General features: G+C 35.5%; 50 protein-coding genes. 22 read left to right on the top strand and 28 right to left on the bottom strand.

Going from position 1 to position 49,264, the window contains the following annotated elements; all coding sequences use genetic code 11:
- Positions 1-1,078: T9SS type A sorting domain-containing protein (locus ACNQGH_RS18455; protein WP_417957490.1), on the top strand; the 1,078-nt coding region annotated here is incomplete at its 5' end.
- A 79-nt stretch (positions 1,079-1,157) separates the two neighbouring features.
- Here ACNQGH_RS18455 and ACNQGH_RS18450 read toward each other — a convergent pair.
- The gene (locus tag ACNQGH_RS18450; protein ID WP_417957489.1) at positions 1,158-1,730 is read right to left on the bottom strand and encodes a DUF1543 domain-containing protein; all 573 of its coding nucleotides are present in this window, start codon (positions 1,728-1,730) and stop codon (positions 1,158-1,160) included.
- An 87-nt stretch (positions 1,731-1,817) separates the two neighbouring features.
- Here ACNQGH_RS18450 and ACNQGH_RS18445 point away from each other — a divergent pair, with 87 nt between their 5' ends.
- Positions 1,818-2,315 carry a hypothetical protein gene (locus ACNQGH_RS18445; RefSeq protein ID WP_417957488.1) on the top strand — a complete coding sequence of 166 codons (498 nt, stop codon included), beginning with the start codon at positions 1,818-1,820 and terminating at the stop codon, positions 2,313-2,315.
- Between the two features lie 70 nt (positions 2,316-2,385).
- Here the strand turns inward: ACNQGH_RS18445 and ACNQGH_RS18440 are convergent, their stop codons facing one another.
- Positions 2,386-3,378, bottom strand: a complete 993-nt coding sequence (locus ACNQGH_RS18440; protein ID WP_417957487.1) for a TerC family protein — start codon at positions 3,376-3,378, stop codon at positions 2,386-2,388.
- Between the two features lie 174 nt (positions 3,379-3,552).
- The gene (locus ACNQGH_RS18435; protein ID WP_417957486.1) at positions 3,553-4,587 is read right to left on the bottom strand and encodes a glutamine synthetase beta-grasp domain-containing protein; all 1,035 of its coding nucleotides are present in this window, start codon (positions 4,585-4,587) and stop codon (positions 3,553-3,555) included.
- Between the two features lie 265 nt (positions 4,588-4,852).
- Here ACNQGH_RS18435 and ACNQGH_RS18430 point away from each other — a divergent pair, with 265 nt between their 5' ends.
- The gene (locus tag ACNQGH_RS18430; RefSeq protein ID WP_417957485.1) at positions 4,853-7,042 is read left to right on the top strand and encodes a glutamine synthetase III family protein; all 2,190 of its coding nucleotides are present in this window, start codon (positions 4,853-4,855) and stop codon (positions 7,040-7,042) included.
- 135 nt (positions 7,043-7,177) lie between these two features.
- On the opposite strand, the gene ACNQGH_RS18425 is transcribed toward ACNQGH_RS18430, so the two are convergent.
- Together ACNQGH_RS18425 and ACNQGH_RS18420 are read right to left on the bottom strand one after the other, a co-directional pair.
- The gene (locus ACNQGH_RS18425; RefSeq protein ID WP_417957483.1) at positions 7,178-7,546 is read right to left on the bottom strand and encodes a VOC family protein; all 369 of its coding nucleotides are present in this window, start codon (positions 7,544-7,546) and stop codon (positions 7,178-7,180) included.
- 158 nt (positions 7,547-7,704) lie between these two features.
- A complete protein-coding gene (locus ACNQGH_RS18420; RefSeq protein ID WP_417957482.1) occupies positions 7,705-7,986 on the bottom strand; it encodes a DUF4242 domain-containing protein in 282 nt (93 codons plus the stop codon).
- A 398-nt stretch (positions 7,987-8,384) separates the two neighbouring features.
- Here ACNQGH_RS18420 and ACNQGH_RS18415 point away from each other — a divergent pair, with 398 nt between their 5' ends.
- The 3 genes from ACNQGH_RS18415 to ACNQGH_RS18405 all read left to right on the top strand — a co-directional run bounded on the left by ACNQGH_RS18415 (position 8,385) and on the right by ACNQGH_RS18405 (position 10,752).
- On the top strand, positions 8,385-9,563 hold the full coding sequence (locus tag ACNQGH_RS18415; protein WP_417957481.1) for an AIR synthase related protein: 1,179 nt from the start codon (positions 8,385-8,387) through the stop codon (positions 9,561-9,563).
- A gap of 19 nt (positions 9,564-9,582) precedes the next feature.
- The gene (locus ACNQGH_RS18410; RefSeq protein WP_417957480.1) at positions 9,583-9,939 is read left to right on the top strand and encodes a hypothetical protein; all 357 of its coding nucleotides are present in this window, start codon (positions 9,583-9,585) and stop codon (positions 9,937-9,939) included.
- A gap of 213 nt (positions 9,940-10,152) precedes the next feature.
- Positions 10,153-10,752: a GNAT family N-acetyltransferase gene (locus tag ACNQGH_RS18405; RefSeq protein ID WP_417957479.1), complete on the top strand. Its 600-nt coding sequence runs from the start codon at positions 10,153-10,155 to the stop codon at positions 10,750-10,752.
- Positions 10,753-10,769: 17 nt separating this feature from the next.
- Here the strand turns inward: ACNQGH_RS18405 and ACNQGH_RS18400 are convergent, their stop codons facing one another.
- From ACNQGH_RS18400 to ACNQGH_RS18390, 3 genes are all read right to left on the bottom strand, one after another.
- On the bottom strand, positions 10,770-11,477 hold the full coding sequence (locus tag ACNQGH_RS18400; protein ID WP_417957478.1) for a DUF6629 family protein: 708 nt from the start codon (positions 11,475-11,477) through the stop codon (positions 10,770-10,772).
- A gap of 224 nt (positions 11,478-11,701) precedes the next feature.
- Complete coding sequence (locus ACNQGH_RS18395) at positions 11,702-12,367, bottom strand: CPBP family intramembrane glutamic endopeptidase (RefSeq protein ID WP_417957477.1); 666 nt, start codon at positions 12,365-12,367, stop codon at positions 11,702-11,704.
- Positions 12,309-13,763 carry a hypothetical protein gene (locus ACNQGH_RS18390; protein ID WP_417957475.1) on the bottom strand — a complete coding sequence of 485 codons (1,455 nt, stop codon included), beginning with the start codon at positions 13,761-13,763 and terminating at the stop codon, positions 12,309-12,311. The genes ACNQGH_RS18395 and ACNQGH_RS18390 overlap by 59 nt, the downstream gene beginning before the upstream one ends.
- A gap of 54 nt (positions 13,764-13,817) precedes the next feature.
- Here ACNQGH_RS18390 and ACNQGH_RS18385 point away from each other — a divergent pair, with 54 nt between their 5' ends.
- On the top strand, positions 13,818-13,991 hold the full coding sequence (locus tag ACNQGH_RS18385) for a hypothetical protein (RefSeq protein ID WP_417957474.1): 174 nt from the start codon (positions 13,818-13,820) through the stop codon (positions 13,989-13,991).
- A gap of 180 nt (positions 13,992-14,171) precedes the next feature.
- Here ACNQGH_RS18385 and ACNQGH_RS18380 read toward each other — a convergent pair whose 3' ends face one another.
- Positions 14,172-14,690, bottom strand: a complete 519-nt coding sequence (locus tag ACNQGH_RS18380) for a MepB family protein (protein WP_417957473.1) — start codon at positions 14,688-14,690, stop codon at positions 14,172-14,174.
- A gap of 483 nt (positions 14,691-15,173) precedes the next feature.
- Here ACNQGH_RS18380 and ACNQGH_RS18375 point away from each other — a divergent pair, with 483 nt between their 5' ends.
- Positions 15,174-15,614 (top strand): hypothetical protein, encoded by a 441-nt coding sequence (locus tag ACNQGH_RS18375; RefSeq protein ID WP_417957472.1) that lies wholly within the window; start codon positions 15,174-15,176, stop codon positions 15,612-15,614.
- A 151-nt stretch (positions 15,615-15,765) separates the two neighbouring features.
- Here ACNQGH_RS18375 and ACNQGH_RS18370 read toward each other — a convergent pair whose 3' ends face one another.
- The 6 genes from ACNQGH_RS18370 to ACNQGH_RS18345 all read right to left on the bottom strand — a co-directional run bounded on the left by ACNQGH_RS18370 (position 15,766) and on the right by ACNQGH_RS18345 (position 21,583).
- On the bottom strand, positions 15,766-16,983 hold the full coding sequence (locus tag ACNQGH_RS18370) for a peptidylprolyl isomerase (RefSeq protein WP_417957471.1): 1,218 nt from the start codon (positions 16,981-16,983) through the stop codon (positions 15,766-15,768).
- Between the two features lie 37 nt (positions 16,984-17,020).
- A complete protein-coding gene (locus tag ACNQGH_RS18365; protein WP_417957469.1) occupies positions 17,021-18,145 on the bottom strand; it encodes a peptidylprolyl isomerase in 1,125 nt (374 codons plus the stop codon).
- Between the two features lie 15 nt (positions 18,146-18,160).
- The gene (gldI, locus tag ACNQGH_RS18360; protein ID WP_417957468.1) at positions 18,161-18,808 is read right to left on the bottom strand and encodes a gliding motility-associated peptidyl-prolyl isomerase GldI; all 648 of its coding nucleotides are present in this window, start codon (positions 18,806-18,808) and stop codon (positions 18,161-18,163) included.
- A 3-nt stretch (positions 18,809-18,811) separates the two neighbouring features.
- Positions 18,812-19,816 (bottom strand): DHH family phosphoesterase, encoded by a 1,005-nt coding sequence (locus ACNQGH_RS18355; protein ID WP_417957467.1) that lies wholly within the window; start codon positions 19,814-19,816, stop codon positions 18,812-18,814.
- A 69-nt stretch (positions 19,817-19,885) separates the two neighbouring features.
- Positions 19,886-21,142 (bottom strand): voltage-gated chloride channel family protein, encoded by a 1,257-nt coding sequence (locus tag ACNQGH_RS18350; protein ID WP_417957466.1) that lies wholly within the window; start codon positions 21,140-21,142, stop codon positions 19,886-19,888.
- A 30-nt stretch (positions 21,143-21,172) separates the two neighbouring features.
- Positions 21,173-21,583: a RidA family protein gene (locus tag ACNQGH_RS18345; protein WP_417957465.1), complete on the bottom strand. Its 411-nt coding sequence runs from the start codon at positions 21,581-21,583 to the stop codon at positions 21,173-21,175.
- 319 nt (positions 21,584-21,902) lie between these two features.
- Here ACNQGH_RS18345 and ACNQGH_RS18340 point away from each other — a divergent pair, with 319 nt between their 5' ends.
- Together ACNQGH_RS18340 and ACNQGH_RS18335 are read left to right on the top strand one after the other, a co-directional pair.
- Positions 21,903-22,508, top strand: coding sequence for a hypothetical protein (locus tag ACNQGH_RS18340; RefSeq protein ID WP_417957464.1), 606 nt, complete (start codon positions 21,903-21,905; stop codon positions 22,506-22,508).
- A 121-nt stretch (positions 22,509-22,629) separates the two neighbouring features.
- Positions 22,630-23,325 (top strand): hypothetical protein, encoded by a 696-nt coding sequence (locus ACNQGH_RS18335; protein WP_417957463.1) that lies wholly within the window; start codon positions 22,630-22,632, stop codon positions 23,323-23,325.
- Positions 23,326-23,344: 19 nt separating this feature from the next.
- Here the strand turns inward: ACNQGH_RS18335 and ACNQGH_RS18330 are convergent, their stop codons facing one another.
- Positions 23,345-23,872 carry a hypothetical protein gene (locus ACNQGH_RS18330; protein ID WP_417957462.1) on the bottom strand — a complete coding sequence of 176 codons (528 nt, stop codon included), beginning with the start codon at positions 23,870-23,872 and terminating at the stop codon, positions 23,345-23,347.
- A gap of 229 nt (positions 23,873-24,101) precedes the next feature.
- Here ACNQGH_RS18330 and guaA point away from each other — a divergent pair, with 229 nt between their 5' ends.
- The 8 genes from guaA (at position 24,102) to ACNQGH_RS18290 (ending at position 33,804) form a co-directional block, all read left to right on the top strand.
- Positions 24,102-25,631: a glutamine-hydrolyzing GMP synthase gene (gene guaA / locus ACNQGH_RS18325; protein ID WP_417957461.1), complete on the top strand. Its 1,530-nt coding sequence runs from the start codon at positions 24,102-24,104 to the stop codon at positions 25,629-25,631.
- 133 nt (positions 25,632-25,764) lie between these two features.
- Positions 25,765-27,717: a LysM peptidoglycan-binding domain-containing protein gene (locus ACNQGH_RS18320; RefSeq protein WP_417957460.1), complete on the top strand. Its 1,953-nt coding sequence runs from the start codon at positions 25,765-25,767 to the stop codon at positions 27,715-27,717.
- The gene (locus tag ACNQGH_RS18315; protein ID WP_417957459.1) at positions 27,717-28,118 is read left to right on the top strand and encodes an OsmC family protein; all 402 of its coding nucleotides are present in this window, start codon (positions 27,717-27,719) and stop codon (positions 28,116-28,118) included. Before ACNQGH_RS18320 ends, ACNQGH_RS18315 begins: the two co-directional genes overlap by 1 nt.
- Before the next feature lie 77 nt (positions 28,119-28,195).
- Entirely contained in the window at positions 28,196-28,429 is a 234-nt protein-coding gene (locus ACNQGH_RS18310; protein ID WP_417957458.1) for a DUF3820 family protein, read from the top strand.
- 142 nt (positions 28,430-28,571) lie between these two features.
- A complete protein-coding gene (locus ACNQGH_RS18305) occupies positions 28,572-30,191 on the top strand; it encodes a CTP synthase (RefSeq protein ID WP_417957457.1) in 1,620 nt (539 codons plus the stop codon).
- Positions 30,192-30,266: 75 nt separating this feature from the next.
- Entirely contained in the window at positions 30,267-32,171 is a 1,905-nt protein-coding gene (gene yidC, locus ACNQGH_RS18300) for a membrane protein insertase YidC (RefSeq protein WP_417957456.1), read from the top strand.
- Positions 32,172-32,264: 93 nt separating this feature from the next.
- On the top strand, positions 32,265-32,984 hold the full coding sequence (locus ACNQGH_RS18295) for a toxin-antitoxin system YwqK family antitoxin (RefSeq protein WP_417957455.1): 720 nt from the start codon (positions 32,265-32,267) through the stop codon (positions 32,982-32,984).
- Positions 32,985-33,180: 196 nt separating this feature from the next.
- Positions 33,181-33,804, top strand: a complete 624-nt coding sequence (locus ACNQGH_RS18290) for a murein L,D-transpeptidase catalytic domain-containing protein (RefSeq protein ID WP_417957454.1) — start codon at positions 33,181-33,183, stop codon at positions 33,802-33,804.
- A 110-nt stretch (positions 33,805-33,914) separates the two neighbouring features.
- On the opposite strand, the gene ACNQGH_RS18285 is transcribed toward ACNQGH_RS18290, so the two are convergent.
- The 12 genes from ACNQGH_RS18285 to ACNQGH_RS18230 form a co-directional block, all read right to left on the bottom strand.
- Entirely contained in the window at positions 33,915-35,177 is a 1,263-nt protein-coding gene (locus tag ACNQGH_RS18285) for an alginate export family protein (RefSeq protein WP_417957453.1), read from the bottom strand.
- 7 nt (positions 35,178-35,184) lie between these two features.
- Positions 35,185-35,781 (bottom strand): SCO family protein, encoded by a 597-nt coding sequence (locus ACNQGH_RS18280; protein WP_417957491.1) that lies wholly within the window; start codon positions 35,779-35,781, stop codon positions 35,185-35,187.
- An 87-nt stretch (positions 35,782-35,868) separates the two neighbouring features.
- Positions 35,869-36,642, bottom strand: a complete 774-nt coding sequence (locus ACNQGH_RS18275) for a formylglycine-generating enzyme family protein (RefSeq protein WP_417957452.1) — start codon at positions 36,640-36,642, stop codon at positions 35,869-35,871.
- Positions 36,643-36,665: 23 nt separating this feature from the next.
- Positions 36,666-37,103 (bottom strand): c-type cytochrome, encoded by a 438-nt coding sequence (locus ACNQGH_RS18270; RefSeq protein WP_417957451.1) that lies wholly within the window; start codon positions 37,101-37,103, stop codon positions 36,666-36,668.
- Between the two features lie 28 nt (positions 37,104-37,131).
- Positions 37,132-38,589, bottom strand: coding sequence for a copper-containing nitrite reductase (gene nirK, locus ACNQGH_RS18265; protein ID WP_417957450.1), 1,458 nt, complete (start codon positions 38,587-38,589; stop codon positions 37,132-37,134).
- 102 nt (positions 38,590-38,691) lie between these two features.
- The gene (locus ACNQGH_RS18260) at positions 38,692-38,934 is read right to left on the bottom strand and encodes a hypothetical protein (protein WP_417957449.1); all 243 of its coding nucleotides are present in this window, start codon (positions 38,932-38,934) and stop codon (positions 38,692-38,694) included.
- A gap of 3 nt (positions 38,935-38,937) precedes the next feature.
- On the bottom strand, positions 38,938-39,519 hold the full coding sequence (locus ACNQGH_RS18255) for a cytochrome c oxidase subunit 3 (RefSeq protein WP_417957448.1): 582 nt from the start codon (positions 39,517-39,519) through the stop codon (positions 38,938-38,940).
- A 17-nt stretch (positions 39,520-39,536) separates the two neighbouring features.
- On the bottom strand, positions 39,537-40,502 hold the full coding sequence (locus tag ACNQGH_RS18250) for a DUF438 domain-containing protein (RefSeq protein WP_417957447.1): 966 nt from the start codon (positions 40,500-40,502) through the stop codon (positions 39,537-39,539).
- A gap of 8 nt (positions 40,503-40,510) precedes the next feature.
- Positions 40,511-42,286: a nitric oxide reductase activation protein NorD gene (locus tag ACNQGH_RS18245; protein WP_417957446.1), complete on the bottom strand. Its 1,776-nt coding sequence runs from the start codon at positions 42,284-42,286 to the stop codon at positions 40,511-40,513.
- A 79-nt stretch (positions 42,287-42,365) separates the two neighbouring features.
- Positions 42,366-43,145 (bottom strand): CbbQ/NirQ/NorQ/GpvN family protein, encoded by a 780-nt coding sequence (locus ACNQGH_RS18240; protein WP_417957445.1) that lies wholly within the window; start codon positions 43,143-43,145, stop codon positions 42,366-42,368.
- A gap of 101 nt (positions 43,146-43,246) precedes the next feature.
- A complete protein-coding gene (locus ACNQGH_RS18235) occupies positions 43,247-44,581 on the bottom strand; it encodes a cbb3-type cytochrome c oxidase subunit I (protein WP_417957444.1) in 1,335 nt (444 codons plus the stop codon).
- Between the two features lie 15 nt (positions 44,582-44,596).
- Complete coding sequence (locus ACNQGH_RS18230) at positions 44,597-45,028, bottom strand: c-type cytochrome (RefSeq protein ID WP_417957443.1); 432 nt, start codon at positions 45,026-45,028, stop codon at positions 44,597-44,599.
- 297 nt (positions 45,029-45,325) lie between these two features.
- Here ACNQGH_RS18230 and ric point away from each other — a divergent pair, with 297 nt between their 5' ends.
- Genes ric through ACNQGH_RS18210 form a run of 4 tightly spaced genes read left to right on the top strand, consistent with a single transcriptional unit; the run spans position 45,326 to position 49,104 of the window.
- Positions 45,326-46,057, top strand: a complete 732-nt coding sequence (gene ric, locus ACNQGH_RS18225; RefSeq protein ID WP_417957442.1) for an iron-sulfur cluster repair di-iron protein — start codon at positions 45,326-45,328, stop codon at positions 46,055-46,057.
- A gap of 42 nt (positions 46,058-46,099) precedes the next feature.
- Positions 46,100-48,208 (top strand): ribonucleoside triphosphate reductase, encoded by a 2,109-nt coding sequence (locus ACNQGH_RS18220; protein ID WP_417957441.1) that lies wholly within the window; start codon positions 46,100-46,102, stop codon positions 48,206-48,208.
- Positions 48,209-48,266: 58 nt separating this feature from the next.
- Entirely contained in the window at positions 48,267-48,434 is a 168-nt protein-coding gene (gene nrdD, locus ACNQGH_RS18215) for an anaerobic ribonucleoside-triphosphate reductase (RefSeq protein WP_417957440.1), read from the top strand.
- A complete protein-coding gene (locus ACNQGH_RS18210; protein WP_417957439.1) occupies positions 48,415-49,104 on the top strand; it encodes an anaerobic ribonucleoside-triphosphate reductase activating protein in 690 nt (229 codons plus the stop codon). Before nrdD ends, ACNQGH_RS18210 begins: the two co-directional genes overlap by 20 nt.
- Positions 49,105-49,264 lie beyond the last annotated feature (160 nt).

The following is a 49,264-nucleotide window of genomic DNA, read 5'->3' as shown; positions in this document are numbered from 1 at the left end:
TGTAGACAAAGCCTTACCGGCGGCCAATGCGGGAAGCGATGTAACGATAAACTGTACCACTCCAAGTGCAATATTAGGTGCGACAGGAGGAGTTTCTTATTCATGGTCACCGGCAACGGGATTGAGTGCAACAAATAGTGCTAATCCAACAGCCACACCAGCTACTACAACAACCTATACCGTAACGGTAACAGGAGCAAATGGATGTACAAAAACAGACGATGTAATAGTGACTGTAGACAAAGCCTTACCATTAGCCAATGCGGGAAACGATGTGACAATAAACTGTACCACTCCAAGTGCAATATTAGGTGCGACAGGAGGGGTTTCTTATTCATGGTCACCGACAACGGGATTGAGTGCAACAAATAGTGCTAATCCAACAGCCACACCGGCTACTACGACAACCTATTCCGTAACGGTAATAGGAGTAAATGGATGTATAAAAACAGATGCTGTAATAGTAACAGTTGATAAAACATCACCGTCAGCTCCAACTGTTTGCATAGTTCAACCATCACTTTGTGGACCAACAACAGGATCGGTTACCATACTTAGTCCAAAAGGTGCCGATTATGAATACAGTATTGATAATGGTATAACCTGGAATGCAAATACGTTATTTTCTTCATTAGCTCCAGGTTCAGTAACGGGTATAAAAGTTAAAAAACTGAGTTCTGGCTGTATCTCAGATGCTGCAGATTGTGATGCATCAAATTGTCCAGCACCACCATCTTCAGCTAAAATCACCAATACAGTAGCCAAAAAAACAGAAACAATTGTTCCTGTAGAAACGACTCTAACCGCTAAAACAGCCAATGTTGGCTTTGATGCGTATCCGGTTCCTTTCAAAGACAGGCTTACAATCAAATACAAATTTGATTATGTTTCTGATGTGAAAATTGAGGTGTTTAATGCACAAGGGATTTCAATACTTTCTAAAATGGATACCAATAGTTATTTGAACAAAGAAATTGCACTGGATCTTAAATTCAATAGAGGAAAAGAACAGGTGTATGTTGTGAAAGTAACCACTGATCGTGGAAGCAGTGTGAAAAAAGTAATATCTTCCAGATAATTTTAAAAACTAATTTTAACTGAAAAGCATCCTTTAATCGGATGCTTTTTTTTGGTTACTGATTTTAAATCTACACATATTAAACAGTAATTTCATCTAATTTTAGATAGCCAATATGCAAATCATCTTCCTTTAAATCATCTTCCGATTTTGTGATTTTTAAGGCATACTGTTCTTTAAATTGTTTGTCTAACAGATCCGATACCATATGGATGTCATCCACATCGATTCCGTATTTGTCATCAATATGGGAAGTGGCTCCATTGAAGCTCCAATCTTTGTAGAAAGTGGTTGTCTCGGTGTTTTTGGTAGCCAATCCTAAACTTTGGGAAACGGTGAGCATTTTATAATGATATTCTTCAAATTCATTTTCTTTGTAACCACCCAAATTGATGAAGAATAATTTTTCGGAAGGAGTATTTCTAACTACATCCCTGGGAACAATTTCAATCGAATAATTATCGACTACAGAAACTGCTCTCCAGACATCAATATGAAGTTGCCCTTTGGCTTCAGGCCAGAAATTTTTCATTTGAGGGATCAAATTTTTCAAGGAATTTCCAATTCCGAAAAAAACATCATGTTGTTCTGTAAGTCTTCCAGCCGGCTTGCAGCCCAGCATTATCATATAAAGTTTCAGCTGTTTTCCCATTTTTAAATCTACATTTTTTTTTCGAAAATAAAGTTTGGCACAATTCATGAATATAGAAAATAAAATTAACCATTAAATTTTAAAAAAATGAAAAAGATAATTACACTTTTGGCCATTGTAGGATTATTTAGTTTACAAAGCTGTACCGTAAATGATGGACCTATAGTAGAAGATACGACTAGCCAGGTATTTGAAGTTAATGCTTCGTTTACTTCAACTAATGATTACAGTAAATTAATCACTTTTAATTATCCAATTTATACTTCGGATGTAGTGTTGGTATACCGATTAGCTGGTATCACTTCACAAGGAAGTGATATATGGAAATTATTGCCTGAAACTCATTATTTTAGCGACGGAACATTAGATTTTGGGTATGATCAGGATTATACTACAAGAGATGTCAATGTATTTATGATCGGTAGCAATTTGCAATCAGTTTCTACGGACTTTAGACTGAACCAGGTCATAAGAGTTGTGATTGTACCTGCGGGTTATGCCACCTCAATCAATAAAAATAGTTTTGAAGCGGTTATGTCGACTTTAAAATTAAATGAAAGCCAAATTCAAAAAATTCAAATGTAATTTTTAGAAGTATAAATAAAAAAAGGAAATCGAAAGATTTCCTTTTTTTATACTTTTATTTTTAGGCAGACTAATTATTTCTTTCAGTAACTTCTTCTTCAGTAATTTCTTCTTCAGCAATTTCTTCTTCTTTACTCATTTTTATAGATACAATAATTCCGGTCACTAACGAAATCGCTATAAAAGATAAGGATACCCATTCCGGGATTTCGATAAAATCGTGAAGTAACATTTTGAGTCCCACAAAGGTTAAAATAGCAATAAGGCTGTATTCTAAATGGGCAAATTTTTCTAACATATTGGACAAAAAGAAATACATGGATCGCAAGCCCAATATGGCGAAAATATTTGAACTAAAAACTAAAAAAGGATCATTTGTAATAGCCAAAATTGCAGGGACGCTGTCTAGCGCAAATACAACATCCATAACTTCAATAACTACTAATGCTACAAAAAGAGGCGTAGCAGCTCTAATATGTCGTCTTTTTACAAAGAAATGCTCTTTGTCCATATGATTGGAAATGGGCATAATTTTTTTAAGGCTCTTGTAAACGAAAGATTTTTTTGGTTCAAATTTTTCATCTTCACTGATAAACAGCATTCGCATTGCTGTATAAACCAGGAATACTCCAAAAAGATAAGTAGTCCAGGAAAATTTATTGATAAGTAAAACACCAAAATAAATCATTAAACCTCTAAAGACAATGGCTCCCAATATTCCCCAAAATAAAACCCGGTGTTGGTACTTTTGCGGTATTCTGAAGGCAGAAAAAATAATAGCTATTACAAATATATTGTCTACGCTTAAAGATAATTCTATTAAATATCCGGTAATGAATTTTATCGCTGCTGCTGCTGGTTTTAGTCCATCTGGGTTCGAAATGTAATTATTGCCGTATAACCAATAGATAACTCCGGAAAATAAAAAAGATAAAGTTACCCATATACCCGTCCATTTACCGGCTTCTTTGGAACTAATAACATGTGGTGTTTTATTGAAAACACCCAAATCGAGTGCGAGAAATAGTAAGACGGCGGCTAAAAATGAAATCCAGACAATCATAAACTAAGGTATTTATTTAGGTTGAGCAAAGATACTTTTTGATTTTTTAAGTTTGAGCCTTATTTTAAAATAAAGTTGTAGTTGGAAACAGATTACTGTCTGATCCAAAAAAAAGTGCCTTCATTTACGAAGACACTTTCAATTATAAACAAATCAAGTTTAGAAAATAGATTCTTATACTAAAACAGAATCTTCAATTAAAACAGATTTTACAGTTTTTACAATTCTAGCAGCAATTTTATATGGATCACCGTTAGATGCTGGTCTTCTGTCTTCCAACCATCCTTTCCATCCTTTTTGAACAGTAATTAATGGGATTCTGATTGAAGCTCCTCTATCAGAAATTCCATAAGAGAAATCATGAATAGAAGCAGTTTCGTGCTTACCTGTTAAACGTTGGTCATTGTATGCTCCGTAAACAGCAATGTGTTCTGCAGTTACAGGTCTGAATGCCTCACATATTTTTTCGTAAACTTCTTGAGAACCACATGTTCTTAGTACTTCATTAGAGAAGTTAGCGTGCATTCCAGATCCATTCCAATCGGTATCACCTAATGGTTTTGGGTGGTAATCAATATAGTAACCGTATTTTTCAGTTAAACGATCTAGTAAATATCTTGCAATCCAGATTTCGTCACCTGCTTTTTTAGCTCCTTGAGCGAATAGTTGAAATTCCCATTGACCACAAGCAACTTCTTGATTGATACCTTCAAAGTTAATTCCGGCAGCAATACATAAATCAGCATGCTCCTCTACTAAACTTCTTCCGTGTGTGTTTTTACCACCTACTGAACAGTAGTACATACCTTGTGGTGCAGGGTAACCCCCTATTGGAAATCCTAAAGGCAATAAAGTCTTAGTATCCATAATGAAATATTCTTGTTCGAAACCAAACCAGAAATCACCGTCATCATCAATAGTAGCTCTACCGTTAGAAGAGTGAGCAGTACCATCAGCATTCATTACTTCTGTCATTACTAAGTATCCATTTATACGTGTTGGATCTGGATAAATAGCAACAGGCACTAATAAACAATCAGATGAACCACCTTCTGCTTGTTTTGTAGATGAACCATCAAAAGACCAGTTTCCTAATTCTTCTAATGTTCCTTTAAAATCTTTGTGTTCTTCAACTTTGGTTTTACTTCTTAAGTTTTGAGTTGGTTCATATCCATCTAACCAAATGTACTCTAATTTTATTTTAGCCATAATATTATAAATTTATTTCGTTTTTTTTTATTTGTTTGCAAATATAAAATAAATTATTTATGAGTAAAAATCAGGGGGTAATTTTTGTTATAGCATATGTTATTTTTCACATAAGTGTATTTTAATAGGGGGTAAAATTCCAAAATGACAATTTTACATGGGTATAAAAACTAATTTCACAATTGCAATAAGGAGGATTTTTGTTTAATATTGATTATATTTGTTTTTTTTATTAAATCTATTATAATAACTTAAAAATCGTAACATGTCAACACTACGTTTTCAAGCTTTGAGAGAAGCTTCAACCAGAACGCCAGTTCAATTCGAAGAGACTGATAGAAAATCAACTATTTTTGGTGCAAATGTATTTAATGAAAAGGCAATGAAGCAATATTTGACTTCAGATGCTTTCAAAGGAGTACAAGGTGCGGTTCAGCACGGAACTAAAATAGAGAGGAAATTAGCGGATTATATTGCAATGGGAATGAAAGAGTGGGCCTTGTCAAAAGGAGTTACTCATTATACGCACTGGTTTCAGCCACTTACGGGAACAACTGCTGAAAAACATGATGCTTTTTTTGAAACATCTTACGACGGCAGCGATCCGGTAGAAAAGTTTGGTGGAGCACAATTAGTACAACAGGAACCAGATGCTTCCAGCTTCCCAAATGGTGGAATTAGAAACACATTTGAAGCAAGAGGATATACGGCTTGGGATCCAACTTCTCCAGCATTTATTTTTGGAACTACATTGTGTATTCCTACTGTTTTTATTTCCTACACAGGAGAAGCATTAGATAATAAAATTCCTTTATTGCGAGCATTATCTGCTATGGATGAAGCTGCTACTGAAGTATGTAAATATTTTGATAAAAATGTAAAGAAAGTTACTGCAACCTTAGGGTGGGAGCAAGAATATTTCTTAATTGATAAATCATTAGCGGATTCTCGTCCTGATTTAGTGATGACAGGGAGGACTTTGCTTGGGCATACCTCTGCAAAAGGACAACAATTGGACGATCATTATTTTGGTTCTATTCCAACTCGTGCTTTAACGTATATGAGAGATTTAGAGCAAGAGTGTATGCTGTTAGGAATTCCAGTTAAAACACGTCATAATGAAGTAGCTCCAAATCAATTTGAGTTGGCACCTATTTTTGAAGAGACTAACTTAGCTGTAGATCACAACTGTTTATTAATGGATGTAATGCAAAAAGTGGCTGAACGTCATGATTTGAAAGTGTTATTTCATGAAAAACCATTCAAAGGAGTTAATGGTTCTGGGAAACACAATAACTGGTCACTAGCAACTGATACCGGAGTGAATTTGTTAAGTCCCAGTAAGACGCCGATGAGCAATTTACAGTTCCTGACTTTCTTTATCAATACTATAAAAGCGGTCAATGATTATGAATCATTATTAAGAGGTGCAATTGCAACGGCAAGTAATGACCATAGATTAGGTGCAAATGAAGCGCCGCCAGCGATTATCTCTGTCTTTATCGGAGAGCAGTTAACTAAAGTTTTAGCTGAATTAGAAGGTGTAACTACTGGGAAATTATCTCCGGAAGAGAAAACAGATTTAAAATTAAATGTTGTTGGTAAAATTCCGGATGTGCTTTTGGATAATACGGATAGAAATAGAACGTCACCATTCGCTTTCACAGGAAATAAATTTGAGTTCAGAGCCGTAGGATCTTCCGCAAACTGTGCTAATGCCATGACAACTTTGAATACTATTGTTGCAAAACAATTGAAAGATTTCAAAATTGAAGTGGATGCTTTGATCGAATCTAAAGACATGAAGAAAGACGATGCGATCTTCAATGTTTTGAGAGAGTATATTAAAGTTTCTAAAAAGATTCTTTTCGAAGGAGATGGTTATAGTGATGAATGGGAAATCGAAGCAGGGAAAAGAGGTTTAAGCAACTTCAAAACAACTCCCGAAGCATTAAGAGCAAGAGCTTCTAAACAAGCTTTGGATTTGTTTTCTGAAATGGGGATCATGAATCATGTTGAAGTGGAAGCCCGTTACGAAATTGAATTGGAAGAGTACACTAAGAAAATTCAAATTGAAGGTCGGGTTTTAGGTGATATTTCTACAAATCATGTTATTCCGACTGCTATTCGCTATCAAAATACATTGATTGAAAATGTTAAAGGTTTGAAAGATATTTTTGGAGATGAATTTAAAACAATTGCCAAAGAGCAAATTGTTTTAATCAAAGATATTTCAAAACATATTGAAGGAATCAATTCTAAAGTAGTTGAGATGACGAACGAAAGAAAGAAAGCAAATGTAATGACTGATGCTCAGGAAATGGCTGAAGCGTATTGTAATAACGTAAAACCATATTTTGAAATCATCCGTGAACATTGTGATAAACTGGAGTTGTTGGTAGATAATGAACTATGGACATTAACTAAATACAGAGAATTGTTGTTTACAAAATAAAAACAAACACCATTTTATAAAAATGCCTGTCTCTAACTGACAGGCATTTTTTTTGGTTTAAATTATAAAGATTTCTGGCTTGGGTTTATAAAGCAAATAGTCATTTAAGCTTTTAATTGCTGTTTGCCTTTTCTGTTATTTCATGGAGTGAAATGCTACTTTGTTTCCTTCAGTGTCGGTGAAGTGTGCCATAAAGCCATTAGGTCCTATTGATGTTTTAGGCAAAACAACTTTTCCGCCTGCTGCTTCAACCTTTGCAAGAGGAATACTCAAATCATCACCACCGTTGAGATAAACTAAAGTGCCTTTGTCAGCTGGTTGATACTCTTTACTTTCCACTAAACTACCTCCAATTCCATGTTCCATGTCTGCCGGGAAGAAAGCTGATTTCATGCCCATGGCTTCCATTGGCTGCATTTTTGCGCCTAAAACTGTTTCGTAAAAGGCTTGTGCTCTGCTTAAATTTTGTACTGGAATTTCAAACCAGTTAATTGCATTTTTCATCGTATTTAATTTTTTTGTTTATAAAGTATTGAATTAGTCTTTTTTAAGACTTTGTTTTGCTGTTAAATTCTAAGCACAGATTTTAAGTTCCGTTTTTTTTTTTTTTTTTTTCTCTGTTGGTTTTTATTTTCACTGTTGCCGTTTAAGGTCGTTCCAGACTATACAGTCTCTTCCGCTGTTGTAGGGTCAATGGTCGCGGATATCCGACTGATGGAATTCGCAGGAAATCCTCCTAACTTTGCGTGTTCGCGAATCATTTCCTCGTTGGGAGCAATGTAAGTACAATAGATTTTGTCAGCAGTTACCTGGCTGTTAATCCACTGAATTTGTGGTCCCATTTTACCCAATGCTCCACAGGAAGTTTGTGAAATGGCTTTCAATTGTTCGGTGCCTAGTTTACCGGCACCGGGAATCTCTCTTTCAATTACATATTTAGGCATGATGTTGCGGTTTTTAGTTTCCTACTCATATGGCTTTTCGGTAAGGCCCCGTTTTTTAGAGTGATCGCTGGTTTTCACTTTGCTGCGTTTAATTTACGGTTTAAAATTTGTTATGCTTTTAAATGGGTTTATGCTAAATTTCAAATTAAAATCTATAGCAATTTAGCCTAATATCCCTCGTGATAGATTGCGTTTGTGTAGTTACGCTTCTTTTTATTTTTATTGTAAAGAGCTAAAAAACAAAACGGTAGTGTAAATTTAATAAAATAAATTCACATTCGATTTACAGATTACGGATTTAACGAAACACTTGAAAACCCGATAGGCAAAACCCAAAAAAATAATTATCTTTGCCGCAAAACCCATCTGCCTAAACGCAGGTTACACAACTAGACTACATGAGTTCAGATACTTCAAAAAGATATGCGCTTCGCGGTGTTTCGGCATCCAAAGAAGACGTGCATAACGCCATAAAAAACATCGATAAAGGATTGTTCCCTCAAGCATTTTGTAAAATTGTCCCTGATTATTTGACCCAGGACGAAGAATATTGCCTGATTATGCATGCTGACGGGGCGGGAACCAAATCTTCTCTGGCCTATATGTATTGGAAAGAGACAGGAAACATCTCTGTTTGGAAAGGTATTGCACAGGATGCATTGATCATGAATATTGATGATTTGTTGTGTGTAGGGGCAACGGATAATATTCTGCTTTCTTCAACCATTGGAAGAAATAAAAATCTTATTCCTGCCGATGTAATTTCTGCAATTATCAACGGAACCGAAGAGTTAATTAAAGAATTGGATTCTTTTGGCGTAACGATTCATTCCACAGGTGGTGAAACGGCTGATGTGGGCGATATCGTCCGAACTATTATTGTAGACTCTACGGTTACCGCTCGTATGAAACGTTCTAAAGTGATTAACAATGCAAACATTAAAGCAGGAGATGTAATTGTAGGTTTGGCTTCTTTTGGTCAGGCTACTTACGAAAAAAGCTATAATGGCGGAATGGGAAGCAACGGATTAACATCGGCGCGTCATGATGTTTTCGGGAAGTATCTGGCAACAAAATATCCAGAGAGTTACGATGCTGCAGTTCCTGAAGAATTAATCTATTCCGGACAAGTAAATCTTACTGATTCAGTTGAAAATTCACCAATCGACGCAGGTCAGTTGGTACTTTCTCCAACCAGAACATATGCGCCTATAATCAAGAAAATTTTAGACCAATATACTGCTGATGAAATTCACGGAATGGTGCACTGCAGTGGAGGAGCACAAACTAAGATTTTACATTTCGTAAATAATCTGCACATTATCAAAGACAATTTATTTCCGGTTCCACCATTATTCCAATTGATACAAGAACAATCCAAAACGGATTGGAAAGAAATGTACCAGGTATTCAATTGTGGACACCGTATGGAAATATATGTTCCGGAAGCTATTGCTCAAGACATTATCGCGATTTCAAAATCGTTCCATGTTGATGCACAAATTGTGGGTAGAGTAGCAGCAGCCGATACTAAAAAACTTACCATTACCAGCGAATACGGAACTTTCGAATATTAAAAAGTAAAAGCAACAGGCCATGTACGAACTACTTTTTTGGAGATATCAGGAAGGCATTTACCTAAACCATCATCTGGTTTACGAAGCAGTTATTGAGGAACAAGAAGTGGCAGGTCTCGAAGAGCTTCCTGTGACGGTCATCCTCAATAGGATTAATACGCTGTTCTCTCATTGGGAAAAAGTAGATGACAACAGTTGGAAAAACAACAAAGGCAAAGGTGCTTTTCAAATAAAAACCACTCCTCAAAGCATTCAAATCGATTGCTACGGAACCGAAGGAAAAATCATGAATCAGTTGGTAGATGCATTGGGGGAGTTCAATTGTCCTTTGTACGATCCACAGGTTCCAGAGCGTTACGACGAAATGAGTGAGTAGTATTTTTAGGAGTTAATCAATATACAGTGCAATCCCGCAGTTCAAAAACATATTTTTTTGAACTGCGGGATTTTCATTTCAAATACGAAGTATTCGCTCCAATGAAATAAAAGTTAAGTAATGTGATCTGACTAAAAAAGACATCAGAATTTTGAACTTTAAGAGTAGTTCATTTTAGGAATTTTTATTTTCTTTGTAACTAAATAAATAAAGATGGACTCAGATTTCTCTCAAAATACAATCCTGGAAGACGAATTAGTTTTACTGCGTCCTTTACAAGAAACGGATGTCGAAAATTTATTGGAAATTTCCCTCAATGAGCCCGAAACCTGGGAATATTCTTTAGTACAGGCCAATGGCAAAGAAAATTTGGAAAAATATATTCAAATTGCCTTAAAAGCCAGAGCAAATAAAACGGAATTCCCCTTTATCGTTTTCGATAAAAAGTCTGGAAAATACGCCGGAAGCACTCGTTTTTATGATATTAATCTGGATTTCAAAACGCTGCAATTAGGCTACACCTGGTATGGCAAAGACTTTCGAGGGACCGGACTTAACAAACGCTGTAAATTTCTACTATTGCAGTTTGCTTTCGAAACCCTTGGGATGGAACGTGTCGAATTCCGTGCAGACAATAACAATAAACGAAGTATTGCAGCTATGAAAAGCATAGGTTGCACAGTAGAAGGAGTGCTGCGAAGCCACATGCCTACCTTTGGTAATGCTGTTCGCAGAGACAGTATTATTTTGAGTATTCTTAGCAAGGAATGGTACGGAAACGTAAAAGAAAATCTGAAGAATAAATTACAGTAAAATCTATTCTTCAAATTTTAAACACTGTGGCTTTTATTATGATCATCGCAATAATATCTGGAATAGTATTTGGAATGTTTTTTACTAGGGCTTTTAATTTCATCCATAACAATTAGTATGCATATACTAATAATCGAAGAAAAGAAACACCAAACCGAAACAATATAGTCTACATAGAAAATGGTAGTGATAATATAAGAAATGATGATAGTGATGCTTAAAAGCCACATTTTTTTGATCTCTGAGAATAGGGGTGGAGCAACAGTTGCAATGATATAAAGCAGGTCTCCATAAATGCTAAATGAAATTGGATAATGTTGTATGTAAGAGATATGGCGACCGATGATTTTGGCCTCAACAGAATAAGTGATTAAACAATAGCCCAGATATAAAGCTATTGACAGCCCTATTACAACCAATACCCACTGAAAAAGCACATTCTCCTCTTCTTTTTTGAGTTTCAATGAGGCAAAAGGAATCCATAAGGGCCAGACCACCTGGGCAAAAAATAAAAAGGTATAGGTTGTGACTTGTTGCAATGGGGCAAAATATGGTTTGGTTAATGCTAACCATAAAAAACCCTCAGCAATTTGTTGCACACAAAAAATAATCGGAATACTTGCAAAATAAATTTGGGAGGGTTTTTGGACGTTTTTTACTGCCGCAACACTTATCGCTGCAAGAACAATACCCGCTCCAAAACTCGCACTAGCTGAAAAACACATAGGCTGTAGTTTATGATGAATTAAGACTCTGGATGTGCCCGTTGAGCACTGAATATTGGTAGAAAACAATAACCAATATGAATTTTTCATGTCGCAAGTACACAGTCAGTACCATTTTGTTGTGCCCGACGACACGCTGACGAATTTTGAATCCAATTGCTACCAATTTTCAGTAAAATATAGATTTTAGATCCTTATTCGTATTGTTCATTTTATATTTATATTTACCACACCCACCAGGGTGCTTGCAGGACTTCGGCATAAACGACCAAGTCGAAAATGGCATGTGCTATAATAACAGGCACAATGCTTTTTGAATAATGCTTTAAAAACCCAAGTACGATATAGGCTATAAAAGACCATATAAAAAACGTCACGAGGTGTTGTTGATGTATTGCCACTGGCGAAAGGAACAAACAAGCTTTGTATGATGCATGTGCAAAGGCAGCAAATACCACGGCAAAGTCCGTATTTAATTTGCTGATCTGACCCTGTATGAAACCTCTAAAAACCAATTCTTCGATCGCAGCAACACTTACTGCCACTAATACAAATGGTCGGATTACAGCAGGTAAGATGGTCATTCCTAAATTACCTCTGTAATAAATTGCCGCTATAATACCCAGTTCAAGACCAATAACAATTTGGATAAGCATTTTTAGAGAGAAAAGATTCCTAAATAAAAACCTGAATGTTACCGGAAGAGAATCGATATCACGGCTGATGATAAAAGCTACCATTACCAAAGGAATAAAGGCCACCGCTTTAAATGGAAAAGGGTAGGTAACTAAATAGGCAAATACCATGATTTCAGTACTGCAGACGATAGCATCAAGCACTGCTTTTTTGGTTCGTCTGGGTATCGCTTTTGTTTGCTCTGAATGCTCCATTTTTTTTGTTTTTTTTAAAAGATTTTTTTAATAATTTTCTTGGAAAAACTAAACTGAATAAAAATACTGCAGGTAGTAGCAAAAGCAGCCAGCCTGAACCCATACAAGCTCCGGTGTTAGGAACAATGATGGAACCCGGCAAACTCATTTTCAACGTTTGTATATAGCTACTGTCCGCTTTATTTTTTTCGGGTACTGACAGATACCTCAATTCTTTCAACGCATAAAGCAATTGTTTATCCGTTACCGTGTCCGTTATTACGAGTCCTCTTAGATTGGGTAATTGTTGCAATCCGTTTAAGTTTTTTACCGAATCACCTCCTTTCAGTTCCAGCACTTGTAGATGGGATAATTGCGCCGTTATCGTGTCAAACTGTTTTTGGGTGGTGTTTTCAGGAAGTCCAAGCCACCTTATATTTTTGTAGTCACCCAGCACATCAATATTGGTAAAAAGACCCGAAGCAATCAATACGGAAAGTTTGGGAAATTTATTTTTCAATGGGGCCAAATCGCCTTTGCATCCAAAATTAGTGATGGTAAGATGTTTTAGGTTTTCCAGTGACTGTAAAACCGTATAATCGGGCAGGCAAGCAAACAAACTTATATTTTCGAGTTGCTTGTTGTTGTTAAAAAAAGAAGCGTCCATATATTTAGTGTCACCTCCGTTAATAATGCATTGTTGTAGTGCGGGCATGGCGGGTAACGATTTTGTGACAACAGTATCTAATATACTCAGATGAAGACATTGCGGAGTTTTCCAATGTGCCAGTAGTGGGAATTGATTTTGTTTTAAGGATGCTCTTATAAAATGAGGTTTAAAGAAATCAGCTTTTTTAATGTAATCCTCAACTGTGATTTTTGAGCCATTTTCTTCGAAAGTCAAATCAGTATTGGGTTTTAAGTGCGCTATTTTTTTTAAATAGGGAATATAACCTGCAGGGATTTTTGATCTAAAGTTGATGGTTTTCAAGTCGTCAATTGTTCTGGGTCTCATTTTTTGAAACCAAGAAATCAGATTTGCTTTCCCATTCACAATGATGGTATTCACTTTTCCGTTTACAAAAACAAGAGAATCGCCGGAATCATCAATTTCCAAAGAATCATTGATTACCTCATTGAAAGAAATAGCAGTATCGTTAAAGCCTAATACATCTCCTTTTTCGGCAAGAATTGCCCCGTAATTTTTTTCATTGGAAGGAAATTGAACATAACCGTAATTTTTTGAAAAGTTTATTGCCTCACCTTTGCCAAAAAGCTTTACGACAGCAAAGCGTTGTTCTCCTTTAAATTGATACATAAGCCAAAACAAGAGCCCAAGTAGTACTGCCACGAGTACAATGGATAGCCAGTTAATCTGTTTTGGTTTAGTACTTATACGGTCTTTAAAGGTGTCCATGACGTAGTGGTTTGTCTATTAATAGCTTGGTTAGAAACAGAGAAAACGAATCCTATGCGATTAATGTTTTTATATCATTATTGTACCGGATTAAATGAAACTGAGGTATTGAAAAAAGAAACTGCTCAAAATGCTCTAAAATACAATGAGGAATTACACCCATTATTTTTTAAAACAATTGATTTAACCTATACGTTAGTTGAATTGATATCCCTGTCTAACGTGTAAAAAATAATAAGATTTTGGGGATAGTAGGATTCTAAAATAGGAAGTCCTTCATGAGAGCTAAATTAAAAATAATTTTCGACTATAGCAACTGAAAATCAGTATATTATAAAAATAAAATGGAGAAAGTATGTTTTTGTAAAAATAGACCTCATTCGAGTAATTTTAAATGAGGTTTATTTTTTAATGGTCTTTAATTTCCTGTGAATAAAGCAATTTTACCTGTTCTGAATCGATGGGTTTGTCTAAAGGGATTTTCAGGAAATAATCCAATTGCCATTTTTGAGTCTGCTGTGCCTGTTTGCTTGTCGTTAGGTCCCAAGGCGGATACACCCGAAGGGCTCGTTTCCCTTCTTTCGAATCAGTGGTCAGGATTCCTTGTTGGATAAGCACCGATTTAGGAAATACAAACTGACCAAAATGATCCCCGCTTTTGGCATTGATAACAAATAAATCAATGGCATCTGAAAAGTCAAAAGGCTCAATAGGTCCTTTCCCTATTCTTTTCCATACCGTAACGAATTGACCCACTTTTGTTGGAGTGGTTTTGGCCACGCGAAATAGTATTTTTAAGGTGTTAAGTTCGAATTGACAGGCGCCATAATCGGCACTTTCTTTTTCCAGTACAACATTGGTGAGTTCAAAACTACTGGGATCAAACACGAGGGTTTTGGTTTCTTGCAGGATATTAGGGAGAATCATTGGGAGTTTTTTGCAGTTTTAAGGTTTTACAATTGGAAAGTCATTTTTAAAATGAAGGCTTTAAGGATCGAAACGACTTATAGACACCTGGTCGGAAACAAACTTCGTTTGTACATTCAAATTAGGTTGGATAAACAAAAGTTTGTTTCACTGTATATTTTTCAAATATACTTATATTTTTCAAATATACTTATATTTTCTTACAAATTATCCTAAATACCTGGAATCAAGGGAATGTTTTTCATGCTTATATGGTATGTTTCTTTGTTGCTTTACTGGAGCTTTGCGTGCGGGAATGTAGTGAAGATTGTTCCGATTTTTCTTCAACGGAGCACTGGATAAAGCGATTCGCTTTTTCAGCAGGTCTCGCCTAAATTTTGAATTTTAGAATGGGGATTGCTGTTTTTTTATAACTAATTTTTAAACCAAAAAGGTAGTGCACTTTGCGAAAAACTTTGCGAACTTTGCGGTCAAATAAAAGATATGAAAATAAATCCAAAAAACGGAATTGACAAGCTCATTTTCGGAATGAAACAGAATGACGTTACTGCTATTTACGGTAAACCAGATAGAAATTACAAGGACGAAGATGATAATGTGATTTTTGCCTATAATAAACTTAAAATGCGTCTGACTTTCTATGTCGAGGAAGATTTTAAATTGGGTTATATCGTGGCTTCAAGCCGGGAATTAGAGTTGTTTGGGAATAAAGTGATTAATAGAAAAATCAGTGATGTCAAAAAAGATTTGGCCGCTAAAGGAATAACTAAATTCACTCAGGAAGAATTCGATACGTTCGAAAATTATTTCAATGAGGAAAATTGGATTATCTTTCAAACAGAATTTGATGAGGTCGTGAAATTTGAGATTGGTGCGATTATCAATCAAAAAGACGAATTCGACTGGAAATTTGGAAAGAAATAATTTCTTTTTGCAATAGAAAATGGAACGTGGATACAACAGATTTAATCGCCGCTTTTTATTAAGCGAAGCCAGCATCTGATAGCATAAATTAAATATAAAACCCGACAGATTTTGAAATCTGTCGGGTTTGTTATTGAATGCTGTTTGAGATTTATTGTTGTTTTGGAGCAGGTTGTTTTTCAAACATTTCCAATTCGAAAACAAGATTGGTATTTGGCGGAATTACACCTCCGGCACCTCTTTCTCCATACGCCAAATTTGAAGGGATAAAAATGACCGCTTTGTCGCCAAGAGACATGAGGCTCAATCCTTCCAAAAATCCAGGAATCATTCCGTCTTTTTTACCTGCTTCAAAAGGAAACGCCTGGTATCCGTTTTGAGCGGCTCTGTTTGCATCGTATTTCCCGTAGGCTTTACTTACGTCTTCATAACTACTGTCAAATAAGGTACCGTCTTCAAAATAACCGGCATAATGAAAATAGAAGGTCGTTCCGTCAGCAGGTCTGACACCGCTTCCTTTTTGGATTATTTTATAGGCTAAACCTGAAGCTGTAACGGTTGCAGTAGCTTTAGCCGCTTTTAAATTAGCCTGTTTGGCAGTGATCACACTACCGTATTTTTCAACATACACTTTTTTCTCTTCGGCAATAATTGCAGCTTGCTTTTTTTGGTTTTCAGCATCAATTAAAGCTTGTTTTTTAGCGTCTTCGGCTTTATTGCCATAATAGTCAGAGAATACTTTTGCTGCATCAAATTGTTTGGCTAATGTTCCTTTTCTTGTAATTGTAATCTTCTTGATGACATCATCTTGAGCAATCCCGTTTACAACGTTCATACCTTGAGTCACATGGCCAAAAATAGTGTGCTTTCCATTTAACCAGGGAGTGTCCTTGTGTGTAATAAAGAATTGACTTCCATTGGTGGTTGGACCTGAATTGGCCATAGCCAAAATTCCTCCTTTATCAAATTTCAGATCGGTAAACTCATCTTTGAACGCATATCCCGGACCACCAGAACCGTTTCCTGATGGATCACCACCTTGAATCATGAAATCTTTGATAACGCGATGGAATTTTAAACCGTCAAAAAATGGTTTTCCTTTTAGTTTTTCATCAGCCACAAAAGTATTTTTCCCTTCGGAAAGCGCTATAAAGTTAGCTACAGTAACCGGCGTTTTTTTGTATTCCAGTTCAACGGTAATGTCTCCTTTAGTAGTAGCAATAGTAGCGAAAATCCCTTGGACTGCTATGGGAGCTTTTACTGCTGTTTTAACTGCTGTTGCCGGCTTTTTGGCAGGAACAGGTTTCTTAATTTGAGAATGTAGATTCAACATTCCTAAGAATAATAAAAATAGAATTTTAAATTTCATGGGATACTAATTTAAGGTCTGACTTTTTTTTAAGGGGTTATTGAGGCATTGCTTCTAATAATTCAATTTCAAAAATAATATTGGCGTTTGGAGGAATAACTCCACCTGCTCCGGCTTCACCATACGCCAATTTTGACGGAATGAAGATTATGGCTTTGTCACCAAAAGATAATTTATCCACTCCTTCAATGAAACCAGGAATCATGCCATCTTTTTTTCCTGCCTGAAAAGGAATCGGTTGATAGCCATTTTGAGCGGCTCTGTTTTCATCGTATTTTCCAAAAGTTTTAGCAACACTTTCTATACTTGAGTCAAAAAGTTCGCCGTCTTCAAGAAAACCAGCGTAATGAATGAAAATATTAGCACCGTTAGCTGGTTTTTTACCTCCACTTTTCTTGATAATTACGTATTGTAATCCAGTATTTGTCTTAATTGCTTTGGTTTTTAACGCAGCAAAATAAGCTATTTTTTGGTCGCGAACTGCTTTGTATTTTTGGTTGTATACTTTTTTATTTTCGGCCTCAATCGCTAATTTTTTCTTTTGGTTTTGAGATTCTACTGAGAAATAATCGTGGAATGTTTTTACCGCATCAAACTTTTTCGCTGCTTCACCATTTCGGATGATGGTCACTTTAGTGATAAAATCGTTTTGTTCAATCTTGTTCACAACATCCATTCCTTTTTCTACCACATGACCAAAAATAGTATGTTTTCCATCTAGCCACGGTGTAGCGAGATGCGTAATGAAAAACTGACTGCTGTTAGTTGCCGGACCGTTATTGGCCATAGCCAAAACGCCGCCTTTGTCAAATCTCAAATCAGTAAATTCGTCTTTAAATTTATAACCGGTATCCCCAGATCCTGTTCCTAACGGATCCCCAGTTTGTATCATGAATTCTTTAATCACCCGATGGAATTTCAGTCCATCAAAAAAAGGTCTGTTTTTAAGGTTTTCGTTGGTGACAAATTCATTTTTTCCTTCAGCCAAAGTCACGTAATTTGCCACTGTGATCGGTGCTTTTTCGAAATCTAATTGTACAATGATTTCTCCTTTATTGGTCTCGATTTTGGCATATAAACCATCAGGAAGATTATTATGCTCTTCTTTACAGGAATAAAATGAGGCAATAACAAGGAATGCGAGTAGGAAACTTTTTTTCATTTCTAAATTAATTTTTTATTGTGTTATAGTGTCTTGTGGTTTGATTGCTGTGGTAACTTCCGGTATAACAACCGGAGCAGCTGCAGGTTTTACCTCATTTTGTTTTTTGTATGCCGTTTCTGATATAAAATCATGTAAGGTTACGGTGCAAAGCAGGGGTTGGTTTGTTCCAATTTTTTTATTGTCCCCATGATAGCCATAGCCCATATGTGAGGTAAAAAGAAAATTCACTTTCTCTTTTTTATGCATTAATTTGATACCGTCTCTCAATCCCATCATTATATTTTGTTTGTCAACATAATAAATTTGAGGTCTTAATTCTAATTCGGAATAAATGATGTTGCCTTTCAAATCTTTTATTTCATAATCAAAAAAAGCGACATCTCCCTTTTTAGGAGTCAGTGTATCGAGCGTATTTTTTATCGAATAGGAATACCAATATCCTTTGGATGAAGCGATAAACTTTGCTTTAGGATTTCTTCTGATTACAGCATTAATTTGTCCTTCCTCACCGGCAATTAATTTTTTATTTCGCGCTATCGATTTCTTCATGAAAGTTCCGGAAGCTTGAGAAATGGGTCTGCGGGCTTCCTGATGCTGTTTGCAACTTGAAACTGCAAGGAACAAAGCGAATACAACTGCGATTAATTTGCTGTTTTTCATGTATTATATGGTTAGTTTTGTTACTAAATCCTCAAATTTATTTATGGTTTCCTGCATCGATACTTCTGATTTTCCTCCGGCAGCATTGCGATGTCCACCACCATTAAAATGATCTCTTGCAAATTGGTTCACATCAAAATCACCTTGAGAACGGAATGAAATCTTGATGATTTTTTCTTCTTTATTTTCAATGAAAATTGCCGTAAAAAGAATTCCTTTAATACTTAATCCGTAATTTACAATGCCTTCGGTGTCCCCTTTTGCATAATCAAAAGAGTTTAATTCATCCTGTGTAAGGGTGGTATAAGCTGTTTTGTGCTCGGTTAATACTTTCATGTTTTGAAGTGCTCTTCCCAATAATTGTAAACGTCCAAAAGAACTGTTGTCAAACAGTAAGGTCGGAATTTTCGTATTTTCGACACCTAAATCAATTAATTCCGCAACAATTCTATGGGTATCTCCAGTTGTTTTTGGAAAACGAAAAGAACCTGAATCTGTTAGAATTCCTGTGTAAATACAAGTTCCGATTGTTTTGTCGATAGCCTCTTTTTTTTCAAGGAAACAAATGAAGTTATATAACATTTCACAAGTGGACCCAAATGAAGTATCTGAATAGGTAAATGTAGCGTAATCATCCGGTTTCTGATGATGATCAATCATTATAAAAGGCGCTTTCAGTTTGGACAAAATAGTTTCCATTTCGCCTGTACGGTGCAAAGCATTAAAGTCTAATGTGAAAATAAGTTCTGCCTGCTCAAGAATTTTGGTACAGTTGACTTTGTCTTTTTCGTATATTTTGACCGTTTCCGATCCAGGCATCCAAGCTAAAAAATCAGGAAATTCATTTGGAGAAACCACAACAGGATGATGGTTGTTTTTTAATAAAAAATGATATAATCCTAGAGTGGAACCCATGGCATCGCCATCAGGGCCCCGGTGTGGAATAATTGCAATTTTTTTTGGAGTTGATAATAACAACTGTATCGCTTGAATGTCTTGTATTTTCATAGTTTGCGAAATTACATTTTTTTAATGTAATGTTGAAATCATTTATATAATTAACAAACTTTTACAATGTTAGAAAAGCTCAATGTCTTTGCTTTTAATTTTTTGGTACAAACGGTATTTTGCACCCTTTACAATTTGGGCTTTGTAAATCCCAACTGAACCGGAGCTAAAGTAAGCGATTGTGCAGGCAATAGCAATGAAAAAGCCAGTTTCTATTCCGAAAAGCTCCATCCCCATGACAGTACATGCAATAGGAGTATGGGTTGCACCCGAGAAAACAGCTACAAATCCCATTCCTGCCAGCAGTGCAATAGGCAAAGGAACAAGTAGTGATAAGGCACTTCCTAATGTAGCACCGACAAAGAACAATGGTGTAACTTCGCCTCCTTTGAAACCTGCGCCCAGTGTAAATCCGGTAAATAGTATTTTTAGAAGAAAATCATAAGAAGCATTTGGATTCAAAAAGGCATCCACAATTATTGGGATCCCTAAACCAATGTATTTAGTGGTTCCAATACAATAAATTACCACTGCAAGGATAAGTCCTCCCGTAAAAGGACGAAGCGGGGGAAAGGATATGGTTTTCGAAAATAAAGCGCCCCAGAAATGGGTGCTTCTGGAGAATAACAGGGCAGCCAGGCCAAAAAGAATACTTACCAGGATCACCCAAAATAAGGTGGTAAAATTCATTTCAGGAATGAGGGGGATACTATAATGGGTGTGTTTTACTTTCCAGAATTCAACCGTAAAATAAGCGATATAAGCCGTTAGAAAAGCCAAAGGGATACTTTTGAAGCTGATTTTACTGAAATATAAAACTTCTAAAGCGAAGAGGGCCCCTGCCAAAGGTGTGCCAAAAACCGAAGCAAAACCAGCAGTGATTCCAAGAATAATTAGTGTCTTTCTATCAGAATTGTCAAGTGTGAAGATTCGGGAGAATTGGTCGGCAATAGCGCCTCCCATTTGCACGGCCGTGCCTTCGCGACCTGCGGAGCCTCCGAAAAGATGCGTAATTAGAGTGCTGATAAGTACCACAGGCGCCATTTTTAACGGAATTATTTTCTGGGGATTGTGGTATTCTTCCAGTAATAGGTTATTGCCCTTGGTAACAGTTTTTCCAAAATAATGGTAAGACAACCCTATGATGAGGCCGCCTATTGGCAAAAGCCAAATGATCCAGTTGTGGTGTTCTCTATATTGGGTAACCCATTCTAGTGTCACTAAAAAAAACGCCGAAGCTGATCCAGAAAAAATGCCTGTCACGACACAAATGAAAATCCATTTGAATATGACAAGCATTATTTTTTTACCGTTTTCTAAATTCATTATAAAACTGTCGGATTTTTTGCTAAAGTATTACAATCCTTCCTGAACTAATGGTTTTTCAGGAGCAATGGCTGTAAATTCTATTTCAACCAAATATTCGGGCGCAACTAATTGGTTAATTCCGTAAAAACCAGTTGTTGGTTTTATGTCTTTAAAAAATTTGGCATGAGCTGTGGCAACTGCTTCAAATGTAGTAACATCAGTAGTAAATATGCGGGTACGAATAACATCTTTCATCCCTACATTCAGGTCTTCAAGAACTTTTTCCACTCGTTCTAAAATATTAAGCGTTTGCGCATGAGCATCGTCAGCTTTTACTTTTTCGCCATCAACTATAGCTACTGTTCCCGATACTTCAATGATATTTCCAATACGTACTGCTCGACAATATCCCATTTTGTCCTCCCATGGTGAGCCTGTCAATATGTTTTCTCTTTTCATTTTATTTTATTTTATTTTATTTTATTTTATTTTTTTTATTTATTAAGTTGATTTTTAAAGTTTTACTATGCCAATTTAATTTTGGTATGTTTTTTGCAATTTATAAAAAATCAATGAAATAAAAAATACTGATTTTTAATTAAAAAGTTCAATTTCGGAAAATCAAGTTTAGAAAATCTTATGCTCTGAAATGTAATAAAATCGAAAATTGAATGTTATTAAGGAAAGCAAAATTACGCCATTTTGCGGTTTTGTCAGGATTGGTTTTTTTATTTTTTAAAAATTTTACAAGCACTGATAAGTTAATATCTAAAAAGTTATGAAAAGAATTCTATTTTTGATTATTGTTATAGGTATGTCCCTAAGCGGATATGCACAGAATGAATTTAGCTCTAAGTTCAAAGCAATTCCGCCTAAAAATAAAAAAGTGAAAGTCGAAAAAGTAATTTTTCCAAAGGCAGATTTGCCAAAAATTACTTCGCCAAAAGTTATAAAAAAACAAGATATCCCCCTTGATGTACCGAAAATCAGTTTGGTGAATCCTGAGAAAATTACTAAAAAAGCAGAAAATTTAGAGGTTGCTACTTATAAAAGAAATCAAAATTTAGGAACTTTTAAAACAGGTTCTCTTACTGCTAAAGTAAGATATCGTGATGCCGCTTATGTTGATGGGGATAAGATTAGAGTATATTTAAATGATAAGGTAATAAAATACGAGGTCGTTTTGGATGGAGATTTTAAAGGCTTCGAGATAAAATTAGAAAAAGGGATTAATAAGATCGATTTTGAGGCGTTGAACGAAGGTTTTGCACCTCCTAATACAGCAGAATTTCAAGTGTATGATGATAAAGGAAGTATTATTTCGGCTAGCCAATGGAATCTTGGGATCGATTTTAAAGGAACCCTAATATTAATGAAAGAATAGGAATGTTCTTTTTTTAATTCGATAAATAAATAAAATTAATTTATACTATTTTTGTTGTTTTACGCTATGTTTTTAATTTTAAATTTTTAATAAATATTGATTTGTCAATAGTCACCCTGATATGAAACAGATTCTTTTTTTTATAATAATAAGTGTTGGTATTTCTTCAAAAAGCTATGGTCAGATTGAATTTAGTAAAAAGTTTAAAGCAATCCCACCTATAAATAAAAGTCCGAAGTTTAAAAAAGTAGTGCCTCCTGAAACTGATATACCACCAACTTATACTCCAAATATTTTTAAAAGCCCTGTAATTAAAGCCCCTAGTTCAGTATTAAAAATTGGAGCAACAAGCACTATAAACATGACTCCAAAAAATGATTTTGCTAATCCAGGAGATGTTTATATGGATAAAATGGAAAAGGATTTAGGGAAAACATTAGTTAGAGAAGGTTTGAAAGAAGATTCAAGGCTTTTGGTTAAAATTGATGTCAATTTTGGCGAGATTAGAACGAAATCTAAGTTTTTTGTAATTAAATATCGTGATTTTGGACAGATTGACGGAGATTTAGCAAGAGCTATTATGAATGAAAGTGTAGTCCAGGAAAGATTATTAATGCAGGGAAATTATCAGCAGTTTAAAATATTTCTTAAAGAAGGAATAAATACATTCGAAATAGAAGCTTTAAATAGAGGGGCTTTAGGTGGAAATACAGCTGAATTTCAAATTTATGATGACAAAGAAAAACTTATTACGTCTGATTATTGGGAAAATTGGGATACAGGTGTAAAAGGTAAATTTATATTTATTAAAGAATAATTGAAAACTGCTGATTTGTTTAAAACGGATCAGCTGTAACTTTAAATTTCATATCAGATTTTACAGTAATGTCTTTCGTTACCGATTCTTTAATAACTGCTTTAGCTCTTATTTTATAGGATGAGGCTTTGATGTATTTGTCTAATTTTTGAGAAGTACAAATTAGATTTAAAGTGTTTACAGTGGAATTGATATCATCTAAATAGGCCAATTCTATTTCGTCATCAGCAGTTGTTGAAATATACAAATGAATTGATTTTAAGAAACTGAATGTTTTGTCAGCCGGATCGGTTATCGTTAATTTCAATTCACTCAATTTTACATCTTTCACTAAATCAGCTTTTGTATTGTTATTTTGAAATTCAGCGCTTGAATTTGTAGTAACATCAGGAGTGATTACTTCAGTGGCGAGGTTCAGAGGAAATCCGCTGGCTATTTTAAAAGTTGTCTGGGTAGCGATATTAAAAGTAAACAAGTTATCGACCACATTACAGGAAACGATAAAAAGAGCTAAAAATGCAATTGCTGTGTAGGTTTTTATTTTCATTGTTTTTTAATTTTTAAGATTCATTTATAATAAGGTTAACTCAAAATAGTGACATATATTTCATGCGTGCTTAAATTATTCTTCGTTTTTATTTTAAAAATCATTCTTTTTGTCAATAAAACGCGATTTTCGGGACGTAAATAAATTAGAATAAATAGCGTATCGAAAAAAAATAAATATTTTTCAAAATTCAGTTTTTCAATTCAAAATATAAAAAGTATTTTTGCGCATGCAACACAACGTACTTATTTTAGATTTCGGATCGCAATATACTCAACTTATTGCGCGTAGAGTTCGCGAATTAAATATATTCTGCGAAATCTTCCCTTACAATCATTTTCCGAATGATTTGTCTTCTTATAAAGCAGTTATCCTTGGTGGAAGTCCCTTTTCTGTTCGTGCAGAAGATGCGCCACATCCTGATTTATCCCAAATTAGAGGGAAACTCCCTATGCTGGCCGTTTGTTACGGAGCACAATATTTATCTCATTTTAGTGGGGGTGAAGTAGCGGCTTCCAATACAAGAGAATATGGTCGAGCTAATTTGTCTTTTATAAAAGAAAATGAAGTTTTCTTTGAAGGGGTTTCAGAGAACAGCCAGGTTTGGATGAGCCATAGCGATAGTATTAAGTCACTACCAACTGATGGAGTGAAAATTGCAAGTACACATGATGTGGAATTTGCAGCTTATAGAATTGAAGGTGAAACAACTTACGCCATTCAATACCATCCGGAAGTTTTCCATTCTACAGATGGAAAGCAAATGCTGGAAAATTTTTTAGTAAAAATTGCTGAAGTTCCTCAAAACTTCACACCTAATGCTTTCGTGTCCGATATGGTTGCGGAACTAAAAGAAAAACTGAAGGACGATAAAGTAGTTCTTGGTCTTTCCGGAGGAGTAGATTCTACTGTAGCGGCAGTGTTACTGAATCAGGCTATTGGAAAAAATCTATACTGTATTTTTGTAAATAATGGTTTGCTTCGCAAAAACGAATTCCAAAATGTATTAGATCAATACAAAGGAATGGGTTTAAACGTAAAAGGAGTAGATGCTGGAGATCGTTTCTTATCTGAATTAGCAGGTGTAAGTGACCCAGAAACCAAACGTAAAATTATTGGACGTGTATTTATCGAAGTTTTTGATGATGAATCACACCTTATAGAAGATGTAAAATGGTTGGCACAAGGAACAATTTACCCTGATGTTATTGAATCAGTTTCAGTAAAAGGACCTTCGGCAACCATTAAATCGCACCATAATGTAGGAGGTTTGCCTGATTATATGAAATTGAAAATTGTAGAGCCACTTCGCATGCTTTTCAAAGATGAAGTACGCAGAGTAGGGGCTTCATTAGGAATTGATCCGGAATTATTAGGAAGACATCCTTTTCCAGGACCTGGGTTGTCCATTAGAATTTTAGGTGATATCACACCAGAAAAAGTAAGTATTTTACAAGATGTGGATGCTGTTTTTATAGACGGATTAAAATCTTGGGGATTATACGATAAAGTGTGGCAAGCCGGAGCTATTTTACTTCCTGTAAATAGTGTGGGTGTAATGGGTGATGAGCGTACCTATGAGAAAGTAATAGCACTTCGTGCAGTTGAATCTACTGATGGTATGACGGCTGACTGGGTGCATTTACCTTATGACTTCTTAATGAAAATATCTAATGATATTATCAATAAAGTAAAAGGAGTCAACAGAGTGGTTTATGATATTAGTTCAAAACCACCTGCAACTATAGAGTGGGAATAAAAATTAAATTTTTGTTAATCCCTTCTCGGAATATCATTATTTTTAATGTTCTTTATATAAACGGTATCAGATTTTGCAATAAAATTTGATACCGTTCCGTTATTAATGATTGAATATAATTTTTATAAATAAAATGATGAAATATTTTTTTGCAATTTGTATTACTGGTTTATTGTTTAATTATAGTGTTTTTTCACAAGAAAAAAATACAACGCATAAGGTTGAGAAAGGAGAAACGATAAGCCAAATTGCACAAAAATACAATGTTACGCCATTTGATATTTATCAATTGAACCCTGATGCCCAAAACGGACTAAAGCCAAATAGTATTTTGCTGATTCCAAAAAATGGGAATAAACAAAAGGTTGCGGTGCAAGCCAAAGCCGCCGTAAAAACTGCTGCAACGCATGAGGTAACACCTAAAGAAACCCTTTACGGTATAGAAAAAAAATATGGCGTTTCAGATCAGGATTTGAAAAAAGCCAATCCGAGCCTTGAAAAAGAAGGATTGAAAACTGGGCAAATTCTTGTTATTCCTTCAAAAAACAGTCCAAAACCAGCTGCCGTAATTCAGGAAAAAGTAGTTTATCACGAGGTACTTCCAAAGGAAACTAAATATTCTATCTCCAAAAAATACGGAATTACCATTCAGGAATTAGAAAAAAGAAATCCTGAAATAGTGAGTAATTTACCTGTTGGGTATAAATTAATCATCAAGGGTGCTGCTCCAAAAGTTGAAAAAACGATCCCGGTTGTTGAAACCAAAAAAGAAATTGCAAAACCTAATCCTGTAAAAGCTGTAAAAGGGGGCAGTTATTTAAATTACGAAGTGAAGCCAAAGGAAACACTTTATAGTTTATCAAAAATGTTTGGGATGACTCAGGAAGAATTAATCACTCTAAATCCTGCTTTATCTCAAGGTGTTGTGGAAGGGATGATTTTAAAGGTTCCGGGAACAAGTGCTGTTCCAGTTGTTGAATCCAAAAAGGAATACGCTGTTTTGTCAAAGAAAATGGGCAGTAATGACAGAAAGAAACTAGTACTGCTTTTGCCTTTTAACATCTCAAAAATTGAAGGAGATACGGTTAATTCAACCGCAATACGCTTGAAAAAAGACAAGTTTCTGAACATGACTTTAGATTTTTATGCAGGAGCTTTGATGGCTATAGATTCGGCAAAACAAGTAGGTCTTTCTTTGGATGTGAAAATTTATGATTCACAGGAGACTAAAAACACTTCGAATGTTGCTTCGTTAATTCAGGAAAATAAGTTGCAGGAGGCTGATGCAATAATTGGACCTTTCTATCAAAGTAATGTTGAAAAAACTGCTGAATTGTTGAATGCAAACCAAGTTCCTGTTATTTCGCCTTTATCAAAAGATTTAGGGAATTCGTTTAGCAATATTTATCAGACTATCCCAACTGCTGTAGCTGTTAAAAATGCAATGTTCGATTATATGAGAGCAAAAGGCGGAAATATTGTTGCTGTTGTGGATAAGAAAAAAGAATCAATGATTCAGTTTATTACGGAAAATCATAAAGATGTAAAATTTGCCGTCCTTACTGCAAGTGGAGGATTGTCTGCTGAAAATTTAAAAAGTTTATTTGTGAAAGATAAAATAAACTATGTGGTAATGGAAACGGGGAATACAGGGATGATAAAATCAACAATGGCAACCATGATGAGTGCCATGGCGACTTATAAAGTGCAGCTGGTTATTTTAGAGCCTAACGAAACACTCGATACCGATGAAATTAATTTTGTGAATTTAACAAAATTGAAATTGATGTATCCTTCAGTTACTCGTGAAAATGAATCTCCTGAAGCTTTAATTTTTGAAAAAGAGTTTAAAAAGAAAAACAAAATTTCCCCAAGTGCTTTTGCAACTCGTGGTTTTGATATTACATTTGATACCATGATGCGATTGTCACAAGGTCAGAAGTATCAGGAAACCGCGGAGACAATGGCGACGGAGCAGGTCGATAATAAATTTGAATATTATAAAAAAGAAGGTGGTGGATTTACCAACAAAGGAGTATATATTTTATACTATGACACCGATTTAACCATAAAAGAAGCCAACTAATGACATCAAAAGTAACCTATTTAGGCGATTTAAGAACTTCATCGATACATTTGCAATCCGGAACTGAAATCGTTTCAGATGCACCGCTAGATAATAACGGAAAAGGCGAGGCTTTCTCACCAACAGATACTGTTGCTAATGCTTTGGCCAGTTGTATGATGACTGTTATGGGGATAAAAGCACGTGATATGGATGTAGATTTAAAAGGATCTACCGCTGAAGTAACGAAAGTTATGAACGGGGAGCCAAGGCGGATAGGGGCAATAGAAATAACTTTTGATATGGACGGTACAGCGGACCAAAAGAATAGAACGATTCTTGAAAGAACCGCTATGACGTGTCCTGTTTTTTTAAGTTTAAATACTGAAATCGAGAAACGAATTACTTTCAACTGGAAGTAATCAGTTAACGGATTCAAACCGTAGTTTTCAGTTTGCAGATGGAACTTTAAACCTTACACTTTATACTGGAACATACTTTGGAACAAAACCAAAAACAACTGATCAAACTCGCGCATACCAAAATGCCTTTTGGCAAATATGAAGGTAAATATCTTATTGATTTGCCCGAATATTACGTGGTTTGGTATAGTAATAAAGGGTTTCCAAAAGGAGAGTTAGGACAACAATTACAATTGATTTATGAATTAAAACTCAATGGATTGGAAGAGTTAATTCGCACTATTAAAAAGCGATATCCAAAACCACTTTAATTCAGGAATGGGGAAAAAGTTAATTTGAAACGGTAGCATTATTGAATTGTCAAATTATCTCATTTTCAAATTAGCTTTTTCTCAATTTATAATTGTATTTTTGCCACGTTTTTTACACAACTACATTACAAACAACAACAGAATGAATCAAACAAAATATATTTTTGTTACAGGCGGTGTGACTTCTTCTTTAGGAAAAGGAATTATAGCGGCATCTTTGGCAAAATTATTACAAGCAAGAGGATACAGAACTACTATCCAAAAATTCGACCCGTATATCAATGTTGATCCAGGTACTTTAAATCCATATGAACATGGGGAGTGTTATGTTACCGATGATGGAGCAGAAACGGATTTGGATTTAGGTCATTATGAGCGTTTTTTGAATGTTCCTACTTCTCAGGCGAATAATGTTACCACAGGAAGAATTTATCTTTCGGTTATTGAAAAGGAAAGAAGAGGAGAATTTCTTGGTAAAACAGTTCAGGTTGTCCCTCATATTACCAATGAAATTAAAGAGAGAATGCAATTGCTTGGTAAATCAGGTGATTATGATATTGTTATTACCGAAATTGGTGGAACCGTGGGAGATATCGAATCTTTACCATATATCGAATCGGTTCGTCAATTAGTATGGGAGTTAGGAGAACACAACGGTTTAGTGATTCATTTGACATTAGTTCCTTATTTGGCTGCTGCCGGAGAATTGAAAACAAAACCAACACAGCATTCTGTTAAAACTTTGATGGAAAGCGGTATAAAAGCTGATATTTTAGTTTGTAGAACTGAGCATGAAATTTCGGAAGAACTGCGAAATAAACTGGCTTTGTTTTGTAATGTAAAAAGAGAGGCCGTTATCCAGTCAATTGATGCTTCAACTATTTATGAAGTGCCAAATTTAATGTTGGAAGAAGGCCTTGATGTTGTGGCTTTAAAGAAATTGGATTTACCTAAAAAAGCGGCTCCGGATTTAAAAAACTGGAATACTTTTTTACGCAGATTAAAAAATCCCAAGCATACTATAAACATTGGCTTGATTGGGAAATATGTAGAAATGCAGGACTGTTACAAATCAATTTTGGAAGCTTTCATTCACGCAGGAGCTACTAATGAAACCAAAGTAAATGTTATTTCAATTCATTCGGAGTATATCGATGCAGATAATGTAGCGGTGAAATTAGCTGGACTGGACGGAATTCTTGTTGCACCAGGTTTTGGTGAAAGAGGAATTGAAGGAAAAATTGAAACAGTTCGTTATGCCCGTGAAAATAAAGTTCCCTTTTTTGGAATTTGTCTGGGTATGCAAATGGCTATTATTGAATATTCAAGAAATATTCTTGGACTTTCAGAGGCTAATTCAACTGAAATGAATGATAAAACGGCTCATCCGGTAGTGAATTTGATGGAAGAGCAAAAAACAATCACCGATAAGGGAGGGACCATGCGTCTTGGTGCTTGGAAATGTGATTTGAAACCAGATACTTTAGCTTATAAAATATACGGTAAATCGACTATTTCTGAACGTCATCGTCACCGTTACGAATACAATAGTGAGTATGTAAGCCAATTGGAAAAAGCGGGATTAGTAGCTTCTGGGATCAACCCGGATACTGGTTTGGTTGAGGTTATAGAAATAGAGGACCATCCATTTTTTATCGGGGTTCAATACCATCCTGAATATAAAAGTACCGTGGCAAACCCGCATCCTATTTTTGTGAATTTTGTTGCAGCGGCTGTTCAGGCAAAGAAAAATAGTATTTAGTTTTTAGAATTAGTGTTCAATCGCTGTATTCATAAAGCGTTGTACTTTAAATAGTAAACTTTTTTAAATAAAATAATGGAAGAAAAAAAATTTGACCTCAATTCGATTATAGGTTTTGTATTGATTTTTGGTATTTTGATTTGGATAATGTATCAAAACCAACCTTCTGAGAAAGAACTTGCTGCTGAAAAAGCCAAGAAAGAATTGGTCATCAAAGAAGCTAAAGCAAAAGAAGCAAGCGCCAAAATGATTACACCAGCAACTGTTGGTGGCGTTGTGGCAGGAGATTCCACACAATTGGCTCAGTTGGAAAAAACATTAGGAAATTTTGCTTATTCTGCTACACTTCCTTCAGCAAAAGAGGGTTTTACAACAATCGAAAACGAATTTGTAAAATTGAGAGTTGCCAATAAAGGAGGGTATATTGTTGAAGCTACATTGAAAAATTTCGAAAAATTTAAAAAAGGTTCGGGACAATTAGTGGAATTGATTAAAGACAATAACGCTAATTTGAATCTGCAATTGCTAACGAGTGATAACCGTACTTTAAATACGAAAGACTTGTTTTTTGAACCAACACTAACAAAAGTTGGAGCAGATCAAATACTTTCTATGAAATTGAAAGCTGGTGCAAATGAGTTTTTAGAATACAAATATATACTAAAACCAAACGAGTATATGGTTGGTTTTGATATCCGTTCACAAGGGTTGAATAAAGTTTTGAATACGGCTAAACCGCTGGATTTAGAGTGGAATTTAAAAACATACAGAACAGAAAAAAGCATTGCTTACGAAGATCGTTATACCTTGCTTAACTACGAGTATGGAGAAGAGAAAATCAACTATGTAGGAGACGGAAAAGACAAAGAAGAAACACCTGAAAAGGTCAAATTTATTGCTTTCAAACAGCATTTTTTCAGTAGCATATTATTGACTGATACTCCGTTTGCTAAATCTTCATTGAAATCTAGTAAATTAGTTGTTGATGAAAAGGTTGATACAACCTATATCAAGCAATTTAAAGCAAATGTGCCTTTAGCATTTACAAATGGTGAGGTAGATTATAAAATGAGCTGGTACTTTGGACCATCGGATTATAGGACATTAAAAGGGTACGATAAAAATTTAGAAAAAATCATTCCTTTAGGTTGGGGGATTTTTGGATGGATTAACAAATTCGTTTTTATTCCTTTATTTGGATTTTTAAGTTCTTACATCGGTTATGGAATTGCGATAATTATCTTTACCATTATTGTTAAAATTGCGATGTCGCCTATTACGTATAAATCATTTTTGTCACAGGCCAAAATGAAAGTGTTGCGACCTGAGATTACGGAGTTGGGTGAAAAATTCAAAAAAGACCCAATGAAGAAACAACAGGAAACCATGAAGTTGTATAATAAAGCCGGGGTGAACCCAATGGCAGGATGTATTCCGGCCTTGATTCAGCTTCCTTTTATGTATGCTTCGTTTCAGTTTTTTCCATCGGCTTTTGAGTTAAGGCAAAAAAGTTTCCTTTGGGCGGACGATTTATCTTCTTTTGACCAGGTTGTAAAATTGCCTTTTCGCGTTCCTATGTATGGCGATCATATCAGTTTGTTTCCAATATTGGCCGCAATAGCGATTTTCTTCTATATGAAAATGACATCCGGAGATCAGCAAATGGCTGCTCCACAACAGGAAGGAATGCCTGATATGGCGAAAATGATGAAATATATGATTTATATTTCACCGATTATGATGTTGATTTTCTTCAATGGCTATGGTGCCGGATTGAGTTTGTATAACTTTATTTCTAACCTGATTACAATAGGGATCATGTTTGTAATTAAAAATTATATTGTGGATAGTGACAAAATTCACGCCCAGATACAGGAAAACAAATTGAAGGAGCCAAAGAAACAAGGTAAATTCCAGAAAAAGCTTCAAGAAGTTATGGAACAGGCCGAAGCTCAAAAAGCAAAAGACAAAAAAAAGTAAAAAAGTAAAAAAATCTCGAAATATTTCGAGATTTTTTTATTTAGCTATAATTTAAGGCATACGAATTCGTTAGTATTAAAAAGGGTATATATTATGAAAGCATTGTATAAAAAAGTAATATTTGTTTTGTTTTTTTTAAATATTTTTTGTCTTCAGGCACAAACAGATTTCAATAAATTAGATCAAAATGGTAATAAGCACGGTTTGTGGAGAGGGTTCTACGAGTCAAAACGACCTCGCTACGAAGGGACTTTTGTCCATGGGAAAGAAACAGGAGTTTTTAATTTTTATGATGATACCAAAGCTAAATCAATAATCGCCACAAGGGAATTCAATCCTAATGATAATTCCGCTTATACTATTTTTTACGATCAGGATAAGAATAAAGTGAGTGAGGGTAAAGTAGTAAATAAATTATTTGAAGGGCAATGGAAGTATTACCATCAGGCTTCAAAAAGTATAATGACTACTGAAAATTACAAAAATGGAAAGTTGGAAGGTCTGCGAACTGTTTTTTATCCAAGCGGTAAAATCGCTGAAGAAATCAGTTATAAAAACAACCTGAAAGATGGCATTTATAAAAAATATACCGAAAAAGGAATTGTCCTTGAAGAATCCATTTTCAAGAATAACGAATACCATGGTTTGGCAATTTTTAAAGATACCGACGGGAATATAGTTTCAAAAGGACAGTTTGTAAATGGCAAAAAAACAGGAATTTGGCAATTTTTCGAAAAAGGCAAAAAAGTAAAGGACGTGAATATGAATTATCCTGAAACAGCACAAAATAAAAAAAATAAACAAAAAAAATAAAATAAAAAAGGTTGTAAAATCGTTAGTAAGAATTAATTAGGATAAAATAAATCCCTAAATTTGCAAAATGAAAAACATGAGTTATGGTAAAAATCTACCCGTTTTTTGGTAGTTTTATGCAACGGTGTTGCCCCTGTAAATTGTTTCGCAACACGCTAAAAGAATACAAACAGTGCCACTATTTAAGAAAACTAAAATGAGAAGCGTAATTTTCGTTTTAACAACAATTGGGATATTATTTTTTAGTATTAAAATTTCACCAAAAAACACTAAAAGTGACCCCTCTGCAATTGCTGTGTCAGATGATTCCACTGAAGAAAAACTCTTGAATCAAGCTGCTATTGTTAAGAAATTCATTGCCAAGAATCCGAACTTTAATAAAGAAATAGTTTTTCTGATTGATATGAAAATCAGGTCTGGAAAAAACAGGTTCTTTGTGTATGACTTAAAAAACGATACGATACTCGATCAGGGTTTGGTTGCTCACGGTATTGGTTCAGAAACACAAACCGAGGGGCAACTGTTATTTAGCAATGAGCCTAACTCCCTTTGTACGTCATTGGGCAAATACTATATCGGAGCCAGCTACAATGGTAAATTTGGCAAATCCTACAAATTATACGGATTGGAGCAAACAAACAACAATGCTTTGACGCGAAATATTGTCATCCATAAATATGTTAAAGTGCCTTCTGAAGAACAGGATAAACCAATATGTAAGAGTTTTGGCTGTCCCATGATAAATGAGGAATTTTATGCACGAATTGAAAAACTAATTGATGATTCAAAAAGTAAAATCCTTTTAGATATTTACTATTAAAAGTAGTATTAACATCATTTAACATCAGATAGCTTCTTTGCGAATCCAAATAATAGATAATAAAAGCTTCTTTTATAAAAATAAAGAAGTTTTTTAAAATAGGAAACGTTTTATTTTAAAGTAAAGATTCGTGGATTAAAAGAAACCATAATCCAAAGCCAATTGTTGGTATTTTGAGCGTTGCTAACATTTTTTAATCGTTCTAATGTTGTTGAGGCAAACATTTGGGAATATCCCGCCGAAGCAACACTCTCTTTTTGGATGGTATAATGAATAGTAAAATCAATTTCCGTTCCTAAATAGCGGTCCATTTTTTGAATATTGGAATCTAAAACGGTACCTGGCGCATTGAAAATGTGTGGCATTACTACCAACTGCCATTTATTGGAAATATAACTTAGTTTCAAATAGGCATCTTGTAATCCAACACTGTTTTGATGATTTCCTACGTAGAAATAGTCCATGAATCCATTAAAACCGTGATTGGTTCCGAAGATAGGGCTAAACGATTTTATAACCGAACTACTGTCGTCTTGATTTTTACCTGATAGCAATTCATATCCGGATCCGGCTTTAAATTTGTCCGAAATGGAATAAGCAATAAACGCTCCCGCATACCAGGCGCTCCCATTTTTACCTTTATTTTTGCTGGTTTGTCCATATAAACCTAAATTGGCATCCCATTTTTTTTCTTTGAAAGAAAAATAACTTCCAAAAGTTTGTTTGTAGTCTATTGCTAAATTAACAATGGTTTTTTCAAATTCATAACCGGTGTTCAGTACTAACAAACTCAGGTTTAGTTTATTAAATTGGGTATGATACCAGGCATATTGCATTGATTTATAATTCGTTGCATAAGCCGTTTTTGGTTCCAATAAATTTTCAGCATTGGCGTTTAGCGCAAAACCTATGTCCAATTGATGATTTGTTGGGTGAAAGATAAACACTGCGGCATCATGACTTTGTCCTTGTTGCGACCAATCAATTTCCCCGAAAATACGTTGATTGTCATACGAAATCACCTGACGGCCTAAACGCGTACTCCATTTTGTACTAAAATCATATTGCGCCCATGCTTCAAATAGCCCAATCCCATTTTTATCAGCTGGTGCAGTTGTTGCCAAGTCGCCCCAAGTACGTACGTTTTGAAAAGTTAATTTTATTTTTACATTGGCTTGTTTATAATTAAAATTTAAACGGGAGCGTTGCGATATAAAGGAGGTTGAATTTTCACCATTTGGCACGGGGCTTTTAAAACCATTTCTATATTCATAACGAGGTCTAATTTGCAAATTGGCATCAAACTGCTGGGCATGCGTAGCTGCGCCTATCATTGTAAGCAATGACAAACTGATTATTTTGAATGATTTCATGTTTGATTTAATTTAGCTTTTGAGCTTCTTCAGTTATTTTTTTTATGGTTTGGTCAGAGTTGACACCCAAACCTTCTTGCTGATAGGCTAATTCTCCATCGGCATTGAATACACTTATAATATTGGAATGCGAGAATTCCAGCGGCGCTATTTTTTTGTAGTTTACTGCCAAAACCGCAGCAAACTCGCGAGTGTTTTCTTCAGTTGAACGTAAAAAAATCCATTGCTTTCCATCCATAGTATTGTCGATAGCAAATGATTTTAATCGTTTGGGTGTATCCATTTCAGGATCAATACTTATTAAAACGAGTCTTACATTATCCTTGATGTTCTCCGGCAACCTTTTTTCTATGTTACGCATGTCAGCTACTAATCGTGGACAAGCTGATTTACAGGAAGTATAGATCATTACCATAACTAAAACTTTGCCTTTTAGATCCTTCATTTCTATGTTTTTGCCTTCTTGATTAGTCCATTTTGAAGGAAGATTGTAAATCGACAGATCAGAAATAGGTTTGTCCTTCGCTTCAGCTGCTGATTTATTAAGACAAGAAGGGAAAGATAAAAGAAGTAGTGCCGCTATTAAAAAAAGTGCCTTTTTTATGTTTAGGAATTGCTTCGCCTGATCGGAATAATGAGGTTTGTGACGCTTTGATTTCATTTTTTGGTTTTTTAATTTGGTTTCAATAAGCTATTTTTTATCTTTCGCACATCGAAAACCAAGGTTTTTAGTGGTAAATCGTGCTTTAAGACTTGCTCGGAAAGCATAACGCATAAAAGCGGCGTAATTCATTAAATCGGTTGCATTGACAGAACCGCTACCGCAAAAGAGATTAGCGTCTGTATCCTTATCTTTTCGGGATTCACCAGAAAGGAAAATACTGTTGAAATCGGAAGTCCATTCCCAAACTAATCCATGCAGATCATAAACGCCCCAATAATTTTTGAAGGTATGTCCCACAGGATTGGCGTAGGCTTTTGGCTTTTCATACCAGCATAAGATGTAGTTGTTGAATTCTTTTTTGGTACGTGCATCAATTCGTTTTTCATCTGCCATGGCTGCATATTCCCATTCGTCCAGAGAGGGCAATCGTTTTCCCTGGCATTGACAAAATTTCTTGGCAACAAACCAGGAAACATTGGTAACTGGTGCATTACTTAAATTAGAGGTACCATAATTAAAATCACTCTGCCATTGAGACAAATAACTTTTATCGGCAAAAAGAGCTATGATTTTGGAACGACTATTCTCAGGATGTTTTTTTAAAAATACCAAAAACTGAGCATTTGTCACCGGATAAATATCGAGATTAAAGGCTTTGACCTGCGCAGGTTTTTTGCTAGTGGCGCCGTAAAGGGGAACAAAAGTCCCCTTTTCTATAGCTGCCATTTTGGTGTCTTGAGCCCATAGCGATGGTGCTATTAGTAATAGCAAAGCAATCATGACTCTTTTCCGATGTAACATGGCTTATTTTTTAATTTGTGGTATTATTTTCTTTGTGCTTTTACCATTGCAGCTGTTACTTTAGATTTATTATTACCCCAACTGGAGTATACGTAGGTTAATACATCTGCAATTTGTAAGTCCGTTAATGCTTGCGCTGGCATCGCTGTGGTATATTTTTTTTCGTTCACTGTTATGGGTGCACTGGAACCTTTAATAACCTGTTTAATCGCGCGATTTACGTCCGCATTCAAATAATCTGATTTAGCCAAAGGAGGGAAAGCTCCTGGAATTCCCAGCCCGGTAGCCTGATGGCAAGCGATGCAGGTTTTGGTATAAACCTCTTTTCCTTTATCAGCTAAATAAAGTGTTTTATTTGCTTCTTTTTTGGGAATGGTTATCATAGTGTCCTCTTTTGAAAACGTATTAAACCCTTGTAAAGCTAAACCTAGTGCTACTACTCCTAAAACATATTTTTTCATGATTTTTAAAATTAAATTATTGTATTTATTATTTTCGTTGTGTTTTTACCATTGCCGGTGTAACTACGGTTTTATTATTGCCCCAACTGCTGTATACGTATGTTAAAACAGCTGCTATTTCATCATCCGTTAAGTTCTGACTGGGCATTACACTGTTAATTTTGCTGCCATTTACAGTGATTTCACCACTCAATCCCCTTATGACCGTACGAATGGCTCTCTTAGGATCGGTGTTCAGAAAATCAGATTTTGCGAGTGGAGGGAAGGCATGAGGAATACCCTGACCTTCTGATTGGTGACAGGCAAAACAAGTCGTTCCAAAAACTGCTTTTCCAGCTTTAATTTGTTCGGGAACTGTTTTTAATACAGTAGATTTTGCTGTTTTTTCTCCTTCCGGCATGTTTTGAATGGTACCACCTTCTGGCAAATAAATTCCTTCCTGCGTAGTACCAGAATACACTTTTTTGTTTTCATCCCCGGTTACTTTTAGCATTCCTAAGGCTCCTTTATTGAATGCTCTAAAAATAGAGTGGTCTACCAGAATAAATGTTCCCGGAACATCAACTTTAAATTCTACAATGGCAGCGCCACCAGCAGGTATCATTGTAGTTTGGACATTTTTATTGATCATTTCGCCGCCTTCAATATGAACCTTGTCGAAGATTTCACCAATAACGTGGAAGGAGGAAACTAAATTTGGACCTCCATTTCCCAGATAAATACGGACCGTTTCTCCTACTTTAGCAGTCAGGGCATTATCACCCGCAATAGCCCCTACTTTTCCGTTGAAAACAACATAATCAGCATCTTCTTTTACCGCTTTATTCATATCAAAAGGCTGCAGGCCCTGCGCTCCATAACTTCCTTTTGTATAAAAATCCCCTTGCATAACGTAGTACTCTTTGTCAACTGGAGGTAATCCCCCTTCTGGCTCCACCAGTATTAATCCGTACATTCCATTGGCAATGTGCATCCCAACAGGAGCGGTAGCACAATGGTAAACATACAAACCTGGATTTAAAGTTTTAAAATTGAATACTTTTTCATGCCCGGGTGCTACTACTGAAGAAGCCGCTCCTCCTCCCTGTCCTGTGACCGCATGTAAATCGATGTTGTGAGGCAATTTATTGTCCGGATGATTTTTTAAGTGGAATTCAACTTCATCACCTGCGCGGGTTCTAATAAAACTTCCTGGTACAGAACCTCCAAATGTCCAATACATATATTTCGTACCATCGACCATTTCCCCTTCTTCCTCTCTAATTTCCATATTAACGATCAGCTTCATGGCCTGACGGTCACCAACAGGTTTTGGAACAGCAGGGGGAGCGGTAAGTTCAGCTTCTTTTTGGCCTTGAACTTTAATAGCTTCGTAATATTTAGCATCTTTTTCCTCTTTTTGGGAATAAGAAAATAGACCAAGCACGACCAACAGGGCAACGACAATTATCTTAGTTTGTTTGTTTAAAGTAAGTGGGATTTTCATAATTTTAAGTGTTAAATTCCTTATGATTTCTAACGTAAAAATAAAAGATGATTTTGTCTTTTATTATGACATTTGTCATGTTTTTAACTTTTATTTAAGAGTTTATTTAAATAAGAGCAGCACTAATAAAAGGAGTCCCAGAACCGAGATCAAACCCACTTTCCAAAAAAAATTTGCTTTTTTCAATTCCATAAATTCGAAAGAAACCAGCAGGAATTTGATGGCGGATATTCCTAGAATTACGCCGCCAGCAAGTGGAGAAACAGCAATTGTATACGAAATCAGGGCGGTTGAAACCGTCAATACAATCAATACACTATAGGTAAATACTAATTTTTTTTTCATCTTTTAAAAGATCAGGTAAAGAACGGGGAATAAAATCAGCCAAATTAAATCGCACATATGCCAGAAGGCTGCGCAGGCTTCAATGTCTTCAGTGGCTGTGTCCGAATTTTTCTTTATCATTCCGTAGTTCGTCCAGATTAAAATGACCAATCCCATAATGACATGAATAAGATGAAAACCGGTCAATAGCCAATAAAACGTAAAAAATATATTGGTTTCTAATGCAATTCCAGATTCTATTTTATGATAGTACTCCACACTTTTTAAAATTAAAAAAAGAGTTCCGCCAAGCATTGTCAATTTAAAATACAAAGAGGACTTTGTACGATTGTTGTTTTTAAACTCCTGTACAGCATTGGCCATAAAAAAACCACTAGTCAATAAAAAAACTGTATTTATGACTCCAAAAGTAGTATTGAGCTGCAATCTGGATTGATGAAATAATTCCGCTTGATCGCTTCCGTAAAAAATGAAAGCCAAAAGTGCCATTCCAAAGGTGACCAATTCTAAAAAAATAATAATCCACATTAAAAGGCCTCCAGGCGGGTAGTAAATATTTTTGTAATTTATTTTAACTGTGTCCATTTTATTTATAAGTTTGATTAATCCCAATCCAATAATCGCTTTTCACCTTCAATTTTCTTGATGTCAGTTATATCCTGTGACATTTCAATGACACCTTTGTAGTTTTTATCGGTATCTCTAACAGCAAAATACCGAATGTAAATCAGGCGTTCTTTATAATTAATCCAAAACGAAGATTCATTTTTTGTTCCTTTTCTAAATTCGTCCAAAATTTTAAGAACAGTTCCAACACTTTTGGGAGGATGACAAAATTTTACTTCGCGGCCGATAATTCCGGCACTTCTTGGAAAAACACGTTCTTCTCCACGATTATAGAAAATAACTTTGTCGTTTTCATCCACATAAGTAAGATCCAATGGCATGGTTTTAAACAATAAATTCACCTGTGCTACAGTCATAAATCCCTCGTCAAAATGGGAAGTGTTTTCTAAAGAAATAGTCATTTCCCTTTTGGTAAAATCTTCACTCGGATGAATATATTGGACATTTGGAAATGCTACAGGAGCATTCGGAAGCATCCACCCAATTTCCGCTTCGCCTGCTCGCATTGCAATCCAATCATTTTCGTCTAAGACATCGAGGGCATTTGGAAATAAAACGGTTTCTTCCATTTGCATTAATCTGTAAATTCCATTGACAAGGAAAGAAGTATTTTCATTGATTTTTTCCGGGTTGTTTGTTTTAAGATAGTACTGAATTAAACGAAATTGTTCTCTCAAGTTATCATGAAATGACCACATGCCTTGTGAAGGCCCTACCCATCCTTTTTTTTCAAGAAATGGAAAAAGCTGATTTTCTTTTCGGGCGAATCGTTTCTCAATGGTATGCAGTTGATTGAAAATACTAGTGTAGTTCTGCAGATCATTTGCCGGATCTGCAACGGACAGTTGCTCTAATAGAGTATGAATAATATCGTTTTCCTGAAAGTAAACCTGAACGGGATGGCCTTCGGGAAGTTTTGTGGTATTAGAAGTTTGAGTCATCTTATTATTTATTTTTGATATTTAATTTTTTCATATAATTTCACAAGTGATTGCAGCAGCTCGACCGGAGTTGTTAAAATTTGATAGTGATTTTGCCCGAACATTTGTGGCAAGTAGTATTTCGCCTGGGCCTCAATGGCGAGCGCATAGGAATTGATATTTCTCAAGTTGAGTTCCCGAAGCGCTTGTTTTACATCATTTATCCCATATTTTCCTTCGTATTTATCGTAGTCGTTGGGTTTTCCGTCAGAAATAAGGATGACCCATTTGTTTTTGGTGTTTCTTGTATCCAGTCGTGCGCCGGCATGTCGCAAGGCAGCACCAATTCGCGTGTACCCGTTGGGTTCTATTGCGCCAATTTTATGTTTGGCCGTATGCCAATTTTCATCAAAATCCTTGACCGTTAAATAGGTGGAGAAGTTCCGTGTTTTAGAATAAAAACTGTCAATTGAAAAATCGATATTGAATTCGTTTAAGATTTCCCCAAAAAGAATCGAAACCTCTTTTTCTACATCAATCACCCGATTTCCTGCAGCATAGCCATCACTGGAAAGACTAATGTCCAATAGTATCAGAATAGATAAATCCTTTTCTTTTTTTCGGTTTGAAATGTATATTTTTTCCGATGGTGTTCTTCTGGAATGTACATCGACATACAAATCAGTAATGGCATCGATATCAAATTCATCACCTTGTGTCTGGCGTTTTTGTTGCTGCATGCTGTTGTTGACATTGGTCAGCATTTTGCGCAGACCCACTAAAGTGGACGCGTTTTTTCTAATGGTGTTTTTGTAATAATTGGAATCTGTTTTTTGTTGTGATTTTGGATATACTTTACAGAAATTTTCTTTGTAAACGCGTTTGTTGAAATCCCATTCATTATAGGTAAGATGAAGACCTTTTGCATCGACTTCCGCACTTTCTGAAAGGGTGGTGTTTTCAATAAAATCAGCCTGATATACCGAATGTGCCGTGTCATCAACACGAATGGTGTATTTCATATTCAATTCTTCCAACGCATCCTGATGGTCTTCCAATTCATCGGAACCATCAAAATCGCGCCATACTCCATTGAATTCTTCGGCAGTATCTACTTTTTCAAAATTATGCATCATCACATAATCTTCCTGTTGTTTTTTGTCAACTTCTACAGTTATTATTGCTTCAACTGCTTTTGATTTTAATAGGGTCAGAGGTTGATTTTCACTCCCTTTTTTTGTTTTGTCCGAAAAATTTTGAAGCAGGGTATCCCTGTTTTGTTCTGTTTCATTTTGCATCCATTTCCCATAAATCCAAGAGAAGTCAACAGTGCTTTTTCGGTTTGTTTTTCTAGTGAAATGCTGTTTTGTTTCACTATGGAATTTTGCATCAATAGCGAATTCTTCAAATAGAATGGCTAGAATTTTTTGGGATGCTTCTAATGCTTTTAATTGAGAGAGGGCTAACGGTTGTTCCTTTTCTTCGAAAGTCCAATTGAGATGTAACCGCTGTTGTATGCTGAGGTATACAATTCTGAAAAGATAAAAAGTGTGATTGTCGCCTTTGGTCGGCAATTCGGCAAAGGAAATTGGAAGGAAAAAATTGTTGTTTTTATAGCCTCCTTCACGTTCCGCAGGATAAATTTCAATAGGATTTCCTGTTAAAGCACGTGCCAAAATGGTCAATCGCGGTTTTATTTCATTTAAATATACCGTTCTGTTAAGAATTTCAACATCAATTTTTTTAGACTTTTTAAAATGTCTGACAAACTTTCCATATATGTATTCATCTATTTCAAAACCCATTTTCTTAAAGTTTACAATGTTCAATCTTGTTTTTAGCTTTGTTTTTACTGTTATAAAAAGGACGATTGAATACTCTTTTCTATAGCATCAAATTACATAAGTCTTTCAATGCTCCTATTGTTTGTAAATCGTCAGTTAAGGGTTCTACAACCGCGACATGAACGGACAAGCGTTTTGGAAGTCCGCTGTGAATTATTTTGGCAGCATCAATTAAAAGGCGGGTTGAAACGGTTTCGGTTAACCCTAATTCGGTTAAGTTTCTGATTTTGTTTCCAATAGCTACCAGCTTTTTTGCGGTATCCTGATCAATTTGAGTTTCATTAACCACTATTTCAATTTCAATTTTGGCCTCTGGGTATTCAAAAGAAACGGCAATAAATCTTTGACGAGTAGATGGTTTTAGTTCTTTGAAACCTCTTTGATAACCCGGATTAAAGGAAGCGACAAGCATAAAATCCTGATGTGCTTTTACGGTTTCGCCTAGTTTGTCAATGAAAAGTTCTCGTCTGTGGTCGGTCAAAGAGTGAATGGCAACAATTACATCAGGACGCGCCTCGGCAACTTCATCCAAATAAATAATAGAACCTTCCTTTACTGCTGTTGTTAGCGGACCGTCAAGCCAAATTGTTTCAGCTCCTTTAATAATGAAACGGCCAATTAAATCGGTAGAAGAAGTTTCCTCATGACAACTGATCGTGATGATTTTTTTATCCAGTTGATGTGCCATGTGCTCAATGAAGCGGGATTTTCCTGTTCCTGTTGGTCCTTTTAATAGCAACGGAATTTTATTTTTATAGGCATGTTCAAAGACTTCTTTTTCTTTGCCTACGGCATGATAATAAGGGGTGGTTTGTATCATTTCAGTTGTATTAAAAAAACAGGACGCGGTAACAATTGTCTGGAAATATAATTCTTAAAAACCGTTGCTAAAGCGTCCTGATAAAAAAATGAATTAGTAAATTATTTAATCTCTAAAGCTTGATCCGTAGGTTTCCCGTATTTGATGAAATCATAGATGAAAAGTCCAATTCCGGTGGTAAACATGGTAGCACAAATGAGAAGTACTACAAAATGAATGCTGATCTCGTTTTGAACATCCATGAATTCCATTTTCATTTTCCGCTCCATATATACCTGTGCAACACCAGCCACACCAAAAGCGACAGTCATTCCTAAAATACCAATGTTGGATAACCAAAAAGCAGCGTGACCATGTGTGCCGTCAAATCGTTTTCTTCCTGTTAAATTAGGCAGTGCATAACTAATCATCGCCAGAACAATCATCGCGTATGCACCCCAAAACGCATAATGCGCGTGCATTGCTGTCACTAAAGTTCCATGGGTATACAAGTTTGTTTGTGGTAAGGTGTGTGCAAAACCAAGTAATCCTGCTCCAACAAAAGAAACAATAGAGGAACCGATAGTCCAAAAAAGAGCAATTTTGTTAGGATGACTTTTTTCTCCTTTGCGGTACATATTTACCGCGAATAAAGCCATAGCTAAGAAAGCTAAAGGTTCTAAGGCAGAGAAAATCCCGCCAACAATCAACCAAATTTTGTTTACCCCGATGTAGTAGTAGTGATGGCCGGTTCCCAAAACTCCAGAGAGGAAAGTAAGGCCAACAATTACGTACAGCCATTTTTCAATAACTTCCCGGTCTACTCCGGTTAATTTGATTAACAGAAATGAAAGAATACCTCCCATGATTAATTCCCAAACCCCTTCTACCCACAGGTGAACTACCCACCAACGAAAGAACGAATCCATCACCTGACTGTCAAACCAAATCATTCCTGGTAAATAGAGTAGGGCTGAAAAAAACAAACCCATTACGAGTACCAGGGCGGTTGTGGTCTGGCGTTTTCCTTTGAACAGCGTTCCCAAAATTAAGCCTAAGAAGAGCAATACATTTGCAACTACTAAATAGTCTAATTCTCTTGGGATTTCAAGAAATTTTCGTCCTTCCCAATGGTTAAAGTGAAAACCAACAATGGCAACAACGCCAACAATGGCTAATGATATTAATTGTACATAAGCCCATTTTACACTTATTAATTCGTGCTGCGCTTCCTCCGGAATGATATAATAGGCAGCGCCCATAAAGCCTGATAACAGCCACACCACCAGTAAATTGGTATGCACCGCGCGTGCTACATTAAAAGGAATAATTTCATGCAGTCCTTGAATACCTATTCGGTCAAAACCCATGATAAACCCGTAGATAATTTGTAAAGAGAATAAAAGCATGCACAAGGCAAAAAACCAATAGGCTACTTTTTGTGATTTATATTTCATAATGAATGCTATTAATTATTTATCTTTAGATAAAGGTGAAACGATGCGGTCGAAACCATTTAAGTCCAGTTTTCCAATCCATTTTAAATAAGCGACTACTGCAGCAGCATCTTTTTCGTTCATTTTATAGGCGACCATTTTCCGTCCTCTCGGAGCCCAGGGAATTGGCGATGTTAAAACTGCTTTGATGTATCCTTCGCCGCGGCGTTCAACAACTTTTGTTAATTCGGGAGCATAATATCCTCCTTCTCCCATAATGGTGTGACAGCCCATACAATTATTGGATTCCCAAATTTCTTTTCCCCGCACAATCTTTTTATCAATCTTTCCGTAATTGGTTTGATCGTTTCTGGGCATAAATGAATAAATGGTCAATGCGATAAAGATTAAAAAGGTGACCAGAGTTCCTCCCAGAAAAAATGCTCTTGCCTGTGATTTTGAAAGCATAATTATCAGTTTTTGTTAATTAAAAATATTTTTTTAATAAAGGACAAAAATGTCTTTTATTTGTTTAATGCAAATTACGTATTGAAAAAAAAGATAAAACATGATAAAAATCATTTTTATAAATTTCTTTTGGGGTCAATATAAATTTATAAAATAAGGAAAAAAACGAATTGTAATGTATTGTTAATAGCTTTTTTATCAAAAAAAATGGGTTGATAATTTAATTCGGATAAAATTGTCCTTTATTAAAAAATTGACTAAATTTGTAAAAGATATCAGAATTATAAAAATGAAATTATGGAAACTTTAGAAAAAATGACAATTGGAGAATATGTAGCAAAAGATTTTAGAACTGCAGCAGTTTTTTCAAAACACGGAATTGATTTTTGCTGCAAAGGAAACCGAACTATTGAGGAAGCTTGTGATAAAAAAGATATAGATACCAATGGTTTACTGGAACAATTAAATACGGTTTTATCCACAAAAAATGACAGTGCTATAGATTTTAAATTATGGCCTTTGGATTTACTGGCGGATTATATTGAGAAAACCCATCACCGTTATGTGGAAGAGAAAACGCAGCTGATACTTCCTTTTTTAGATAAATTATGTAAAGTGCATGGAGCTGGTCACCTTGAATTGTTCGAAATCAACGAGCTCTTTAAAGGCTGTGCAGGTGAATTAGCGCAGCATATGAAAAAAGAGGAACTGATTTTGTTTCCATTCATAAAAAAAATGGTGAAAGCAACCCTTACAGATGAATTACTTGATCAGCCCCATTTTGGGACAATTAAAAATCCTATAGCCATGATGATGGAGGAACATGAAACCGAAGGGGATCGTTTTGTTAAAATTGCCACATTGACCAATAATTATACGCCACCGGAAGATGCTTGTAATACGTATCGTGTGACTTTTGCGATGTTAGAAGAATTTGAGCAGGATTTACACAAACACATTCATTTAGAAAACAATATTTTGTTTCCAAAAGCGGCAGATTTAGAAAAAGAATTCTCCACGCAGGAATAAAAGCAACGTCAAAAATACCGCAAACTAAAATCATCAAATGCTATGGAAAAATATGTTATTAAAAGAAACGGCGAATACAAACCTTTTGAACCTTTTAAAATAAAAGACGCAATTGAAAAATGCTTTCTGAGTGTTTCCATGGCAATTGATGAATCTATTTTTGAAAACATTAATAACGACTTACTGGCCAAAGAAACTTGGGCGGTGGAAGAAATTCAGGATTTGATTGAGAAAAATCTTTTCGAAAAACAGTATTTTAAAGTTGTGCGCTCCTTTATGTTGTTCCGGCATACACGCAAATTACAGCGGGAGCACAGTAATGGTCTTAATGAAGACACGACTTATGTTGACAGTACCCAAACCATCGAAGAATACATAGAACAAACCGATTGGCGCATCAATGCCAATGCGAATACCTCTTATTCTAACGCGGGTTTGGTGAATAATGTCGCCGGTAAAATCATTGCCAATTATTGGTTGGATAAAGTCTACAACAAAGAAGAAGGATATGCGCACCGCAATGGGGATATACATATTCATGATTTAGATTGCCTGACGGGATATTGTGCAGGCTGGAGTTTACGGGTCTTGCTTAACGAAGGTTTTAATGGAGTTCGTGGGCGTGTGGAAAGCAAAGCACCCTCTCACTTTAAAGAAGCCTTGGGGCAAATGGCTAATTTTTTGGGTATTCTTCAAAGCGAATGGGCGGGTGCCCAAGCCTTCAGTTCATTCGATACCTATTTGGCTCCATATGTTTTTAAGGATGATTTATCTTTCGATGAAGTGCTAAAAGCCGTTCGCAGTTTTGTTTATAATTTAAATGTACCCGCTCGTTGGGGACAATCTCCTTTTACCAACATTACGCTTGATTGGGTTGTTCCTGAAGATTTGAAAACACAAATTCCTACGAAGAATGACTTTCATTTTTTCGAAAATAATTTTGAATACGATCTTATAATAAGAGCCCGAGAAAGAGGGGTTACAAAGTTGACGGATTTGCGATACGGGCATTTTCAGAAGGAGATGAACCTGATCAATAAGGCCTATTATACCGTAATGACTGAAGGAGATGCAAATGGACAACCTTTTACTTTTCCGATTCCAACAGTAAATATCACTGAAGAATTCGATTGGGACGGAGAAAATACCGATTTGCTTTTTGAGAATACCGCTAAAATTGGGTCGTCTTATTTTCAGAATTTCATTGGAAGTCAGTATATTGTGGATGAAAACGGTAATAAAGAAGAAAACCCGAATGCCTATAAACCCAATGCTGTTCGCAGTATGTGCTGCCGTTTACAACTCGATTTACGCGAATTATTAAAACGTGGAAATGGTCTTTTTGGCAGTGCTGAAATGACAGGAAGCATTGGCGTGGTCACTATCAATATGGCTCGTTTGGGTTATTTATTTAAAGGAAATAAAGAAGTACTGTTCCAACAATTAGATCGGTTATTGTATCTTTCTAAATCAACGTTAGAGAAAAAAAGAGTATTCATTCAGGAAATGTATGACCGAGGTTTGTATCCGTATACCAAAAGGTATTTGCAACATTTCAGAAATCATTTTTCAACTATTGGAGTGAACGGAATGAACGAGATGATTGTAAATTTTACTGGAAATAAAGAGGCGATAACTTCACCCTCAGGAATTGAATTTGCTTCTGAAATATTAGAACACATTCGCAACCGTATGAAAGAATTTCAGTCAGCAACCGGAAATTTATACAATCTGGAAGCCACTCCTGCCGAAGGAACTACCTATCGTTTTGCGAAAGAAGATAAAAAACGTTTTGCAGATATTTATCAGGCAGGGCAGCAAGAAAATATTTATTATACCAACAGTTCTCAAATCCCGGTTGACTATACTGAAGACCCTTTTGAAGCTTTGTTTTTACAAGATGAGTTACAATGTAAATATACCGGCGGTACCGTTTTGCATTTGTATATGAGTGAAAAAATCAGTTCCCCGGAAGCCTGTAAACAGTTTGTCAAAAAAGTCATCTCCAATTTCAAATTACCATACATTACCGTAACGCCTGTATTTAGCGTATGTCCTGTTCATGGATATTTGAATGGGGAGCATGAATTTTGCCCGAAATGTGATGATGTTATAATTGAGAATGAAAAAAATCTAAGGTGGAGCCACTGACTTAGAACTTTTAATTGCTGCCTTTTAATTTTAAACTAAACCTTAAACAATTTCGAATATGAAAACCACCAGTAATCCAATTTTAGAACAGCACCTGCATTTAAGAACCAAATGTCTTGTTTATACCCGTGTCATGGGGTATCACAGACCTGTAGAAAGTTTCAATATTGGTAAAAAAGGAGAACACAGACAACGCACCCATTTCAATGAAAGAAAATGTCAGTAATCCCATCTATAGTATAACGCCCTTTACTTTATTGGATTATGCGCATAAATCAGCTTGCATTCTTTGGTTTGCAGGCTGTAATATGCGTTGTTTATATTGTTACAATCCTGAAATTGTGCAGGGAAAAGGACTGATCTCCTTTGAAAAAGTGATTGTTTTCCTTCGTTCCCGTAAAAATTTATTAGATGCTGTAGTTTTTAGCGGAGGCGAATGCTTACTGCATAAAAATATTCTTGAGCTGATTGATCAGGTCAAAAAAATGGGTTTTTTGGTGAAAATTGACACTAATGGTTCAAAACCGGATGTTTTACACGAACTTCTCAAGAGCAAGTTAATTGATTATGTCGCTTTGGATTTTAAATCAATGCCTTCTTATTTTGAAAAAATCACACAGTCTAATCTTTTTTTACCGTTCGAAAAATCCTTGCATTTATTAATTGAAAGTGGGCTTTCATTTGAAGTACGCACCACAGTCCATTCGGATTTGATTAGTCAAAAGGATGTTCGAATGATGATTGATTATTTAGAAAACAACAATTATTTTGGGGCTTACTACCTTCAATATTTTGTGAATGATGTGCCAACATTAGATAAGTTAGGATATTCTTTCAGAGAATTAGAAAACACAACCCTTTCTAGAAAAAGAATCAAAGTGCATTTTAGAGGTTGATTTTGATTAGGAATGCGTTCCTCTTGTACCACTTTTTAATATAATTTTATCGAGTTACTTACATAAAAAACACTTATATTTATAGTAAATACAAGGATATGGAAAAGATATTTCAGGGTGAGAATATTTTAGAGTTTATAAAGACATTCCCAGACGATCA

The sequence above is a fragment of the Flavobacterium kochi genome, from assembly GCF_048286715.1.
Lineage (GTDB): Bacteria > Bacteroidota > Bacteroidia > Flavobacteriales > Flavobacteriaceae > Flavobacterium.
The sequence above is the reverse complement of the archived record's forward strand: the minus strand, read 5'-3'. Positions and strand labels throughout refer to the sequence as shown.

Coding starts and splice junctions, on each gene's coding strand:
- ACNQGH_RS18330 (WP_417957462.1), bottom strand. CDS start 23,872: ATGAAAATAAAAACCTACACAGCAATTGCATTTTTAGCTCTTTTTATC.
- ACNQGH_RS18315 (WP_417957459.1), top strand. CDS start 27,717: ATGACATCAAAAGTAACCTATTTAGGCGATTTAAGAACTTCATCGATA.
- ric (WP_417957442.1), top strand. CDS start 45,326: ATGGAAACTTTAGAAAAAATGACAATTGGAGAATATGTAGCAAAAGAT.
- ACNQGH_RS18430 (WP_417957485.1), top strand. CDS start 4,853: ATGTCAACACTACGTTTTCAAGCTTTGAGAGAAGCTTCAACCAGAACG.
- ACNQGH_RS18345 (WP_417957465.1), bottom strand. CDS start 21,583: ATGAAAAGAGAAAACATATTGACAGGCTCACCATGGGAGGACAAAATG.
- ACNQGH_RS18230 (WP_417957443.1), bottom strand. CDS start 45,028: ATGCTTTCAAAATCACAGGCAAGAGCATTTTTTCTGGGAGGAACTCTG.
- ACNQGH_RS18210 (WP_417957439.1), top strand. CDS start 48,415: ATGAAAGAAAATGTCAGTAATCCCATCTATAGTATAACGCCCTTTACT.
- ACNQGH_RS18250 (WP_417957447.1), bottom strand. CDS start 40,502: ATGACTCAAACTTCTAATACCACAAAACTTCCCGAAGGCCATCCCGTT.
- ACNQGH_RS18425 (WP_417957483.1), bottom strand. CDS start 7,546: ATGAAAAATGCAATTAACTGGTTTGAAATTCCAGTACAAAATTTAAGC.
- ACNQGH_RS18440 (WP_417957487.1), bottom strand. CDS start 3,378: ATGATTGTCTGGATTTCATTTTTAGCCGCCGTCTTACTATTTCTCGCA.
- ACNQGH_RS18435 (WP_417957486.1), bottom strand. CDS start 4,587: ATGGCTAAAATAAAATTAGAGTACATTTGGTTAGATGGATATGAACCA.
- ACNQGH_RS18415 (WP_417957481.1), top strand. CDS start 8,385: ATGAGTTCAGATACTTCAAAAAGATATGCGCTTCGCGGTGTTTCGGCA.
- ACNQGH_RS18395 (WP_417957477.1), bottom strand. CDS start 12,367: ATGGAGCATTCAGAGCAAACAAAAGCGATACCCAGACGAACCAAAAAA.
- ACNQGH_RS18245 (WP_417957446.1), bottom strand. CDS start 42,286: ATGGGTTTTGAAATAGATGAATACATATATGGAAAGTTTGTCAGACAT.
- ACNQGH_RS18335 (WP_417957463.1), top strand. CDS start 22,630: ATGAAACAGATTCTTTTTTTTATAATAATAAGTGTTGGTATTTCTTCA.
- ACNQGH_RS18320 (WP_417957460.1), top strand. CDS start 25,765: ATGATGAAATATTTTTTTGCAATTTGTATTACTGGTTTATTGTTTAAT.
- ACNQGH_RS18340 (WP_417957464.1), top strand. CDS start 21,903: ATGAAAAGAATTCTATTTTTGATTATTGTTATAGGTATGTCCCTAAGC.
- ACNQGH_RS18405 (WP_417957479.1), top strand. CDS start 10,153: ATGGACTCAGATTTCTCTCAAAATACAATCCTGGAAGACGAATTAGTT.
- yidC (WP_417957456.1), top strand. CDS start 30,267: ATGGAAGAAAAAAAATTTGACCTCAATTCGATTATAGGTTTTGTATTG.
- ACNQGH_RS18305 (WP_417957457.1), top strand. CDS start 28,572: ATGAATCAAACAAAATATATTTTTGTTACAGGCGGTGTGACTTCTTCT.
- ACNQGH_RS18240 (WP_417957445.1), bottom strand. CDS start 43,145: ATGATACAAACCACCCCTTATTATCATGCCGTAGGCAAAGAAAAAGAA.
- ACNQGH_RS18270 (WP_417957451.1), bottom strand. CDS start 37,103: ATGAAAAAATATGTTTTAGGAGTAGTAGCACTAGGTTTAGCTTTACAA.
- ACNQGH_RS18370 (WP_417957471.1), bottom strand. CDS start 16,983: ATGAAATTTAAAATTCTATTTTTATTATTCTTAGGAATGTTGAATCTA.
- ACNQGH_RS18400 (WP_417957478.1), bottom strand. CDS start 11,477: ATGTGTTTTTCAGCTAGTGCGAGTTTTGGAGCGGGTATTGTTCTTGCA.
- ACNQGH_RS18275 (WP_417957452.1), bottom strand. CDS start 36,642: ATGTTACATCGGAAAAGAGTCATGATTGCTTTGCTATTACTAATAGCA.
- ACNQGH_RS18255 (WP_417957448.1), bottom strand. CDS start 39,519: ATGGACACAGTTAAAATAAATTACAAAAATATTTACTACCCGCCTGGA.
- ACNQGH_RS18295 (WP_417957455.1), top strand. CDS start 32,265: ATGAAAGCATTGTATAAAAAAGTAATATTTGTTTTGTTTTTTTTAAAT.
- ACNQGH_RS18385 (WP_417957474.1), top strand. CDS start 13,818: ATGCGATTAATGTTTTTATATCATTATTGTACCGGATTAAATGAAACT.
- ACNQGH_RS18220 (WP_417957441.1), top strand. CDS start 46,100: ATGGAAAAATATGTTATTAAAAGAAACGGCGAATACAAACCTTTTGAA.
- ACNQGH_RS18285 (WP_417957453.1), bottom strand. CDS start 35,177: ATGAAATCATTCAAAATAATCAGTTTGTCATTGCTTACAATGATAGGC.
- ACNQGH_RS18235 (WP_417957444.1), bottom strand. CDS start 44,581: ATGAAATATAAATCACAAAAAGTAGCCTATTGGTTTTTTGCCTTGTGC.
- ACNQGH_RS18350 (WP_417957466.1), bottom strand. CDS start 21,142: ATGAATTTAGAAAACGGTAAAAAAATAATGCTTGTCATATTCAAATGG.
- ACNQGH_RS18445 (WP_417957488.1), top strand. CDS start 1,818: ATGAAAAAGATAATTACACTTTTGGCCATTGTAGGATTATTTAGTTTA.
- gldI (WP_417957468.1), bottom strand. CDS start 18,808: ATGAAAAACAGCAAATTAATCGCAGTTGTATTCGCTTTGTTCCTTGCA.
- ACNQGH_RS18450 (WP_417957489.1), bottom strand. CDS start 1,730: ATGGGAAAACAGCTGAAACTTTATATGATAATGCTGGGCTGCAAGCCG.
- ACNQGH_RS18355 (WP_417957467.1), bottom strand. CDS start 19,816: ATGAAAATACAAGACATTCAAGCGATACAGTTGTTATTATCAACTCCA.
- ACNQGH_RS18420 (WP_417957482.1), bottom strand. CDS start 7,986: ATGCCTAAATATGTAATTGAAAGAGAGATTCCCGGTGCCGGTAAACTA.
- ACNQGH_RS18290 (WP_417957454.1), top strand. CDS start 33,181: ATGAGAAGCGTAATTTTCGTTTTAACAACAATTGGGATATTATTTTTT.
- ACNQGH_RS18365 (WP_417957469.1), bottom strand. CDS start 18,145: ATGAAAAAAAGTTTCCTACTCGCATTCCTTGTTATTGCCTCATTTTAT.
- nirK (WP_417957450.1), bottom strand. CDS start 38,589: ATGAAAATCCCACTTACTTTAAACAAACAAACTAAGATAATTGTCGTT.
- ACNQGH_RS18380 (WP_417957473.1), bottom strand. CDS start 14,690: ATGATTCTCCCTAATATCCTGCAAGAAACCAAAACCCTCGTGTTTGAT.
- guaA (WP_417957461.1), top strand. CDS start 24,102: ATGCAACACAACGTACTTATTTTAGATTTCGGATCGCAATATACTCAA.
- ACNQGH_RS18260 (WP_417957449.1), bottom strand. CDS start 38,934: ATGAAAAAAAAATTAGTATTTACCTATAGTGTATTGATTGTATTGACG.
- ACNQGH_RS18375 (WP_417957472.1), top strand. CDS start 15,174: ATGAAAATAAATCCAAAAAACGGAATTGACAAGCTCATTTTCGGAATG.
- ACNQGH_RS18410 (WP_417957480.1), top strand. CDS start 9,583: ATGTACGAACTACTTTTTTGGAGATATCAGGAAGGCATTTACCTAAAC.
- ACNQGH_RS18390 (WP_417957475.1), bottom strand. CDS start 13,763: ATGGACACCTTTAAAGACCGTATAAGTACTAAACCAAAACAGATTAAC.
- nrdD (WP_417957440.1), top strand. CDS start 48,267: ATGAAAACCACCAGTAATCCAATTTTAGAACAGCACCTGCATTTAAGA.